The 57,671-nt window shown below is 48.5% G+C and carries 54 protein-coding genes (1 of these 54 cut by a window edge); 13 read left to right on the top strand and 41 right to left on the bottom strand.

All coding sequences use genetic code 11. The features are described from left to right. From GJR95_RS38215 to GJR95_RS38200, 4 genes are all read left to right on the top strand, one after another. Positions 1-313 carry the final stretch of a DUF5050 domain-containing protein gene (locus GJR95_RS38215; RefSeq protein ID WP_174260251.1) on the top strand. The gene continues 641 nt to the left of window position 1, outside the view, so only the last 313 of its 954 coding nucleotides appear in the window; its start codon lies off the left edge, out of view; the stop codon is at positions 311-313. 35 nt (positions 314-348) lie between these two features. Further along, a complete protein-coding gene (locus GJR95_RS38210; RefSeq protein ID WP_162390869.1) occupies positions 349-939 on the top strand; it encodes a porin family protein in 591 nt (196 codons plus the stop codon). 98 nt (positions 940-1,037) lie between these two features. After that, positions 1,038-3,251 (top strand): T9SS type A sorting domain-containing protein, encoded by a 2,214-nt coding sequence (locus GJR95_RS38205; protein WP_162390868.1) that lies wholly within the window; start codon positions 1,038-1,040, stop codon positions 3,249-3,251. Between the two features lie 20 nt (positions 3,252-3,271). Further along, a complete protein-coding gene (locus GJR95_RS38200; protein ID WP_232540999.1) occupies positions 3,272-3,715 on the top strand; it encodes a hypothetical protein in 444 nt (147 codons plus the stop codon). Between the two features lie 72 nt (positions 3,716-3,787). On the opposite strand, the gene GJR95_RS38195 is transcribed toward GJR95_RS38200, so the two are convergent. Continuing rightward, a complete protein-coding gene (locus tag GJR95_RS38195; protein WP_162390867.1) occupies positions 3,788-4,693 on the bottom strand; it encodes a prohibitin family protein in 906 nt (301 codons plus the stop codon). A 346-nt stretch (positions 4,694-5,039) separates the two neighbouring features. Further along, positions 5,040-5,480, bottom strand: coding sequence for a DUF1573 domain-containing protein (locus tag GJR95_RS38190; RefSeq protein ID WP_162390866.1), 441 nt, complete (start codon positions 5,478-5,480; stop codon positions 5,040-5,042). Between the two features lie 242 nt (positions 5,481-5,722). On the opposite strand from GJR95_RS38190, the gene GJR95_RS38185 reads away from it, so the two are divergent. The 3 genes from GJR95_RS38185 to GJR95_RS38175 are packed head-to-tail and all read left to right on the top strand — an operon-like array spanning position 5,723 to position 10,199. Then, positions 5,723-8,131, top strand: a complete 2,409-nt coding sequence (locus GJR95_RS38185) for an alpha-ketoacid dehydrogenase subunit alpha/beta (protein ID WP_162390865.1) — start codon at positions 5,723-5,725, stop codon at positions 8,129-8,131. A 39-nt stretch (positions 8,132-8,170) separates the two neighbouring features. Beyond that, positions 8,171-9,634 (top strand): 4Fe-4S dicluster domain-containing protein, encoded by a 1,464-nt coding sequence (locus GJR95_RS38180; RefSeq protein ID WP_162390864.1) that lies wholly within the window; start codon positions 8,171-8,173, stop codon positions 9,632-9,634. 22 nt (positions 9,635-9,656) lie between these two features. After that, positions 9,657-10,199, top strand: coding sequence for an NADH-quinone oxidoreductase subunit J family protein (locus GJR95_RS38175; protein WP_162392015.1), 543 nt, complete (start codon positions 9,657-9,659; stop codon positions 10,197-10,199). A gap of 64 nt (positions 10,200-10,263) precedes the next feature. Here GJR95_RS38175 and GJR95_RS38170 read toward each other — a convergent pair whose 3' ends face one another. The 5 genes from GJR95_RS38170 to GJR95_RS38150 form a co-directional block, all read right to left on the bottom strand. Continuing rightward, positions 10,264-10,998, bottom strand: a complete 735-nt coding sequence (locus GJR95_RS38170; protein WP_174260289.1) for a TPM domain-containing protein — start codon at positions 10,996-10,998, stop codon at positions 10,264-10,266. 94 nt (positions 10,999-11,092) lie between these two features. After that, the gene (locus tag GJR95_RS38165) at positions 11,093-11,530 is read right to left on the bottom strand and encodes a TPM domain-containing protein (RefSeq protein ID WP_162390862.1); all 438 of its coding nucleotides are present in this window, start codon (positions 11,528-11,530) and stop codon (positions 11,093-11,095) included. A gap of 78 nt (positions 11,531-11,608) precedes the next feature. Next, positions 11,609-12,190, bottom strand: coding sequence for a LemA family protein (locus GJR95_RS38160; protein WP_162390861.1), 582 nt, complete (start codon positions 12,188-12,190; stop codon positions 11,609-11,611). A gap of 76 nt (positions 12,191-12,266) precedes the next feature. Next, positions 12,267-13,730, bottom strand: coding sequence for a DASH family cryptochrome (locus GJR95_RS38155; RefSeq protein ID WP_162390860.1), 1,464 nt, complete (start codon positions 13,728-13,730; stop codon positions 12,267-12,269). A 111-nt stretch (positions 13,731-13,841) separates the two neighbouring features. Further along, complete coding sequence (locus GJR95_RS38150; protein ID WP_162390859.1) at positions 13,842-14,639, bottom strand: DUF547 domain-containing protein; 798 nt, start codon at positions 14,637-14,639, stop codon at positions 13,842-13,844. A gap of 90 nt (positions 14,640-14,729) precedes the next feature. Here GJR95_RS38150 and GJR95_RS38145 point away from each other — a divergent pair, with 90 nt between their 5' ends. Then, positions 14,730-15,518, top strand: coding sequence for an SDR family oxidoreductase (locus GJR95_RS38145; protein WP_162390858.1), 789 nt, complete (start codon positions 14,730-14,732; stop codon positions 15,516-15,518). Between the two features lie 71 nt (positions 15,519-15,589). On the opposite strand, the gene GJR95_RS38140 is transcribed toward GJR95_RS38145, so the two are convergent. The 3 genes from GJR95_RS38140 to GJR95_RS38130 form a co-directional block, all read right to left on the bottom strand. Continuing rightward, a complete protein-coding gene (locus GJR95_RS38140) occupies positions 15,590-16,249 on the bottom strand; it encodes a response regulator transcription factor (protein ID WP_162390857.1) in 660 nt (219 codons plus the stop codon). A gap of 126 nt (positions 16,250-16,375) precedes the next feature. Beyond that, positions 16,376-17,185, bottom strand: a complete 810-nt coding sequence (locus GJR95_RS38135; protein ID WP_162390856.1) for a sensor histidine kinase — start codon at positions 17,183-17,185, stop codon at positions 16,376-16,378. Between the two features lie 837 nt (positions 17,186-18,022). Continuing rightward, positions 18,023-18,427 (bottom strand): hypothetical protein, encoded by a 405-nt coding sequence (locus tag GJR95_RS38130; RefSeq protein WP_162390855.1) that lies wholly within the window; start codon positions 18,425-18,427, stop codon positions 18,023-18,025. Positions 18,428-19,081: 654 nt separating this feature from the next. Here GJR95_RS38130 and GJR95_RS38125 point away from each other — a divergent pair. Beyond that, positions 19,082-19,285: a transposase gene (locus GJR95_RS38125; protein WP_162390854.1), complete on the top strand. Its 204-nt coding sequence runs from the start codon at positions 19,082-19,084 to the stop codon at positions 19,283-19,285. 218 nt (positions 19,286-19,503) lie between these two features. On the opposite strand, the gene GJR95_RS38120 is transcribed toward GJR95_RS38125, so the two are convergent. From GJR95_RS38120 to pcaH, 15 genes are all read right to left on the bottom strand, one after another. Then, positions 19,504-20,400 carry an amidohydrolase family protein gene (locus tag GJR95_RS38120; RefSeq protein ID WP_162390853.1) on the bottom strand — a complete coding sequence of 299 codons (897 nt, stop codon included), beginning with the start codon at positions 20,398-20,400 and terminating at the stop codon, positions 19,504-19,506. Between the two features lie 21 nt (positions 20,401-20,421). Continuing rightward, complete coding sequence (locus GJR95_RS38115) at positions 20,422-21,570, bottom strand: alpha/beta hydrolase (protein WP_162390852.1); 1,149 nt, start codon at positions 21,568-21,570, stop codon at positions 20,422-20,424. Beyond that, a complete protein-coding gene (locus GJR95_RS38110) occupies positions 21,563-23,404 on the bottom strand; it encodes a feruloyl-CoA synthase (protein WP_162390851.1) in 1,842 nt (613 codons plus the stop codon). Before GJR95_RS38110 ends, GJR95_RS38115 begins: the two co-directional genes overlap by 8 nt. Then, entirely contained in the window at positions 23,401-24,171 is a 771-nt protein-coding gene (locus GJR95_RS38105; RefSeq protein WP_162390850.1) for a crotonase/enoyl-CoA hydratase family protein, read from the bottom strand. Before GJR95_RS38105 ends, GJR95_RS38110 begins: the two co-directional genes overlap by 4 nt. Beyond that, a complete protein-coding gene (locus tag GJR95_RS38100; protein WP_162390849.1) occupies positions 24,149-25,480 on the bottom strand; it encodes a spinster family MFS transporter in 1,332 nt (443 codons plus the stop codon). Before GJR95_RS38100 ends, GJR95_RS38105 begins: the two co-directional genes overlap by 23 nt. 15 nt (positions 25,481-25,495) lie before the next feature. Further along, on the bottom strand, positions 25,496-26,056 hold the full coding sequence (locus tag GJR95_RS38095) for a DUF3237 domain-containing protein (protein ID WP_162390848.1): 561 nt from the start codon (positions 26,054-26,056) through the stop codon (positions 25,496-25,498). Positions 26,057-26,140: 84 nt separating this feature from the next. Next, a complete protein-coding gene (locus GJR95_RS38090) occupies positions 26,141-27,439 on the bottom strand; it encodes an MFS transporter (protein ID WP_162390847.1) in 1,299 nt (432 codons plus the stop codon). A gap of 110 nt (positions 27,440-27,549) precedes the next feature. Next, positions 27,550-28,659, bottom strand: a complete 1,110-nt coding sequence (locus GJR95_RS38085) for a 5-methyltetrahydropteroyltriglutamate--homocysteine S-methyltransferase (RefSeq protein WP_162390846.1) — start codon at positions 28,657-28,659, stop codon at positions 27,550-27,552. 186 nt (positions 28,660-28,845) lie between these two features. Beyond that, a complete protein-coding gene (gene pcaF / locus GJR95_RS38080; RefSeq protein WP_162390845.1) occupies positions 28,846-30,054 on the bottom strand; it encodes a 3-oxoadipyl-CoA thiolase in 1,209 nt (402 codons plus the stop codon). Between the two features lie 96 nt (positions 30,055-30,150). After that, a complete protein-coding gene (locus GJR95_RS38075) occupies positions 30,151-31,506 on the bottom strand; it encodes a 3-oxoacid CoA-transferase (RefSeq protein ID WP_162390844.1) in 1,356 nt (451 codons plus the stop codon). Positions 31,507-31,562: 56 nt separating this feature from the next. Then, positions 31,563-32,795 carry a 4-hydroxybenzoate 3-monooxygenase gene (locus GJR95_RS38070; protein WP_162390843.1) on the bottom strand — a complete coding sequence of 411 codons (1,233 nt, stop codon included), beginning with the start codon at positions 32,793-32,795 and terminating at the stop codon, positions 31,563-31,565. Continuing rightward, complete coding sequence (pcaDC, locus tag GJR95_RS43000; RefSeq protein WP_162390842.1) at positions 32,792-33,982, bottom strand: bifunctional 3-oxoadipate enol-lactonase/4-carboxymuconolactone decarboxylase PcaDC; 1,191 nt, start codon at positions 33,980-33,982, stop codon at positions 32,792-32,794. Before pcaDC ends, GJR95_RS38070 begins: the two co-directional genes overlap by 4 nt. 2 nt (positions 33,983-33,984) lie before the next feature. Further along, positions 33,985-35,067 carry a 3-carboxy-cis,cis-muconate cycloisomerase gene (gene pcaB, locus GJR95_RS38060; protein ID WP_162390841.1) on the bottom strand — a complete coding sequence of 361 codons (1,083 nt, stop codon included), beginning with the start codon at positions 35,065-35,067 and terminating at the stop codon, positions 33,985-33,987. A 12-nt stretch (positions 35,068-35,079) separates the two neighbouring features. Then, complete coding sequence (pcaG, locus tag GJR95_RS38055; protein WP_162390840.1) at positions 35,080-35,670, bottom strand: protocatechuate 3,4-dioxygenase subunit alpha; 591 nt, start codon at positions 35,668-35,670, stop codon at positions 35,080-35,082. Further along, positions 35,667-36,371: a protocatechuate 3,4-dioxygenase subunit beta gene (pcaH, locus tag GJR95_RS38050; RefSeq protein ID WP_162392014.1), complete on the bottom strand. Its 705-nt coding sequence runs from the start codon at positions 36,369-36,371 to the stop codon at positions 35,667-35,669. Before pcaH ends, pcaG begins: the two co-directional genes overlap by 4 nt. 184 nt (positions 36,372-36,555) lie before the next feature. Here pcaH and GJR95_RS38045 point away from each other — a divergent pair, with 184 nt between their 5' ends. Continuing rightward, positions 36,556-37,446 carry a helix-turn-helix domain-containing protein gene (locus GJR95_RS38045; RefSeq protein ID WP_162390839.1) on the top strand — a complete coding sequence of 297 codons (891 nt, stop codon included), beginning with the start codon at positions 36,556-36,558 and terminating at the stop codon, positions 37,444-37,446. Between the two features lie 52 nt (positions 37,447-37,498). Here the strand turns inward: GJR95_RS38045 and GJR95_RS38040 are convergent, their stop codons facing one another. The 9 genes from GJR95_RS38040 to GJR95_RS38000 all read right to left on the bottom strand — a co-directional run bounded on the left by GJR95_RS38040 (position 37,499) and on the right by GJR95_RS38000 (position 46,776). Beyond that, a complete protein-coding gene (locus tag GJR95_RS38040) occupies positions 37,499-39,583 on the bottom strand; it encodes a glycoside hydrolase family 3 protein (RefSeq protein WP_162390838.1) in 2,085 nt (694 codons plus the stop codon). A gap of 49 nt (positions 39,584-39,632) precedes the next feature. Then, entirely contained in the window at positions 39,633-40,091 is a 459-nt protein-coding gene (locus GJR95_RS38035) for a hypothetical protein (RefSeq protein WP_162390837.1), read from the bottom strand. Between the two features lie 86 nt (positions 40,092-40,177). Beyond that, positions 40,178-41,311 (bottom strand): FAD-dependent monooxygenase, encoded by a 1,134-nt coding sequence (locus tag GJR95_RS38030; protein ID WP_162390836.1) that lies wholly within the window; start codon positions 41,309-41,311, stop codon positions 40,178-40,180. Between the two features lie 109 nt (positions 41,312-41,420). Further along, positions 41,421-42,182 (bottom strand): cyclase family protein, encoded by a 762-nt coding sequence (locus GJR95_RS38025; protein WP_162390835.1) that lies wholly within the window; start codon positions 42,180-42,182, stop codon positions 41,421-41,423. Positions 42,183-42,194: 12 nt separating this feature from the next. Beyond that, positions 42,195-42,482, bottom strand: coding sequence for an antibiotic biosynthesis monooxygenase family protein (locus tag GJR95_RS38020; protein WP_162390834.1), 288 nt, complete (start codon positions 42,480-42,482; stop codon positions 42,195-42,197). Continuing rightward, a complete protein-coding gene (locus GJR95_RS38015) occupies positions 42,479-43,393 on the bottom strand; it encodes a fumarylacetoacetate hydrolase family protein (RefSeq protein WP_162390833.1) in 915 nt (304 codons plus the stop codon). The genes GJR95_RS38020 and GJR95_RS38015 overlap by 4 nt, the downstream gene beginning before the upstream one ends. Positions 43,394-43,476: 83 nt before the next feature. Next, positions 43,477-44,241, bottom strand: a complete 765-nt coding sequence (locus GJR95_RS38010; protein ID WP_232540997.1) for an SDR family NAD(P)-dependent oxidoreductase — start codon at positions 44,239-44,241, stop codon at positions 43,477-43,479. After that, on the bottom strand, positions 44,219-45,517 hold the full coding sequence (hisD, locus tag GJR95_RS38005) for a histidinol dehydrogenase (RefSeq protein WP_162390832.1): 1,299 nt from the start codon (positions 45,515-45,517) through the stop codon (positions 44,219-44,221). The genes GJR95_RS38010 and hisD overlap by 23 nt, the downstream gene beginning before the upstream one ends. Before the next feature lie 146 nt (positions 45,518-45,663). Then, complete coding sequence (locus GJR95_RS38000) at positions 45,664-46,776, bottom strand: alpha/beta hydrolase family protein (RefSeq protein ID WP_162390831.1); 1,113 nt, start codon at positions 46,774-46,776, stop codon at positions 45,664-45,666. Positions 46,777-46,910: 134 nt separating this feature from the next. Between GJR95_RS38000 and GJR95_RS37995 the strand changes: the two genes are divergently transcribed. Further along, the gene (locus GJR95_RS37995) at positions 46,911-47,300 is read left to right on the top strand and encodes a four helix bundle protein (RefSeq protein WP_162390830.1); all 390 of its coding nucleotides are present in this window, start codon (positions 46,911-46,913) and stop codon (positions 47,298-47,300) included. 95 nt (positions 47,301-47,395) lie between these two features. Here GJR95_RS37995 and GJR95_RS37990 read toward each other — a convergent pair whose 3' ends face one another. The 5 genes from GJR95_RS37990 to GJR95_RS37970 all read right to left on the bottom strand — a co-directional run bounded on the left by GJR95_RS37990 (position 47,396) and on the right by GJR95_RS37970 (position 54,579). Next, positions 47,396-48,388, bottom strand: coding sequence for a VOC family protein (locus tag GJR95_RS37990; RefSeq protein ID WP_162390829.1), 993 nt, complete (start codon positions 48,386-48,388; stop codon positions 47,396-47,398). 101 nt (positions 48,389-48,489) lie between these two features. Further along, a complete protein-coding gene (locus GJR95_RS37985; protein ID WP_162390828.1) occupies positions 48,490-49,386 on the bottom strand; it encodes an alpha/beta hydrolase in 897 nt (298 codons plus the stop codon). A gap of 60 nt (positions 49,387-49,446) precedes the next feature. Next, positions 49,447-51,165, bottom strand: coding sequence for a GH35 family beta-galactosidase (locus GJR95_RS37980; RefSeq protein WP_162390827.1), 1,719 nt, complete (start codon positions 51,163-51,165; stop codon positions 49,447-49,449). Positions 51,166-51,280: 115 nt separating this feature from the next. Beyond that, positions 51,281-53,560, bottom strand: a complete 2,280-nt coding sequence (locus tag GJR95_RS37975; RefSeq protein WP_162390826.1) for a glycoside hydrolase family 3 C-terminal domain-containing protein — start codon at positions 53,558-53,560, stop codon at positions 51,281-51,283. Positions 53,561-53,643: 83 nt separating this feature from the next. After that, positions 53,644-54,579 (bottom strand): helix-turn-helix domain-containing protein, encoded by a 936-nt coding sequence (locus GJR95_RS37970; RefSeq protein WP_162390825.1) that lies wholly within the window; start codon positions 54,577-54,579, stop codon positions 53,644-53,646. A gap of 237 nt (positions 54,580-54,816) precedes the next feature. Between GJR95_RS37970 and GJR95_RS42435 the strand changes: the two genes are divergently transcribed. Both GJR95_RS42435 and GJR95_RS42430 read left to right on the top strand, forming a co-directional pair. After that, entirely contained in the window at positions 54,817-55,026 is a 210-nt protein-coding gene (locus GJR95_RS42435; RefSeq protein WP_232540996.1) for a transposase, read from the top strand. Between the two features lie 31 nt (positions 55,027-55,057). Next, positions 55,058-55,300: a transposase gene (locus tag GJR95_RS42430; RefSeq protein WP_232540995.1), complete on the top strand. Its 243-nt coding sequence runs from the start codon at positions 55,058-55,060 to the stop codon at positions 55,298-55,300. Here the strand turns inward: GJR95_RS42430 and GJR95_RS42425 are convergent, their stop codons facing one another. Further along, entirely contained in the window at positions 55,301-55,546 is a 246-nt protein-coding gene (locus GJR95_RS42425) for a hypothetical protein (protein WP_232540994.1), read from the bottom strand. It lies immediately after the preceding gene. Positions 55,547-55,707: 161 nt separating this feature from the next. Next, positions 55,708-57,534, bottom strand: a complete 1,827-nt coding sequence (locus tag GJR95_RS37960; RefSeq protein WP_162390824.1) for an FtsX-like permease family protein — start codon at positions 57,532-57,534, stop codon at positions 55,708-55,710. Between the last annotated feature and the right edge of the window lie 137 nt (positions 57,535-57,671).

The raw sequence follows: 57,671 nt of genomic DNA, 5'->3' as shown, positions 1-57,671 counted from the left end.
TGTACAGGTATTTACGATGGACCTTAAAACAGGCCAGAAAGCCCAGCTCACCAATGGCGACTACAACAACAAGGATGGCGCCTTCTCGACGGATGGGAAATACATCGCTTTCGTCAGCAACCGCGAAAACCCCAAAAAGAGAAATCATCACCTCTATGTCATGAAAGTGGAAGGTACCGATCTGATTCAGCTTACCCAGGGCGATACGGATGAGGGCGACCCCTGCTTTGGCCCGGATGGTACCGTGTATTTCTATTCCAATGCGGATAAAAATTATAATATCTGGAAAGTGAAACCCCGCTATACGCGTTAATCCACACCGTTTTTACCTTCAAACCAATCAATCAAATGAAAAAAATACTGCTTCTGACCACATCGCTGATTTGCTTTCACCTGTCAACTTATGCTCAACTTCGTTTTGGGCTGACGGGCGGCCTACAAACATCTAAGTTACAGGTAAGTGCATCCGGCCTCAGTGTCAATACCAGTGGTTTATTTGGCGTGCACGTGGGTGGGGTTGCCGAATACACCGTTAACGACAACTTCTTCATTCGGCCAGAGTTACTGCTCAGTTTTAAAGGGGGAACCCTTAGTGATGGTTTTGATAAATACAGAACAAGCCTGACTTATCTCGAAGTACCCATTCAGGCCGTCTATAAATACGAGGTAGGTAATGGCAAACTGGTTGGCGGTATTGGACCTTACTTTGGCTTTTTACTGGGTGGTATGGATGATGATGAACGGATTGAAGTGGGTACGGACGTGAAAGCACTCGATGCCGGACTGCGTTTATTGGGCGGTTATGAACTGACCGAAAAGAATCTGATGCTTAACCTGTTCTATAATGTGGGCTTAGCCAATATCAACCCTAGCGCTAGGGGAAAGCTTAAAAACAGCACGTTTGGCCTGTCGGTCACTTATTTTCTGGGTGAACGATAGCCTGGTTACGTTCTCAGAAACTAACCTCGCCTGATCGGCTTTAGCGATTTGTTTTTGTATGAATGATTACTTACAACTTCTATCCATAGCATTTTTGTATGAATCGACTTTTCACACTGCTCGTTGGGCTAGTAAGCCTTGCCTTCCAGCCGAGCTGGGGCCAAACGACCGAAACGGAGCCTAACAACTCATTTACGCAAGCTAATTCTATAGCGTTAGACAAAGAGATCCAGGCTTCTTTGCCTTCCGGCGATATTGATTATTTTAAAGTAACAATATCGACACCAGGAGTACTGAATGTAGCGGTTGAAAAAGTACCAAAGGATATAAACATTGCTATTGAAATATTCAATGCCAGTACGGTCAGACTAGCAAGTGAAGGGTCCAGAGGTTATGGCTTTAGCTCCTATGCAGATGCTCAGGTATGTGCTCCGGGGACATATTATGTCGTTGTGGTTGGTAATTATAGCTCCAGCAAGGAGACATTTACGTTAAAAGCTACGCTTGATGTCACTGATGTGTATGAGTGTAATAATACGTTTCAGACCGCTACCACGGTCAAAAACGGAGATAAGCTCAGGATTGCTTTAAACGACGCTGAGGATGTCGATTACTTTAAGATTGACATAAAAAAACCTGGTATCCTCTATGCAGCAACCGAAAATATACCCACTGAGTTTGGTACCTATTTGCAGATATACAATAGTGCTACGCAGTCTTTAGAGCAATGGTCTTCGGGTAACGGCGCGAATGGGTATATTGATTATCCTATTTGTGATCCAGGCATATATTATGTTGTAGTTGCCCGAAATAACTACACAACTTATAGCCCAAAACTCTTCGATTTTCGCATTGGTATAGACACTTCAGATGTGTATGAGTGCAACAATGCATTTACGACAGCGAAAGAAATAAAAAGTGGCCAAAAATTGAAAATTCAAATGGCCGACGAAGATGACGCTGATTACTTTAAAATCAATGTAACAAAACCTGGACTCCTATACGTAGCAGCCGAGAATATACCAAAGGAGTTTGGGGTCTATATGCAAATTTTCGACCCTGCCAATCGTGAAATCAGGCGCACATCCGGTAATTCAGGTCAAAATGCTTACATGGACAAAAGCGTTTGTGGTATAGGTACATATTATGTGGTGATAAGTCGAAACAACTACACAAATTATAGTTATGATCTTTTTGATTTAGTTGTGCTGCATGATACTACAGATGCGTATGAATGTAACAATACATTCACGGAAGCTAAGTCAATTTCCATTGCGAAGCCCATTAAGGCAACCTTGGCCGACGCTGATGACGTTGATTTTTTCAAATTCACGGTTGATACGCGTACGACATTAATTGTTAAAATGTTGGATATTCCGGCGCAGGTTAGTTCGACAGTCCGTATTTATAATGCATCCCAAAACCAAATTCTACAGGCATTCAGTAATAATGAAAAAAGCCTGGTAGTCAATCGAAATGCCTACGACCCCGGCGTTTACTATATCCGTGTCGATCGAAACAGTAATGCGTATAGCTACAATCCATATACACTGGAAGTTGCCCGAGATACTGTATTACCGCCCAAATTATCAGCCAATTTGTTAAGTATTTGCCCCGGTGGTGAAGTAAGTCTGACCGCTAGTGAGTGTACCGGTACAGTAAGGTGGTCAACCAGTCAGACCGGACTAACTATTTCGGTAAAACCGACAGCGGCTACGAGTTACACAGCGGTTTGTGAAGATGGAGGCCGAGTTAGCCTGCCATCAACTCCGTTGACAATTTCTATCAAACCAGTGCCGGTCGCAACAGCCTCAGCTAGTAGTAATGGTAATTATTACGAAACCCAGACTATTCAACTGTCGGCTACTGGGGGTGGAACATATCTCTGGCAGGGGCCTAATAACTATTCATCGAGTGCACAGAATCCGTCAATTGCGAATGCCAAAGCCGGTATGTCGGGCGACTATGTAGTTAAAGTGACAAATACCGAGAGTTGTACGGCTAGTGCCAGCGTCAAGGTGACGGTTTCACTCATTACGGGTATCGAACCCAACGCCGACGGCATTGGGCTAACTGTATCGCCCAATCCCATATCGGAAGAATGTACGGTTAAACTAGTGCTCGATAAACCTGCTCCCGCGATGGTGCGATTACTGAGTACGGCAGGAAAAGAAGTACGGCAATGGGAGTCGAATAAGACCACGCGTTTTCATGAAGCCACTTTTAGGCTAGCAGACCTGCCTGCTGGCTTATACATCATACAGGTAAAGGCTAATGACAAAACAGCAAGTGAAAAAGTACTCAAAAACTGACAATCTACCCCATTTTCCTGATGAAAACATACATAATTTTGCTAAGTATACTGGTTGTCAGCCTGTATGGCTGCGGTACGAAAGAACCTGAAAAGTCACTTTCAGAACGTATTCGGCAAGTCTGGACGGTTAATATTGCCAAAGAAAACAGCACAACGGTCTATACAAAAGGAGGGACAGGCAATCCTAAACCGGGTTATAGTCAATTCAAACTCGACCTCACTCAGGAACAGACTGTTCGACTCACAGAAGTCGACAATAACACATTTGTGGGAACATGGGCCCTGTCGGCTGATAATACGAAATTGACGCTTAGCGGTCTGACTCCTCAGCCCTCAGGGAGTAATGGCACTATTGAGTATACCGTCGATAGCGACGCGAGCGAAACCGTGCTTAACTTGAATCGTCTGTCTCAAAACCTTAAAACGGGTAGCGCTACTACTCGCTATGAATTGATTAAGTAGGCCTTTGATTTTGCTATCCAGATAATGCTCAGCTTTTCTGCAGGTTCCAACGGCAGAAAAGCTGAGCATTGATTAGTTATCGTTCAGAATCAGTGGAACATTGCCCCGCCCGCCCATAATCACGATTTTGGCATTAGGCGATGCCGCCAGTTCGCGCTGGGCTCTTATCTGTTCATACTGCAATTGCTTGTCGGACAGCCCCGTCGAAAGAATTTTCTGATAGTCGGCTATACCCTGTGCTTCAACGCGTTTACGTTCGGCTTCCTGCCGTTCTTTCTGAAGTACGAACTGCATTTTCTGGGCATCCTGTTCGGCATTGATTTTCGACTCGATAGTTTTTTTGACAGAGGCAGGCAGATCAATATTACGAATCAGCAACTGTTCCAGCATGAGCCCCCGTTTCCTGAAATCTACCTCGATTGTTTTGTAAATACGGGTTTGAAACTCATCGCGCCGGGTCGAATACAAGGCCACCGCATCATAATAAACGGCGTTGTCACGAATACGGGTACGTGTGATTGGTCGAACAATTTTGTCCATAAAATCGGTACCAATCTCCTGGTAAATCTTTGGTGCATTGGCGGGTACTAACCGATACAGAACGGTCAGATCAATAACTACTTCCAACCCATCAGCCGTTAATACACGAATGGCATCATCACCTTGTTTTTCACCCTCATCGTTTGTTGCCGACATGGTGTAATTCTGTGTTTTAATGTCAAATTCTGTGACAGTAGCAACCGGATTGACAAAACTTAATCCCGAATTCAGGGTACGATCACTTACGTTACCAAACAGCGAGATGACACCTACCTGACCAGCATCAATCTGACGGATGCTGGATGTAAGCAGACCTAGTACAATTAAAATAATACCGGCCACTTTGAGCGGGCGGGCAAAGCGCGAAAATGTTAGCGCAGGTGTATTGATGGCAAATCCGGCAATAAGCGCGAAGATGCCCAGAATGAAAAAGAACATGATTATTGCGTAGATTAAGACAAGTACTGAATGGTGGCAAGCTATCGAAAATAGTGCCAGTTAAGGCTTTCCCGAAAAGAAAAGAGTTGCATGAAATGACTCCTCTAAACAGGGAAGCAATCAGCCAAATTTATTGGCGCTGGGGCGGAGTCATGGGAACGGATCTACTTGAAGAACAGGTCAAAAGTAGGCGACCAGGGCTAGGAAACCAAAGAGTTATACAGGAGTGGAAACAGGGTCTGGCGGTTGGCTGCGGGATAGGATAAACAAAAGAAGAGGACACAAAAAAAGCATCCGGTAAACTACCAGATGCCTTTCTTGACCACACTATTAACCCTTCAGCGTGTTAGCGTGATTTTTTCTTGTCTTTGCCAACTGGAGCGACAGCAGGAGTTGCTACCGTCTGAGCTTCTTTCTGGGCAACGACTTCACCTTTGAGATAAAGAACCGTCTGGCCACCTTCAGCATTGCTGGTTACTGTTACCGATTTGTTGAACGGTCCGGCAGCAGCGGCATTGAACGTAGCCGATACATTACCCGTTTTGCCCGGCATTACTGGTTCGCGGGTCCAGCTTGGCTTGGTGCAGCCACAAGAAGCTGTAGCATCGTTGATAACGACAGGATCAGCACCAGCGTTTTTGAACTCAAAAACATAGGTAACTGGTTTGCCTTGTTCAACTTTACCGAAGTCATGAGTTTCTTTGGCGAATTTCAGGACTCCCTTCTGCGCGTAGCCAACTGCGACGAACACAAATAAAGCTACGAAAAGTGAAAAAAACTTTTTCATTGGACTAAACGGAATTATGGTTTGGTTGTTTAAGTAAGATACTTACGAATCAATTCCAGAGCAAAGAGTCTGCCAAAGGCTAACTGCTTGTTGTTGACTTAACAAAGAAACAGAAAAAATCGTTTTTTTGAAAGCTGGCTTGTTTTGCTTTAAATTTACTTTCGCATGACGCTTGGGCGACCCTGGTAACCCACTTCATCTAAAAAACTAAATGTTGGACGCTTTCAACCCGTAGCTCTGCTGTGATAGCAAACGAACAACTCCGCTCGACTGATATTCTGACTCGCGAAAAAATCCTATCTGATTATCGAATGGCTTGCGAAAGCCGACAGGTAAGCTTACTGGGTCGTCGCGATGTTATGGGCGGCCGGGCGAAATTCGGAATCTTTGGCGATGGCAAGGAATTGGCGCAGCTTGCAGCCGCCAGTGCTTTTCGTCAGGGTGATTTCCGATCGGGTTATTATCGCGACCAAACCTTTGTGGCCGCACTGGGTGAGCTTCGCTGGACGGAGTTTTTCGCCCAGTTATATGCACATACCGATATCGAGGCAGAACCCAGCACGGCGGGACGGTCTATGAATGGCCATTTTGCTACGCGCTGGCTCGACGAAAAGGGGTTGTGGCGTAATCAAACGGAACTGTTTAATTCGGTTTGCGACATCGCCCCAACGGCAGGCCAGATTCCACGGTCGCTTGGTCTGGCTTATGCATCCAAACTCTTCCGCAATAACGATGCCCTGCATAACCTGACAAATTTTTCTCATAACGGCGATGAGGTCGTATTTGCCACGATCGGCGATGCTTCTACGTCGCAGGGAATGTTCTGGGAAACCATGAATGCGGCTGGTGTATTGCAAGTGCCGTTATTGATGTCGGTCTGGGATGATGGCTATGGCATTTCGGTACCAGTCGAATACCAGACAACCAAGGGTAGTATTTCAAAAGCGTTAGCTGGTTTTCAGCGTGAAAGTCAGGATGAAAAAGGCATCGAAATTTTTACCGTAAAAGGCTGGGATTACGTTGCCTTGCTGGAAACCTATCAGCAGGCTGCCCGGATTTGCCGCGAAGAGCATGTTCCGGTACTGGTTCACGTACAGGAACTTACTCAGCCTCAGGGCCATTCGTCATCTGGATCACACGAACGCTATAAATCGAAAGAACGGTTATCGTGGGAAACCGAGCACGACTGTAATCGAACGTTCCGCCAGTGGATTCTTAAAAACGGCTATGCATCTCACGACGAGCTTGAGACTATTGAAGTAGAGGCCCGGCAGACGGCTAAAAAAGCGCGTACCGATTCCTGGCATGCCTTCGAACAGTCGATGAAAGGGGATTTCGATTCGGCCATTGCTTTATTACAGCAAGTGGCGCGTCATAATCCGAAGTCGGCCGAATTGATGGCCATTCGGGAAGAGCTACGCAAAACCGTTAATCCTCTCCGCCGGGATGCTGTTGCCGCCATCCGAAAGGCACAGCGGTTGCTTCGAAACGATACAAGTGCTTCCCGTTCTCATCTGAAAGCCTGGATAGAGCGAACAAATGAGGAGAATGCCGACCGGTACAACTCTTATTTATATAGTCATTCGCCTGAGTCGCCCATGCTGGTAGAACCCATACCCGCTCATTATACCGACGATTCGATAGGGGTGGACGGTTATATTCTGATGCAGCGGTATTTTGAGAGTCTTTTCGATCGGGATGCCCGCGTAGTGGCTCTTGGCGAAGATGTTGGCCTGATCGGCGACGTCAATCAGGGATTCGCCGGTTTACAGGAAAAATTCGGTGAAGCTCGGATTACTGATACGGGCATTCGTGAAACAACCATCATTGGACAGGGTATTGGCCTTGCTATGCGTGGATTACGGCCTATCGTCGAAATTCAGTACTTCGATTATATTTTCTACGCGCTGGCAACGCTCACGGATGATCTGGCAACGTTGCTTTATCGAACGAAGGGCGGCCAAAAGGCACCGCTCATTATCCGGACTCGTGGGCATAGGCTGGAGGGAATCTGGCATTCCGGATCGCCACTGGGTGCCATGCTCGGTAGCCTTCGTGGTATACATGTACTGGTGCCTCGTAATATGACGCAAGCCGCCGGTTTTTACAATACCCTCATCAAAGGCGACGATCCGGCGCTGCTGATCGAATGCCTGAATGGCTATCGGCTCAAAGAAAAAGTCCCCGATAATCTGGCTGAGTTCTGTGTGCCACTGGGTGTACCGGATGTATTACGAAGTGGTACTGATGTTACTGTGGTTACCTACGGTTCAATGTGCCGTATTGTGATGGAGGCCGCCGGGCAGCTAGCCGAAATGGGGGTAAGCATCGAGGTGATCGACGTACAAACATTGTTGCCATTTGATGTTCACCATTCCATTCTCGACTCCATAAAGAAGACCAACCGGGTTATATTTGCCGATGAAGATGTGCCGGGTGGTGCATCGGCCTATTTGATGCAACAGGTCGTGGAAGGGCAAAACGCCTACCGTTACCTGGACTCTGTGCCCAGAACAATTTCGGCAAAAGCACACCGGCCACCGTATGGGTCTGATGGCGATTATTTTTCAAAACCGAACGTTGATGATATCATTGACGTGGCTTATGCAATTATGAGTGAGTGCGAACCAGACCGGTTTCCGCCTATCTAGCGAGTGATCGGCTATGATGCCGACTTTCGCTCATTAAAAATGGCTTATTTCAACGATATAAAATCTGGTATCCGAACAACGCTCAAGGGTTTGAGTCTAACGTTCCGGCACATACGTAATGCAACGCATCGCCGGACGGCCGAGGGTATTGCAGATGCTACTTATTTTGACCAGCAAAATGGTCTTGTTACGCTTCAGTACCCCCACGAGCAGCTTCCAATTCCCGATAATGGCCGCTATAGACTCCGTAATGAGATCGATGATTGTATTGTCTGCGACAAGTGTGCTAAAGTCTGTCCGGTCGATTGCATAACGATCGACGCCATCAAAGCGACGGAAGAAGTTGGCCGGGCATCGGATGGGTCACCGATTCGGCTGTATGCGGCCACATTCGATATTGATATGGCCAAATGCTGCTATTGCGGCCTTTGCACGGTTGTTTGCCCGACCGAGTGCCTGACAATGGACAAAAAGTTTGATTATAGTGAATTCGAGCTTGGGAAGTTAACCTATGAGTTTGCCAATCTGACAACGGAAGAAGCGGACGAGAAGCGGAATTTATACGAACTGTTTCTGAGGGAAAAAGAAGAACAGAAAGCCGCTCAGGCTGCGGCAAAAGCCGCGGCTCAACCATCAACCGCTCAACCAGCCAACAAACCTAAACCAGCATTTCGACCAACTGCCAAACCGGCTGCTACTTCACCATCTCCCGAGCCTGCCAATTCAGCGGGGCCATCTATGGAGCATCCATTAACCGATGCTACACCCGATGAAATGCAGCACATTGCACAGGGAGGGCTTGAGTCAATGAAACATCCTGTATTCCGCCCCGCGAAAAGGCCAACGGGTCCTACAACTGGTGTTCCGGAAGAAACAGGCGATGAACCTGCCAAGGAATCTACAACTGCACAGGAATCGATGGAAACTGCACCGAAGCCAAAGGCGGCTCCCGGTGGATTCCGCCCGACAATGAAACCGGCTAAAGACACCACTACGGATTCGGTTGAAAAATCAGATTTAGTGGAGTCAGGAGAGCCGCCCAAACCTAAACCGGTCTTTCGGCCAACAATGAAACCGCCCAAGCCGGTAACGGACGATCGGGCAACCACTTCTGAGCCTCAACCGACCAGCGAAGAACCAATCGCTGAAGCTAAAGCCCGTCCGGTTTTTCGACCGACGATGAAGCCCAAAACGACTCAGTCTGGAGAGGCTCCAATTGATCCCGAGAATCAACCAGCTATCGATAAGCCGGTTAACGAAACTCCCGCAACGCCAGAGCCAGCCGTTCAAAAGCCGAAACCAGTCTTTCGGCCGACGATGAAGCCGAAACCCAGCCCGCCAGCTACGGAGCCAGAAGAAGGAGAAAAAACGACACCAGCTGCTGATAGTAAGGAGACTCCGGTTGCTGAAATGCCCAGACCCAAACCTGTTTTTCGGCCAACGATGAAGCCCAAAGCGCCACCATCGACCCCACCGTCGGACGACGATGGAAAATCAGCTTAACCAGAAAAATTCCAACAAATCAGTGGTTCAGATAGCTTTTTATGGATTTTCCGCGCTGATATTAGGCGGAGCATTAGCGGTGTTATTAACCCGTAATGTTCTCTATGCCGCCTTTTTTCTATTGCTGACCTTGTTGGGTGTTGCTGGGATCTTCGTGTTAGCGAGTGCTGATTTTCTGGCGGTAGCACAGATCATGATTTATGTTGGAGGGGTATTGGTATTGGTTATTTTTGGCGTAATGCTAACCCATAAAGCAGCCTCACCAACCGAAACAAACAGCCAGTCATCAAACCGCGTTCCAGCCTTGAATCGGGCTGGTGCATACTCCTGGTTAGTAGCACTCATGACGGCCGGATTGCTCTTTGTTGCTCTCTACACTTTATTAGCCCGTGCTAATTTTACCTTACTGGCGCGTCCTGTAGGCTGGCAGACAACAATTGGCACGATCGGCAAACAACTCATGACGGAGTATGTTGTCCCTTTTGAAATCGTTGGAATTTTATTGCTGGCTGCCTTGGTTGGCGCTACTTATCTGGCTGCCCCGATTGGGAAAAAAGGCAATTAAAGCGACTGGATTTGTAAGATCAGTTGGCTATACCTGTTTACCTGACTTTAAGTACCGGGATACGCTAATAGTCTCCTCCGGCACCACCACCGCCAAAACTACCACCACCAAAGCCACCGAAGTCACTACCACCTCCGCTACCACCGCTGCTCCATCCACCACCCGAACTACCCCAGCCTGAAGACGGAAAAAAGACCGGTGGGAAAAAGCCGCCACCGCGATTACGGTTACTGCCTCCGCCACTCCGACGAGAAATAACAAGGATAATCACGAAGATGATAACTCCCCAAATAAGAAATTCCCCCCAGCCATCCCCATCAGACTGCTTCGGTTCGGCGTCATATTCACCGCTCGCCCGCTTGATGATTTCGGTTGTTGCGGCATCTAACCCCTGGTAATACTGTTCCTGTTTAAAGGCTGGGGCAATCGTATTGGTAATGATTCGTTTGGCAATCGCATCGGGAATGGCGCCTTCAAGCCCATATCCGGGCGCAATAAAGACTTTGCGGGTTTGGGTTGCCCAGGCAATCACCAGACCGTTGTTTTTGCCCTGCTGACCAACGCCCCACTTACGGCCTACCTGAAACGCAAAGTCGCCAATTGGATAAGGTTCTGTTGTTTTAACAATGACAATGGTGATCTGAGTCGATGTTGAGTCGTTATAGGTGCGCAGTTTCTGCTCTAACTGAGCCCGCTCGTTACTGCTCAAAATACCAGCAAAGTCATTAACCAGACGTGGCGGATTCGGTTTATTGGGTATGGCCGTGTTAGCCGCATCAGTTGCCGTATCCTGCGCCATCAGATTACCCGATAAGGCAAGGGAAAACAGCAGGATTACCAGGCCAATGAACTGAATCGATCGGTATTGAAGGGTGGGTATGTTCACGGATGTGTCAATCAAACGAAATTTCATCGGCGAGTTCGTTGGTATCGGTTTCGCCGTCATATGGAAAGTACTGCTTTAACTGTTGTCCAGCTTTTTCAATTCCCCGGCTCAATCCTTCAACATAATGCCCGATAGCAAAATGACTGCGAATCAGGTCTTTTGTACTTTCCCAGAAATCGGCAGGGACTTTGTCATTGATTCCTTTATCGCCTACTACCGCAAACTTTCGGTCAGCGTGGGCCAGATAAAATAAGACCCCGTTTTGTTCTTTAGTCTGGTGCATACCCAATTGGGCAAATACGGCAATAGCGCGCTGAACGGGGTCGGCGGTAGCACAGTGCGGCTCAACATGTACCCGGATTTCACCCGATGTTGCCTTTTCAGCTTCCCGGATGGCGTTGACAATACGTTGCTGATCCTCGGGAGTAAATGGATTCGTTTGCATGGGCATGGGGCCTGGAGCATGCTGGCATGAGCACAGAGTAAAGCTTTTCCATGCTCACGCCATCATGCTTCCTGCTCATTAAAACTGCACCGTTGGCGCGCTTTGTGCTGCTTGCGAAGCTTCGAAGAACCCTTTAACGGGGAATCCGAAAATACCGGCGAAGATATTATTCGGGAAGGACCGTACGGACTGATTATAGGTCTTAACGGCTCCGTTGAAATCGTTTCTCGAAACAGCGATACGGTTTTCCGTACCTTCCAGCTGTGCCTGTAGCTCAGAGAAATTCTGGTTGGCTTTCAGATTCGGGTAGCTTTCTGCTACTGCCAGCAGCCGCGATAACGAACCGCTAAGCTGATCCTGCGCGGCCTGGAATTTCTGGATATTTTCTGGCGTCAACTGGCTGGCATCGAGTTTTATACCGGTTGCGTTTGCCCGTGCCTGAATAACTGCCGTTAGTGTACTCTTTTCGAAGTTTGCGGCTCCCTGAACTGTCCGAACAAGGTTTGGTATCAGATCGGCCCGACGCTGGTACTGCGTCTGCACCTGCGACCATTTTTCCTGTACATTGGTGTCATTTTGAACAAGGCCGTTGTAGGAACTACAACCATACATGCCCAAAATCAGGGCAATAACCACCACAATAATTAATGTTCTTGACATGGTCTGTTAAGATGGGAAAAGTTGTTACTGAGTTAAAGTTGAACAAAACTCGTTAAATTGTAACCTTAAAACTACGTCAACGGTTTTTTTCCTCTATTGTCCACTTGTTTGGGTTGATGACTGGTAGGGGGTAAGTACTGCCCAGAACAACGCCATATTGCGCTTGCTCAACTGATGATAAGTTATAAACCGTGTGGATCGTGTCTGCCGGGACTGCCGCTAGTTCGGGTATCCAGTGTTTGACGTAATCGCCCTGTTCATCATAGTGCATGGCTTGACTATAGATGTTGAAATGACGGTTTTCACGAGGATCATTGCCAACGCCAGCAATATAATTCCAATTCCCCCAATTGCTACAGGGGTCGTAATCAATAAGTAAACTTTCGAAATAAGACGCCCCCCACGTCCAAACGACACCCAAGTCATTGGCTAGAAAACTACTGACGTTTTGCCGCCCTCGGTTAGACATGAATCCTGTAGTGTTCAACTCGCGCATGTTGGCATCAATAAACGGAATGCCGGTTTTCCCGTCAACCCAGCGCCTGAACAGATCAGGATCGCGAAGCCATGTTTTGGTTAAATTTTGCTGAATACCGCTTGGCTTAAAGAGCCGGGTTCCGTAGCGGAGCGCAACAAAGCGAAAGTAATCACGCCATATTAGCTCAAAAATGAGCCAGTATGTTGAATCGTTTTTAACCCGTTCGGCTTCATAGCGCTTGATTTCCTGATAGATAAGCCTGGGGGATAGACAGCCGAGCGACAGCCAGGCCGAAAATCTGGATGAATAGGATTCGCCTGATAAACCATTGCGGGTTTCTTTGTAGGTCTTAATAAACTCATCTTCCCAGACGTAGCGTTGGAGTCGTTCCAGCCCCGCTGTTTCACCTCCTTTAAAGAGGGTTCCTTTCGTGTTCGCCGTTTGATTCGACTCATCAATCAGTTTGGCAGAAAAGCCAAATGCGGCTAGTGATGGTAACTCTTCCGAAGGAATATCGGGAACAAAGCGAACGGTTTGCGGAGTAGCTATTGGTTTCCTTACGTCGGAGTGGGCCTCTACTTCGTGGCGAAATTGGGTGAAGGTTGTAGGTAGACGTGAAACCCAGAATGGCAGATCACGAACATGGTAAAGCGTTGATACCCAAAATAAATCAAGGTCTATATTAAGCGGTTTGAGCCGTTTGCTAAGATCCGATTCAGTATCCGTCTCGTCTTCAGTGACCTCCTTGCTGGCGTAAACGGCTTCGGCCTCGCTGTCTTCGGCCAGTTGTGCCAGAATTTTTGCGGAATGACCGACCCGAATGATCAGGTCAGCGCCTTTGTCCTGTAGCGACCTGCGTAGATCGGCTACGGCTTCAAGCATAAACTGAGCACGAAAGATGCCGGTTTTTCGAAAACCAAGCTCGGGCAATTCCTCAAACCAGCGAGGTTCGAACACAAATACGGGCAGCACTTCGTCGGCCGTTTCGAGAGCACGGGCGAATCCTTCGTTATCGTGCAGGCGGAGATCGTTACGGAACCAGTATAAAATACGTTTGGCCATATCAGTTTACAATAGGCAGGGTTATAGTAAGCAGTAACAATATCGGAAAAATACAGTTCCGCTCCTGCTCCATAAACTAGCCATATTGCCTGCTATAGGCCTATTAAATGACTACTGTTCGTTCAGCGCCCAGTTGTAATCCAGAAATGAAATCGGAGTGTCTTTATTGATTTTCGTTTTTGAATACTGATTTACCCAGTACTCAATTGATTTGTTGTTTTCTTTCCAGTCTCCTTTATACCAATCGAAGTATTTCGACAGGCTGGCCTTTTGGGGAGTAATGGCATTTTTAGCCGGATTATTCAGAAAATCGCTGCCCTGATCATCGAGTTGGGCAATGAGCTTATCGCCCTCATAAGCTTCATTACGCAGACGAGGGCACGACCGGGCCGCACACACCAGCGCGAAATGAATACGTGGTTCGTTGAATTTCTTACGCAGCGTGCCATGTTCGATGTTATCGAGGCTCATCTCCTCGCCACCAATTTTAAAAAATTTACTGGCCCAGGGTGTCGTTACGAAGGGGATCTTGATCCTGGAACCGATATCTTTAATACTTGAGACCGGGTAGTGGTTCAGGATCAGCTGAATCGTATACGCATTGTAGGCGTTTATCCAGTAAGCCATTTGGTCATTTTTACTCCACTTGTCGGTCGGAGGGTTGTTACTGATTACATCAAGGTACTTTTTCAGCTCTTTCTCATCCGCCTTAAAGCCTTTATAATTGACAAGCCCTTTTTCGTTGACGTATTTTTTTAAAAGCCGGTCATAACTACCATGATCAACTGGGGCGCTCGTTAGCAGCACAGAACCAGTGGCTATATTGATAGGAGGAGTAAACGCTGCCAACCCAGCCAGGGTAAGACCGAGTAGGCCAATAGTCATTCCTTTTAAGGTGCAACGTGTCATGAATTTTTAGTTTGTTTACGGATACATACGCAAGTAAGTCGTAAAAGGTTTAACCTCATACTGGCAGGCAGACTTAACTAATCAAACGCAATGAACCTTGATTTAACTGGAAAAACTGCCCTCGTAGGCGGTAGCACACAGGGCATTGGCCGCGCTTCGGCCATAGAATTGGCCTTACTGGGAGCAAACATTGTTCTTATGGCCCGAAACGAAGATGCGCTCAAAGCCACGTTGGCCGATTTAGACACGGCTAAAGGGCAAGTCCATCGTTACCTGGTTGCCGATTTCAGCTTGCCAGGGGTTGTAACAACAGCTATTACGCAGCACCTGGCCCAGTTTCCGGATCTTCATATTCTCATTAATAATACAGGTGGTCCGGCGGGTGGTCCGCTGATTGATGCCAAACCTGAAGAGTTTGTACAGACGTTTCATAACCACCTGCTCAATAATCAGGCTCTGGTTCAGGCTATCGTACCGGCCATGAAACGAGCCGGTTATGGACGAATTGTGAATATTATTTCTACCTCCGTTAAACAACCCATTGTGGGCCTCGGGGTATCGAATACCATTCGGGGAGCGGTTGCGCAATGGGCTAAAACGCTGTCGCTGGAAATCGCTCGCTTTGGCATTACGGTTAATAATGTACTGCCTGGTTATACGCGTACAGCTCGTCTGGATGCTGTGTTATCGATGCGCTCAGGGGCATCCGGGAAAACAGAAGAGGAGGTATCCGCTCAAATGGAAAGCGAAATTCCGACGGGACGTTTTGCTACGGCCGAAGAGGTTGCGGCTGCAGTGGCATTTCTTTGTACACCAGCAGCGGCATCGATTAACGGGATCAATGTTCCGGTAGATGGTGGCAAGACGGGAAGCTTATGAGTAAATTATAACGTCGTAAAATTGAATTGTAGTCGTGACTATTATGATTGCCAACTTTACGACGCTACAACTTAAACCAGACTATTCTTAAATGCATAGGCGACCATTCCAGCGGTATTTTTAGTGCCGGTTTTTTCGAGAATGCGTAAACGGTGTCCTTCAACAGTACGTGGGCTGAGAAATATTTTTTCGCTTATCTCATTGGTCGAAAGCCCTTCGCAAATCAGCATCAAGACTTCCTTCTCCCGTTCAGAAAGCAGGATTTTGCTGTTGTAAAACGAATTCGCTGGCTTTGTGACCGTCGTTTTGTTGGTCATCTTGCGAAGCATTGCTTTGGAGACGAACTCGTTCAGGTAAACACCTTCATCCATTACCTTCCGAATGGCTTTTTCAACCTCGCCCGCTTCGGCATCTTTGAGCAAATAACCACTAACGCCTTTTTCTAGCAAATGAAGTACCATTCGGTCTTCGTCATGCATGGTCAATACAACGATTTTGATCAGTGGATAATTCTCACGCAGATAGTCGGCCGTGGCGGTTCCGTCCATGACTGGCATTTGCAGATCGAGCAGTACAACATCCGGCGTTTTGCGGGGAATTCGTTCGATAAGCTCCTGTCCGTTGCTTGCTTCAAGCAGCAACTCAAAATCATGAATCTGCCCCAGAATGGTGGCCATACCGACTCTAAATAGGGTGTGGTCGTCGCAGAGTGCCAGTTTGATTTTTCGCATGAGAGTGGGAGGTAAGGTTCTGTTCAGTACTTTGTTGATCTGTTGGTCGTGTTATTCGGGTGCAAGGCAAACAACCGAATAGTAAAAAATTAAGCAAACAAACGAACAACTGAACAGACAAGCAAATTAACCTAACAAAGCCACTGGCTGAGGGGTTTGTAAATGGATTTGTACATGAATATGAGAGCCTCGTCCAGGGGCTACATCGAAGGTTACGTGACCATCTACTACGCTCAACCGACTTTCAATATTACGTAATCCAAGTCCTCCCTGTTTACTTTCTGTAACGGCGTCAAAGTCAAATCCTACACCATCATCCATGACCGATAACCGGACTGCATCGGTAATGCACTGTAACTGAATGGTTATATGGCGGGCTCGGGCGTGACGTATTGCATTGTTAACCAGTTCCTGGGCAATTCGGTACAGCATTAAATCAATGGATGGCGAAAGCTGACCCATATTTTCGGGGCAATCCAACTGCACTTGTAATTCACTATCATTGGCGCGGTCGGCTAATTCTTCGAGTGCTGGTAACAAGCCGAAGCGTTCGAGCGTTGTTGGCACCAGATCGCGGCTGATCCGACGGACATTCGTCATTGTTTCGTCGATCATCGAGCGGGTTTTCTGGACATGAAGATTAATTCGAATATTATCTTCATCTAACTGTCGCTCTAACTGATTCAGGCTCATTTTCGTTACGGAAAGCATGGTGCCAATGCCATCGTGCAGGTCTTCGGCAAGTCGCCTGCGTTCTTCCTCCTGCCCCCGAAAGGTTGCGGTCATTAGTTCTCGCCGGTGCTGCTCCTGCAATTCTTTAAGGGCCAGTTGCTGCTTTGCCTGTTTTTGCTGGTAATAGGCCACGAAGATGATGATGAACACTGCCATCATCAACAGCACGGCTGTACCAACGGCAATAACAAAACCAGAGTTCATCGATGTTGTGTCTAATTATGGCCGTAGCCAAATAAAGTAAAGTTGTCTAATTTGCGAAAGATTTCAAAAAATTATGGTTAACATTGAGCGAATGGTAAAAAAAAGGAGGATTTATTTATAATGAATATAATTACCTGTCGGACGTTTATTTATAATAAGTTTTCACGTTCATATTTACTGAACCAGATACCGATCGATGAAAGAGCGACGAGCAAAATAAATAATACATTGTTAAGGTTCCAATATGTATCAAATGTTCGATCATCAATTAGAGTAGGATTAAAAATAATTTCGCTAAAAATGGAGATGAAAAAAGTGCCTGTAGCGTAAATAATTATACCAGAACTCACCCAGAATAAGCTGTGAATCAGTATGTTCTTTATTCGCATATCGGCTAAAGTTTTGTTAAAATACATTAATATCAGGATGATTATATAAGCCCTGTACGCGAATAGTTCAACTGCTGATATTTCCAGTAATTTAAAGTAAGCTAAACAAATAATAGAAAAAAGTATAGATAGTCCAATAATTAATCGCTTGGCTGATGGCGTTTTAAAGGTAGAAATATAGGCATTTGTTAAAAGTAATATTCCTCCAATAGGATAGATATTCAAGATAAAAAGATTATTTTTCTTAACCAGGCCGAGCCATATCATATACGTATCTCCAATAAGATACATACCGAAAAATAATAGGATAATTCTTAAAGTATTACTTAAAAATTTATAGTTAATTATACCTATAATGATGGGTAGAATACTGCTAAGATCTGAGATAAAATCCAAAGGATATTTCCCAAATAGTAGCAGTAGCCTTTCCAGCATCATTTTGACTAATTTAATTAGTATCAGCGCAGTGTCTCGGGCAGGGCAGGCCGTCTCCTAAGGTATCGCCATCTTCTGGGCCGTCTTTCAAACCAATAGTACTGTTTTGAATGGTAATGTCCTTTCCTCTGGCATCAACGGCAGTTAATAATACACGAGGTTTAAGCTGACCAACTCCTTCCTCAGTTGGTTTTCCATCGATATCTTCCCAACGTTTGGCATGATGAACACGAATTCCAACGCAATCGGGGTGGTTTAAGAGTTGTTTTATCTGATTGATACCGAAATATTCTGAGCGAACATAATCGTCTGTAGTTAAACCGACAGCCAGTTTACGATCACGGTAAGCCGTTGTCATCGATTTAGTTTCGTAGGGAGTGAGAAAACGGCCGGCGTTTTCAGTAAAAATAGCAGCCATACTAATATCAAATAAAGAAGAAAATAATTGCCGAAAACTATCACTAAACGCCGGGCTTATCAATCAAACGCTGGCGGTTTGTGTATTATACGGCCCTATACGAGCTTAATCAGGTATTTCTACGTAGTAAATTACGGGCTTCTGCCTATTTACATTACTCTATGCAAAAACAGGGTTTTTGCTCTCAAATACATTCTGGTGCATACGTTATCTTTGTATCGTAGCTGATGGCTAGCCACAGCAACGTTATTTTCTCATCTCATAGGTTAGGTTAGGAAAACCCTGTCAACAGATTGATTGACAGGGATTTTTGTTTTTCGTTATAAAACAATTATAAAACATTTTTCAATTTGCTCCCCAAAATGGCCCTAAACCAGCCTCCAGGGCGAGTTGTTGTATGTGGAAGCGGTTGGTGACCTGGATAGCCGAGGGAAACATTTTTTATCGATCAGACCCATGTTGGAGATTTCGCTGCCACAGACCATCCGATTCCGTTGCCAATTGACCGCGCCACGGTGGTCACCTCTTTATCATAGAGGAAATGAAGGTAACTGGCTGATAAAAAGAAAAATAAAGTGGTCAGTCTATGCCGAAATCACCTGATCTACCGCTAGCGGAATCAGGTGGTCAATTAGTCCCAAATAACCACCCAGCATGAGCCGCGCCGACGATCCCTACGACAATGCCTTTTCCGAATCGTTGTGGATCGGACTGCCGAAGCAGTCGCCTGAAGGCGGAGTATTTCTGAATGTGGAAGATGCAAAAACCAAACTCTTCGACAACATTGAGGTCTATTATAACCGGGTGAGAAAGCACTGTGCCGGCAGCCCGGTCGTCGCTGGGCTACCAGAGCCCTGAACAATTTGAAATCGAGTATTATACAAATCTGACAGATTCAGTGTGCCGCTAAACCGGACCACCTCAGATCACTATGATTCATACAGCGGGGAAGGATAACTATCTTCATATTTCTGCCCTCGTCAAACACATTACAGGTGATGAGAAGCCAATATCCGTAAGAATTTTACTCTTTTTACCCTCAGTCGAATTTTATCGCTAAGGTGTTTCAGTTGTTTTTAAACGGTCAAACCCAGCATCTTAATCGCATTCTCCTTCAGAATTAGCGGCTTCACTTCGTCTTTGAATCCGGCTACCTCAAAATCTTTTAACCACCTCTCAGGTGTAATTAACGGAAAATCTGTCCCGAACAACATCTTGTGTTTGAGTTGCGTGTTGGCATACTGTACCAGTTGGGGTGGAAAATACTTCGGCGACCAGCCCGACAGGTCAATGTACACATTGGGCTTATGCATACACACCGACAGAGCTTCGTCCTGCCAGGGCCAGGACGGATGCGCAATGATGATCGGTGAATCAGGGAAGTCAATCGCTACGTCGTCCAGGTGGATGGGGTTTGAATACTCTAAGCGCAAACCACCACCGCCACGCACACCCGAACCGAAACCAGAATGGCCCGAATGGAATAACATGGGCAATCCAGCGGCCGCAATCACTTCATAGAGGTGGTAGGCCATCCGATCATTGGGGTAAAAACCCTGTACCGTAGGGTGAAACTTAAATCCTTTCACGCCAAATTCCTCAATCAGCCGTTTGGCTTCGCGAGCGCCCATCCGACCTTTATGAGGATCGATGCTGGCGAAGGCAATCATGACATCGGGGTTTTCGAGCGCGGCTTCGGCAACTTCTTCATTCGGAATTCGACGTTTACCCGTTTCATGTTCCGAGTCAATCGTGAACATGATAAACGCCATATTCTGCTCCCGGTAATAGGTGATCGTTTCCTGAATGGTAGGCCGGTGGGTCGACTTAAAATACCTGGCAAAGGCAATATCGAATTCGGGCCGGTAATCGTCGTGAGGTTGTTTGCATGAAACTTCGGCATGTGTATGCACGTCGATAGCGACCAGGGCTTCAAGGTTCAAGCCCGATTTGAGAGGGGTAGTTGCATCCATAGTGTTCGGTATTTTACTAGATTAGTCAATCAAACCCGCCTTCGCTTTCTGGCCGGTTGCTATCCACTGGCGCAGGGCGTCGAAGGCCGTGGCAACTTGTTGGGGTTTGAACTGACAATGCCCCTGCCCATTGGTATACTTCACCACAAACAGCGCATCTTTCCCCTGCTTATGGATCATATTTTCAAAATTCATTACGCCGTATTGCGGAGGAATAAGTTGGTCATAAACTGTGTGTAGCAGAACAACGGGACGATTGATGTTGCCCGTACGGTCATATTTCCCGAAAAGAACATCTGGGCTTACCGTTGCCGCCAGTCGTTCGGCTTTCTGATTCACCACCAGATCATTTGGGAAGCCACTGTATAAGGTGTTGGTGTTATCGAAGGGGTTGCCTTTTGCTTGTTGGGCGATGTCTCGCAGCACATTTTCATTAAAAAACAGGGAGAATGGCAAGTCATCCATTTTCAGATCGAACCGTTTGGCAAAGGCTATGGCCAACAGCGAGTCTTTCGCAAAAATGGCCTTCCTGATCGCCGTTGCTTTGGCCTGCATGGTATTAGCCGACTGGGCCTGATACGGTTTTGAGACATCGAAAATTTCGGCAAGGGACGTAACAACGCCCGGAAACAACCCATTGAACGTAGCGTACATATCAAACTCCTTGCGGCACTGAAGATAGGGACGACTCGATAATGGGCACATTGGCAAACCGCCCTGATAATAGTGTCCGAAATTTTCGAGCGTAGCCAGTGCCACGCCACCGCCCATCGACTGACCAACCACAATCGTTGTGTCGGGCTGACCATATTTTTTGACAAAAAACGCGCGTAAGGCTTCGGTATCATCAACGCCTTCTGGCAGGGCAAACCCCTGTTTTCGATAGTCGGAAGCGGCCACGGCAAAGCCCCGTTCTAAAAAAGGCTGTACAGTATTCAGCCATCGGTTACTACGACTCTGAGCAGGAGCCCCCACAAACTCATAGCCATGCGCGAACATCACCAATCGTTTGACTGGCGCTGTTGTCCAGCCCTTCGGGAAAGCGATTTGGTAGCGTGCGCCATTGATACTCCCCGAATCAATCGAGGGAACCGTTGACTGTGCCAGAGCCGAAACGCTGCTTAGTAGGCTCGCGAAAAGAAGGAAACGTTGAGCGATGCGCTTAGTCATGGGTCTGTCTAGTTTTATATAGCTCGTCAACAATTTCCGGATGATTAGCCAGAAAGGCCCTTTGGTTAATGGAGCCTTTGTCAGTGAGTTCACCCCCGTCTACCGATAACGTAAAATCAGCAAAAACGGCTTTTTTGATCAGAGTCGAGCTACCGCCCTCCTCGTTTTTCAGCCTATTGAGCACCTCTGACAGCGCCCTGGATACGGATTCATGAGCAACCAGTTCCGGTAGCGGAACATTGGCAGGATAGCCACTCAATTGACAGCAATACTCAATATTAGGAATCACGATGGCGCCGACAAAGGCCCGGTCGTGGCCCGTAATGACCACATCCTGAATCAATCCATTGCCAATCGTGATGAGTTTGGTGCGCAGATTTCCTACACTTACCCAAGTGCCGGTGTCGAGTTTAAAGTCTTCAGCAATGCGCCCGTCAAATACCACGCCCTCGTTAGGGTCGTTGGGGTCAACGAATTTGAGGGCGTCCCCAGTGCAATAAAACCCTTCATCGTCAAAAGCACTGGCCGTTACGTCGGGTTGCCGCCAGTAGCCAGGTGTAATGTTGGCTCCGCGGTAGCGGGCTTCTAATTTGCCACCATTCGGCACTAATTTTAGGTCAAGGCCCGGTATAGGTACGCCCAGCATGCCAGCAAAACTACCGGCTTTGGTAGCAAACAAAGCCGACGGACTCGACTCCGTGCAACCCAACCCCGTTGCGATGACAACCCGCTCGCCAGTCGTCTCGTAGGCTAGTTCTTCAAAAGCATCCCAAACGTGCTGGGCCATCCCGGCACCGGCATAAAACAGAAGTTTCAACCGGCTGAAAAAGTGCTCGCATAGCGCTTTATCACGCCGAAAATACGGAATCAGTTCTTCGAACCCTTTGGGTACATTGAAGTATAAGGTTGGGGCAATGTCGCGCAGATTGGCAACGGTGATGGCGATGCCTTTGGGCGTGGGCGTTCCTTCATCAATATAGAGCGAACCGCCATTGAAGAGCATGAGCCCAAAGTTATGATTCCCGCCAAACGTATGATTCCAGGGGAGCCAGTCTATAATCGTCAGATCGTCATCGGTCAAAAATGGAAACGTCTGTGTGATTTGCTGCCAGTTGGTACAAACCATCCCGTGTGTATTGATAACGCCTTTGGGAAAGCCTGATGTGCCGGACGTAAACAGAATTTTGGCTACTGTTTCGGGCTTAATAGCCGCAAAAGCCTCTTCAACCGCATCCGTGGGTAACGTATCCAGCAACGTATCGAAAGCAAGGGCGTTTATGTCATCTGGTGCCTGGAGCACGTATACAACATAGGCTGTTCCGGCGCAGGCTTTTAGCGCTTTTTCGTACTGCTGGCCGTTTGATACGAAAATAAGTTTCGGTGCCAGTAGCTCAAGGGTGTATCTCAATTTAGCAAAATCAGTCGAACGTAGCGAATAGGCCGGACTAATGGCCGAGTACGGAATCCCAACGTGCAGAGCTGCTAAGGCCATTAGACCGTGTTCGATGCTGTTTTCCGAGAGAATCGCAATGGGTGTTTCGCCTGTTAGCCCCAAATCGAGTAATCCCTGGGCCAGTTGCCGGACCAAAGCGAAGGTCTGAGCGAAGCTGATCGTTCGCCAGTTGCCGTCGCTATCCCGCTGACCCAAAAACACCCGATGGGGCGTCGTAGAAGCCCAATGCGGCAGCCGTTCGGTCATACGCATTGGGTGAGGAGCCAGCGTTTCCGTTGAGCGCAGCAGGAGTATTCCATCGGGACGAGTGATTTTTTCAATGCTGACGGGTCCAAACCGAACGGGCCGAAAGGGGGTTTGTTTGAGGTCGAGGGTTGTCATGCTTCTCCGACTTTTTTGGCTTTTCCATCTAGAAATTCCCGCAATCTTGCCTTCGCTTCGGGCGCGTCCTGGGCAATGGCCGCCGTAAGCGATTCCATCATCAGGCCCTGATCCTGACCCGAATCCACTATTCTGGGTAGAATATGCATTAGGGCATAATTAGTCATACCAGCGTTTGAAGCCACCTTCTTCGCTAATTCAATCCCCTTGGCTAATCCGGCCCCTTCCTCAACAACGTACTGCGACAGTCCAATTGCCATGCCTTCATCAGCAGGATAGACACGTCCCGTCAGCATCATGTCCGTCATGCGGGCCAGCCCAATCAGTTTAGGCACACGAACGGAAGCTCCTCCACCGACAAAAATGCCGCGCTGTCCTTCGGGTAAGGCATAAAAGGTTGACGTTTCGGCCACCCGAATGTGGCAGGCACTGGCTAATTCGAGTCCACCCCCTACGCAGGCCCCGTGCAAAACGGCAATTACAGGAACTGTACCAAACTGAACCCGGTCCAGTGCCCGATGCCACATCCGGGAATGATGCAGCCCCTGTACCGCATCGCGTTCGGTCAGTGAAGATAAGTCGAGACCGGCACTGAAATGCTTGCCTTCGCCGTAGATAATGGCACAGCCTATCTCCGCGGGTATGTTCGCAAATACCTCCTCAATGCCCAGAATCAACTCGTCGTTGATCGCATTGCGTTTCTCGGGCCGATTGAGCTTGACAAGAAGGATGTTGTCCTGAATTTCAGTATGTAGGTAATTTTTCATGCGTTCTTTGGGTGGCAACGGCATTCCGGTAAGGTTTCAGGGCCAGATAGGTTAGGACCAGCAAGCATAAGCCTCCGATCAGATAAAGCAGCACCAGGGAGTACCGAATGGCACTCTCGTCTTTGAAAATATAATCGGTGAACAGGGCGACCGACGTTGGACCTAAGCTAATACCAATCAGGTTGAGTATAAACAGGAATATTGACGAGGCTAAGGCCCGCACCTGGTTTGGCATGATTTCCTGAACAGCCGCCGTAATGGCACCAAATGGGGCCGCTAAAGCAAAATTGGGCACAAAAACAGCCAGCAATGCCCATTCGGCTTTGGGTAACAGTGGTAGCCCACACGAAATCAGGCATAACACGCCCGATAATAAACCCACCCGTAACCGGCCATCCGTGATGCCTCGTTTAACGAGTTTATCCGCATACCAACCCCCAAAAAGTGCTCCTGACACCGAAGAGGCAACCAGTACTAATCCATAAAAAGCGCCAGCACGAGACACCTCCCAACCATAGGTACGGGCTACGAACGTCGGTATCCAGGCGTTACAGCCATAATTGATTAAAGCACCAAAGGCCGTTGCAAAACAGATAAGCAGGTATGCTTTGGGGTGCCTGAACACAATGGCTAATGCTTCGCCCAAAGATAACGTAACAATTTCGCCACCTTTCTGAAGCGTGTTAGTACGAACCGGCTCTTTGATCGTAAACAGCAGAATAGCAACCACTAATCCAGGCAAGCCAACGTAGAGAAATATCAACTGCCATGGAAAGATTGTACCAAAAACGGGTATGTTCACCAGGCCCTCGGTGGGAAGTTTCGCCACAATACCTGATCCGATTAGCATGGCGAGACCCGAACCCAGGAAAATGCCCAGCGAGAATACGCTAAGTGCGGTCGCTAACCGGTTTTTGGGAAATAAATCGGCAATCAGCGAGTAAGCCGATGGGGATAATGTGGCCTCACCCACTCCTACACCCATGCGGGCCAGGAAAAATTGGGTGTACGTGCGAACACCTCCGCAAAAAGCCGTCATTAAACTCCAGACGGCAATTCCGCCGATGATAATATTACGGCGACTTTTACGGTCAGCTAACCGGCCAATAATTACCCCAAAAAGTGTGTAAAAAATGGCAAAACTGAGTCCCATTAACAGACTCATTTCGGTATCACTCAGATGCAAATCCCGTTTGATAGGCTTGACTAACAAACTCAGAATCTGTCGATCGATGAACGACGAAATATTAGCGAGTGTCAGGATAAAGATGGCGTACCAGGCGTAGCGGGGAGTAGGTTGCGGAGTCATACACGGAATGACTGGTTAATGTATTTTCCAGACTTGAATAATCACGCCATCCGGGTCACGAATGCCTTTCGAGATAAACAGCGTTTGGGTAAGCCATTCATATTTGCCCGGTGGGGTTTCAAAGGTGGGAGCGGCCCGGAAATAGTAGTCGGAAGGGCTTACTTTTTCGCCGTTGGCAATTCGCTTGGCCACCTCAGGAGTTGCCGTCCGAATGCCTTTATTGTTGACGTAAATCAGGACGCCATCGTCCGTTTGGAGTGTGTACAGTGCGCTGAGTTCCGTCGTTCCATCTTTTCGGAGAATCTGCCAATCAGCCCCGCCATTGACAATGGTTCCCTTCATGTTGGGACCGCTGAAGGTTCCGCCCGTTATAGGGATGATACGTCGTGTACCATGTGGCGTTTCGCCCACCACTAAGGCTGGAGCAATCTTTACATGTAGTTCACAAACAAACTCCAATTGGGGAGCCTGCGGAACGGCAGATGCCGACTCTTGCTGTGCCCAAACCGGAATCGACGGCTGGCAAACAAGTAGGCAGACAACTAGTCCGATACAATACAGGACAGATTTTCTCATTGAATGGCTTCAGCTAAAACATAACAAAAAGACAAAATAATAGGGGTAAAGTCGACTCATTAATACCAGTTAAACGTAGCAGGGTCACCGAATTTTCGGAGACGACACATACAGGGTCATAATACCCGCCAGAATGGTCGGCAGTGCATAGATCAAAAAATTAGTGCCCATCGAAAGCCCCATTCCGATGAGGACTCCGCCCACAGCCGGGCCAATAATACCACCCAATCGCCCCATCCCGATTGCCCAGCCAACGCCCGTTGTTCGAAACTCGGTGGGGTACATTCGGGCGGCAACGGCATATAGGCCGACAAAACCGCCCTGAATACCAAAACCGAGCAGTCCGAACACCAGAAGCAGGACCGATGACCCTTTAAATAGGCTGAAAGTGGCCATGAGCAAACCCGTCATAATCAGGAAGATACCGATTGTTTTTTTGAGACCAATCCGACTGGAAAAATAGCCCTGGGTGACAATACCGAAAAAGGCACCGACATTGAAAACCGTCCCGGCATAAATGGCTAATTCAATCGATAACCCCGCACTGGAAGCCAGCTTAGGAATCCAGCTCGTGAGGAAATACAACGTAGCAAACGATAGAAATAAAGCAACCCATAGCTGAATCGTTGGAATTTTGTATTCATCAGCCAGAATGGATGTTAGGGGAATTCCCTGCCGTCGAACAGGCTTAGTCGGCAATGATGTGATCGTGTTACGTTGCATTCTGGCTAAAATCAGATTCGCTTTCGCCAGCGCATTTGGGGGCTGCGATTTCAGGTAAAACTCCAGCGATTCAGTCAGAAAGAAATAGATAATGGGGAGAGCGACAAGGGTTGCCATACCAGCCAGTTGAAACATAGTTTGCCAGCCCGATACTGGAATGACTCGGGCCGCGACCAGACCCGACAGAACCGCGCCAACCGGATAACCGCCAATAACAACACTCACCCAGAAATCTTTCGTTTTATCGGGCGTATATTCAGCCACCAGAGCCGCCGTACTGGCCAGCATACTGCCAATACCGATCCCACTCAGAAACCGAAACGCGATTAAGAAGCCAATGGAACTTGCCTGAGATGTTAGATAAATGCTGATACCCATGATAGCAGCACTAAGCAGAATCATGGATTTTCGTCCAATCGTATCGGCAAAAGGGGCTAAAAACAAAGCCCCAAAGGTCATACCGAACAGGCCTGAGCTGAATACGATCCCTAAAGCTTCGGGGCTCACCTGCCAGGCTTTGGCAATGGCGGGTGCCGCATAGGAAATCACCATCACATCCATACCATCGAGCATGTTCATCAGCCAGCAGATAAATACGATGGCATATTGAAGTCCCGTTAGCGATTGTTTGTCAAGCAGGGTTCTTGGACTCACTTCCATTGATTCGATACGGTTAGGGAAGATCAGGTACGGATTATTTATCCATTTGTTGATTAGTTAATTGGTTGATTAGTAATCTACTAATCAACCAATTAACTAATCAACAAAAATCAGGGTGTACCCCAGACTTTAATAGCAGTGTTCGTTACCAGTTCCAGTTTCCGCCATTGGTCATCGTGGGTTAAATCATTGCCGTGATGAGTGGACGAAAATCCGCATTGCGGACTGACAGACAGGTTGTCTAATGGCATGTATTGAGCCGCTTCGTCGATACGTTTGGCTAAATCGTCGATGTCTTCCAAGGTCCGAACTTTCGACGAAATGATTCCCAGCACCACCTGCTTATTCTTCGGAACGAAACGTAACGGAGCAAAATCGCCCGAGCGCTCGTCGTCATATTCCAGGAAATAGGCATCGACGTTAATTTCATTGAAAAGTACCTCCGCTACAGGTTCATACCCGCCCTCGGCAAACCAGGTGCTGCGGTAGTTCCCCCGGCATAAGTGAATGCCTACGGTCAAATCATCGGGTCGATCGTCGATGACCGAGTTAATCAGAGCCGCATAGGTTCTGGGCAATTCATTCGGATCTTCGCCCCGCTCGACAGCCGCAGCCCGCATCTTTGGGTCGCACAGGTAAGCCAGGTTGGTATCGTCCAGTTGCAGATAACGCAACCCAGCCTGATATAGGTGAGCAATTTCTTCGCGATAGGCGACCGACAGATCATGAAAAAACTCGTCCATATCGGGGTACGATTCAATGTCGATGGATTTACGTCCACCCCGAAAGTGAATCATTGTGGGCGACGGAATCGATACTTTGGGGGTTTGCGTCACGACGGATTTCAGGTAATTAAAGTCTGTCACCTGTATATCATTGACGTGTTTTAGTTTGCCCGTTACGCTCAACACCGGGGGTTTAAAATTATCCTCGGCAACTTTGGCATTCGGGTTCGCATCAATACCCCCCGTAACGGAAACGCCCGCGAGTTCTTTCAGAAAATCGAGGTGGAAATAATCCCGACGGAATTCTCCATCGGTAATTGATCGCATGCCGGTAGATTCGAGCTTTCGGACAGTTTCCGCAATTGCTTTATCTTCAATGGCCCGTAATTCATCGGCAGTAATCTCACCTTTTTTCCATTTCAGGCGATTTTCTTTCACTTCGGGAGTGCGCAGTAAACTGCCCACATGGTCGGCACGAAACGGAGGAGTTTTCATTTAGGTTTTATGTAAGGTTATAATAGCCCGCTGATTTTTATGATTGTTAAGAACAGGTATGCTTCTACCAGAATGTTGATAGGTCAATTCGGCTTCCCGGTTAAAATCATATCTAAATCATATTCATCATAAAAATCAGCGGGCTATTGTAAGGGTAAAGTGTATATAGTCGATACATTCAATTCATTAATTCGCCCGCTCAAGCACAATCGCGTAGCCCATACCTACGCCCACACACATGGTCGCCAGTGCATAGCGTTTGTTCTGCCGTTGCAATTCGAGCACAGCGGTTTGCACCAGCCGCGTCCCCGACATGCCTAGTGGATGCCCCAGGGCAATGGCTCCCCCATTCGGATTGACGCGCGGGTCGTTGTCGGCCATTCCCAGTTCCCGAATGCAGGCCAGCGACTGGGCCGCAAAGGCTTCGTTCAGTTCAATAACATCGATATCATCCAGCTGTAATCCGGCTTTTTGCAGGACTTTCTTCGTTGCGGGAACTGGACCAATTCCCATAATACGCGGCTCAACGCCAACTACGGCAGAAGCGACAATCCGGGCTTTAGGCGTTAATTGATAGCGATTTACTCCCTCTTGCGAAGCGACGATCATGGCTGCTGCTCCGTCGTTCAAACCAGCAGAGTTACCCGCCGTTACGCCCCCCTCTTTTTTGAAAGCCGGTTTCAGGGTAGCCAGCACCGCTAGTGCCGTGTTGGGCTTAACGAATTCGTCGGTTCTGAAGACAATAGGCTCTCCTTTCTTTACCGGAATTTCGACGGCTACAATCTCCTCGGCAAGTCGGCCCGATTGCTGCGCTTTGGTCGCTTTTTGCTGGGAGTGATAGGCAAACAAGTCCTGATCTTCGCGGCTGATGTGGTAGATTTCGGCCAGATTCTCGGCCGTTATACCCATGGCATCAACCCCGTACATAGCCTGCATTTTAGGATTGATGAAGCGCCAGCCGAAACTGGAATCGAACATCTGGGCATCGTTTCCAAATGGTTTCGATGTTTTAGAGATCACCCACGGCCCCCGTGTCATGTGTTCCATCCCACCAGCAATGAATACATCGCCATCGCCCGCCTTAATGGCTCGATTGGCATGAATCACCGCCGACATTCCCGATGAACACAACCGATTGACCGTTTCGCCTGGCACAGTATAAGGCAACCCGGCCAGCAAAAGCGCCATGCGGGCTACGTTCCGATTATCTTCCCCTGCCTGATTATGACACCCCAGTATAACATCGTCAATAGCATCGGCAGGCAGATTCGGATTTCGTTTCAGCAACTCTTTAATAGGCAGTGCCGCCAAATCATCCGCCCGTACGGTTGAAAGACTACCCCCGAAATTGCCAATCGGGGTGCGGATGGCGTCAATAATATAGGCTTCGTTCATGATTGAAAGAAAGATTTTTAATGAGTGAAAGAATGAAAGTGCGAAAGAGTGGCAGGTGCGAGAGAACTGCTGATGCGTCAGCCGGAATGCCGGACCTCACTCTTTCATTCTTTCACTCATTAAAAATGTCGCGCTTGTTTTAGCTCGTACGTCGTCCAGGGTAGCACCGGGCATCAGTTCCAATAGGGTTAGTTTACCCGCGGGAAAGGCAAAGACGGCCAAATCGGTGATGACCATATCCACCACGCCCATTGCCGTCAGCGGGAGTGTACACTGCTGAACTAGCTTAGGCGAACCATCCGGGTTCACGTGGGTCATGGTGATAATCAACCGTTTCGCACCCTTCGCCAAATCCATCGCTCCACCAACACCCAATAACGGTTTTCCCGGAACAGCCCAATTGGCTAAGTTGGCGGTTTCGTCCACTTCCAGACCACCCATAATCGCTACGTCGATATGCCCACCCCGAATCATCGCAAATGAATCGGCGCTGTCGAAATAACTGCTTCCTTTCAGAGCAGTAACCGGAATTTTTCCCGCGTTGACGGGGTAATCCATGGCTCCGCCCCCATCGGCCGGACCTGGCCCGACGCCCAGCATGCCGTTTTCAGTATGCAGAATGATGCCATGCTCGTCAGTAATCAGGTCAGCAATCAGCGTCGGGATGCCAATGCCCAGGTTGACCACATCGCCTTTTTTTAATTCGACCAATGCCCGTCGGGCCATATTCATCCGAACCTCATCGACTTTTTTGGAGGTCGAAACCGAAGCTGAACTACCTAAATCCTCCAGTGTCAGAGTCGCCTGCACCAGATAATCGACGAAACAACCGGGCGTATGCACCTCTTCTGGTGCAATCTGGCCCACTGGTACGATTTCTTCTACCTCAGCAATGACTAAATCGGCAGCCGTCGCCATAGCCTTATTGAAATTATTTTCGGTCATGCGGTATTGTAGATTCCCTGCCGTATCGGCCCGCCAGGCCCGCACAAAAGCGACATTGCCCCGGATACTTTTGATGAATACGTGCTCAATGCCATCGATGAGTTTGGTTTCACGACCCTGGGCCAATGGGGTTCCTGCCGATGTAGGTGTATAAAACCCCCCGATACCAGCTCCACCAGCCCGAATGGCTTCAGCCAGCGTTCCCTGTGGTAATAGTTCATAGTCCACCTGGCCACTTTGAGCCGCTTTCACAGCATCTGGATTCGAGGTAAAAAACGAGCCGATCATCTTTTTGATTTGACCATTTCGGAGCAAGCGCCCCCCACCAATACCTGTTTCGCCGACGTTATTGCCGATAAAGGTGAGGTCTTTGATTCCGGTTTCTGCAAGCGCGTGCATCAAATGAACAGGGTTACCTGTCATCCCAAATCCGCCCTGCAGCAGGGTATCTCCTTCGTTCACCAAAGCCGCAGCGTCAGCTACGGTAAGTTGTGGTACTGTTTTCATAGCGTACTCATTCCGTTAGAACTACCCGACCGTTTTAGTCTTTCGGGTAGGTTGATTTACGTCGTAGCTTCGGCGGATTGTTTGGCCGCGAGGCCCACGTAGTTTTCAGCAACCAACGCCGAAGCAGCTTGGCTCGTGATTAATTGATTAAATCGGGATGCCTGTAAGTGAGCATCGAAAGGCGTTCTTTCAGGATTATGATGCAGTAACTCGGTCATGAAGTTAGAAAACTCCTGCACCCGCCACACCCGGCGCATACAGCCTTCGGTGTAGGTGTCTAAATCAGCACGACTACCCTCGCGATACCAGGTCATTAGCGCATCGAAAAGATGACCGGTATCGGCCACGGCCATATTAAGCCCTTTGGCACCCGTTGGGGGAACGATATGCGCCGAATCACCTGCCAGAAAAAGCCGCCCGTGCTGCATGGGCTCACTCACGAAGCTCCGCATAGGAGTAATGGTTTTTTCCAGAATCGGCCCTTCAGCCAACACCCATCCCGTAGACCCCAGTCGAATCTGGAGTTCGGACCAAATGCGCTCGTCGGGCCAGTCTTCCAATCTATCCGCTACGTTGCACTGCACATACAATCGGGAAATTTCCGATGAACGCATGCTATGCAGAGCAAATCCCCGCTCGTGGTAGGCGTAGATTAACTCATGAGTCGAAGGGGGCACCTTCGCCAGAATGCCCAACCAGCAGTATGGATAAACTTTGTCGTAAACTTTAGTCAGTTCGCTGGGGATCGACGCACGGCTAATACCATGAAAACCGTCGCAACCCGCCACAAAATCGCAGGTGAGCGTATGCTTTTCGCCGTTTTGAGTATAATGAATTGTCGGCGCAGGAGTCTCCAATCCGTCGATGCGTTTCGCTTCAGCTTCAAACAAAATAGATTGGGCGGTACTCCGTTGGGTGGAATTTTGCTGGCTATCTGCGTCCAATCGCAGTCGTATCAGGTCTTTCACCACTTCGGTTTGGGCGTAGATGGTCACCCGAGAGCCATCGGTCAGTTGAGCTAGATCAATTCGGTGACGCTGCCCATTGTAACTAAGGATAACTCCATCATGAACAAGTCCTTCCCGGTCAAGTCGGTCGCTGGCACCGGCCTGTTGAAGCCGGTCAACGGTATTCTGTTCAAGTAACCCTGCCCGTTGCCGACTCTCAACACGCTCCCTTGTTCTGTTTTCCAGTACAACCGAACGAATGCCCTCCTGATGCAACAGTTGCGACAACAACAGGCCTGCTGGTCCAGCCCCAATGATCCCTACCTGCGTGTGGTGGTTCATAGTCGTTGTTCATTTAGAATTTCGCTCGCAGCATGAAAAGCAGCATTGGCGGCTGGCAGGCCACAATACAGCGCTGAATGCATGATCACTTCCTTGATTTCATCCACAGTTACGCCGTTGTTGAAGGCTGCCCGCACGTGCATTTTGAATTCCGCTTCGCGGTTTAGCGCAATCAGCATCCCTAACGTAATGAGGCTTCTGGAATGGCGTGACAAACCAGGTCGGGTCCAGATTTCGCCCCAGGCATAGCGAGTAATGAAATCCTGAAAATCAGCATTAAAATCCGTAATACCCGCGTTAGCCCGGTCGACGTGGGCACTGCCCAACACGTCCCGACGGACAGCCATACCGGCATCATACGTAGCGCGATCTGAAAGCATCCATTCCAGACACTTTTGTTCCGCAATAGGTTTAGGTAAAAACTCTTGAAGTGCCTGAGCAAATGCATCAGCCACTTCAACAGCCGATAGGTGCGCGGCTGCCAGTTCAACTAACTGAGCATCAGTAATTTTTTTCTGTATAAGCTGGCCATCTGCAACGGTCGTCACCGGGTCATGAGTACCCGCAATGATAAGCGTTGGCGCAGTGATGCGATGAATGTCATCCCGTAAATCAGTATCCCGAATGGCCGCGCAACAGGCGAGGTAGCCCGCGTCTGTATTTGCCCGAAACGTAGCTAATAACCGAGTTAGTGTATCTGGATTTGCATGCCGAAATTCCGGTGTCAGCCAACGGCTTAATACGGCATCAACAATGGACGAAAGACCTTGCTGGCTAACTGTTTCTATGCGTTCATTCCACGTAGTAGACGTGCCGATTTTAGCGGCTGTATTACTGAGAACCAGTTTGCTAATACGTTCTGGATGATGGATCGCCAGCCATTGCCCAATCAAACCACCCATCGACAATCCACAGAAATAAATGGTTTGAATCTTCAGCGCATCGAGCAATCCAATCACATCCTGACCCAAATCAGCCATACTAATGGGGCTTGCCAAAGCGGGCGTCTGCCCATGTCCGCGTGTGTCATAGCGCAGCATTCGGAAATGGGCACGCAGTTTATCCGCTACGCCATCCCACATTGTCAGATCAGCGCCTAATGAATTGGAAAACAGCACAACCGGCCCTTGCTCAAGGCCGTCGAACTGGTAATGCATCGGGGTTCCGTTTATAACGAGTTCGGCCATTGTCAATTTGTCGACTTGAGATTCTGTTGCATCCGTTCTGTATCGACCTCCAGGCTACCGATCAGGTCATTGGCGTAGTGCAGGTTGGCTGCGGTGAGTTTCACTACGTCACGAATAACGGGCCATTCGCTATGCCAGGCTCCGGCAGCTCGTTCGTGGGGCTGCATCATCGAACCCAGCAGACTGGCCACTAGGGCGGGCGTGCGGTGAGCGATGGCTACCATAAACGTAGACGTGACCGGATTGCGCTTATGAGGCATGGACGAGGATCCACCTTTACCCTCAGCGGCCCCTTCCCGAACTTCGCCAACCTCAGTCTGCATCAGCAGAATGACATCGTTGGCCAGTTTACCCAACGATCCGTTCAGAATACCAAGCATGGCTGCTATGTCGGCTAGCTGATCTCGCTGGGTGTGCCAGGTGAGTTTAGTTGTTCCGAGTCCCAGCGTAGTGGCTACCTTCTCCCGAATTGCCAGACTGTGTACGCCCAGCGTTACGGCATTGCCGACCGGCCCGCCCAATTGCAGGACGATGCACTCCTTCATTATTCGGTCCAGTCGGTCCACTGAACGTAGTAACCCGTCGAGCCAACCCATAACTTTGTCGGCAAACGTAATCGGCAGCGCCTGCTGCAATAAAGTTCTTCCCATCATCGGTGTATGCTGATGGGTGTGAGCCAGGGTTGTCAGCTGTCTGTTCAGCAGGTCCAAATCAGCGCGGAGTTGCTCCAATGCCTGTTTCAATTGGCACATCAACGCCGTATCGATAACATCCTGGCTAGTTGCTCCCCAATGAACGTACCGAACTGATTCGGGGCTTTTCCAACCAATCCGCTCTTTCAGCAAGTTGACAAACGGAATGGCTGGATTGCCAGCCAGCAGTGTTTGTTGCCGTATCTGTTCCGTATCCCAATCTGTTTGCTGGCAAACGTCCGCTATAGTCGTTGCTGCCAGGGTCGGAATTACACCCACGTCAGCCTGGGCCGCGGCTAATGCAGACTCGAAAGCCAGCATAAACCGCAGTTCGGTAACATCTGAAAAAAGAGCCTCCATCAGCGGAGTGGTGAAAATCGATTCAGCTAGCACGATAAGGGGCTCCTATAAATCAAAAAAGACTGTTTCACTGGGACCTTGTAATCGGATATCGAACTGGTAATGGCCATCCGTACGCTTTATTGCCAGGAGCGTACTCCGCCGGTCGGGGTCAATCGAGTTCAGGAACGTATCCCGACTGTTCGCTTCCGGTTCGTCCGAAAAATAGAGCCGGGTGTATAGTGTTCGGAGAGACCCGCGCATAAACAGAATGACATTGATGTGCGGAGCCGAATCTTCAGCTGTGAAACCCGGTTTAAGCGTCGTAAAGAGAAATTCGTGGTTAGCTGTTGTACCGGTGCCAAAGCGACCAAAGCCCGTAAACGTGGCATGGTTGGGCGGATAGGCAATTGGTTCAGTAGCATATTGGCCCTGGGCATCAGCCTGCCATAGTTCGACTATCGCATCGGAAACGGAAGTTCCATTTCCATCAATAATACACCCAGTGATATAAATGATCTTCCCCCGATTTTCGCGCGGCTCAATCAGCATCCCATCCATCAGGCTTGTATAATCGTAACCATACTGGCGGGCAGTGAGGCCGTAGGCAAAAAAAGGACCCACTGTCTGGGAGGGCGTAATTGGTAAGGTATTCATGACTCAAACGGGGTTTGATTCCGACCATTCAGCACAATATTGAACTCATACGCCAGGGCAAACTCAGGCTCTGTCCAATCCATACTGAATCGGGCAATGAGCAACTCTCTGGCATGCCTGGGAACCGACTGAAAAATGGGGTCATAGGCAAATAGCGGATCGCCCGGAAAATACATCTGGGTCACTAATCGCTGGTCGAGATGATGGCCGATCACCGAAAAATGAATATGGTTGGGACGCCACGCATTGTAATGATTACCCCAGGGATATGCACCTGGTTTAATGGTGTAAAATGAATACCGGCCTTCTGCATCAGTCAGCAGACGTCCGGCCCCTAAAAAATTAGGATCAAGGGGTGCATCGTGAATTTCCGCTTTGTGGATATACCGACCAGCAGCATTAGCCTGCCAGATTTCAACCAGCACATTAGGGAGCGGACGACCCGACGCGTCCAGAACCTGACCCGCTATTTTGATTCGCTCGCCAATGGGCTCCCCATTTCGGCGGGCGTTTTTAGTCAGGTCATTATCGAAAGGACCAAGACAAGATTCACCAAAAACAGGCATCCGAAGGTTTTTCATCTGCTCCGGCACCAGTAGTAATGGACGGGTTGGGCTGCGTAAAATCGTGGATTTATATCCGGGAGAGAGGTGTGCGGGATGCGTACTCAATGCGTCGGATTGAGGGCTACTGAGTTCCATTGCCTGCTCGTTTCCATTGGATTGATGATAAGCTTTTTCTTCCATAACCAGTACGTGTCAATCACCAAATTATCTTTTACAAAGCTATGAGGATGATCCTATCTTTTCTTGGATGATTCTAAAACAAACTTGTGTATATAGAACATAAGCTTGATATTTGGCCCAATAGTTAGCTTTTTAGAACATGAATGGGAAAGGATTGAAAAACTATGAAGGGTTATATGGCGATAACCAGTTACCCTTTCCGAAGAACTTCATTCACCATGAATTACTGGCTGTCCGCAGTGAACTTTACGACTGGGAAATTGATCAGCATCTGCACACCGACTTATATCAGTTGTTCATTTTCACGAAAGGTAGCGGTACTGTGCTGGCTGAACAGCGACGTATACCACTCCGGCCACCTTGTGTGCTGATGATCCCGACCAATACGCTGCATGGTTTCGCGTTTCAGGCGGGTATGGAAGGCGACGTATTTACCTTTTCTGAATCGTCGCTGGAGCATCTGTTTAGTGACGCTAAGCATGTTTTGCTGGAGATTAATCAGCTCAGGCAGTTAACCTTTGAGGACTCGAAAGTTTCCTTTGGTGAAGTGCTGTGGCTGAAAGAAAAAACCATTCGGGAACTGGATGAAGTCCAGCCCGAGAAACAACGTATTTTACAACATCTGACCCAACTTTTGTTTCTCAGTTTATACCGGATCAGTTTGGAATCCGTAATGACCGTGCCAAAGTCTGATAACCGCACACTGGCATATTTCCTTTCGTTCCAGAAATTAATTCGTCATTCGGTTCACGAGTCGAAAACTATTCAACAGTACGCTCGCGAACTAAATATTACGTCGGTTCACCTTAATCGGATTTGTCAGGCGCTGGTCAAAAAGTCAGCCCTGCAATTGGTACATGATTTTCTGACGGCGGAGGCTAAAAAATATCTACTGAATACTACGTTCTCCTTATCAGAAGTTTCTTACCGGCTTGGGTTCAAAGATCCTGCCTACTTCTCCAGGCTATTTAAAAAACAAACTGAGTTATCACCAAGGGCATTTAGGCAGCAAAATGGGAGGAGTTTATAACCAGGTTTTTAATGGAGTTGGCGAATCTAATCTTGAGTCAGGGCTAATTTTCCTACTTATTAGATATACGCTTATTCCCTCCTTTATACATTAACCCTTCATTGTATTTGAAAAGGGAATAACCTGTTCCTTCTTCATAACCGGGCACATCTTCTTTCTGCTGCTGAACAGCCGCTTCTGAAATGGGGGTCGTAAAGGGCATTTTACCTGTAGGGCTAAACTTGCCCGTCACAATATCCAGCAGCGCGTCGGGTGTCGTGCCAAACGTAGCCAGAACGCCTTTGATACGAGTACTGCCATCTTTCGGGTAAATTTCATCGATGACCCAGGGATTGCTGTAGTTGATTGCCACAATGGTTGTTTTTTTTGCCGTCAGCGAATTGATATAGGCTACGTCTACTGAATTCTTCGATAAGGCTAGATAAATCGGCGAACCATCCGATGCGAATAGTGGCTTGGCCGAAGGCTTCAGCCAGAGCACAATCACATCCGCTTCATCAGGTGTAGCGACAAACGTAACAGGGTATTTTCCATCGTTGATCGTGTAGCTAGTAGCTGGCGTAGCCGTGCCAACCGGCTTGTTCCCTAAGGCTTCGAAGTAAACTTTCGTTTTGGGCTTAAGCGGCAATATTTCGGCCTCATTGCGAAGCAGAACAATGGACTTCCGATGAGCCAAATCCGCTCTTGCCTGAAACTGAGCATTCCCGACAAGACGCTCGGCCGCAGCCTCATCCACGTAGGGATTTTCGAAAAGCCCCAGGTTGAATTTTTCCATCAGCAACCGAAGCACCGAATCGTCAATCAGTTTGGGGTCTACCATACCGCTTTTTACCGTGGCCAGCAAGTTGGCCGGGTCGGCCGTACCTGAGTAAAGATTAACACCCGCTTCCAGGGTTCGTTTATAGCGTTCCTGAATCGAGAGGTTTTCGGCTCCCCAGGGCATCATTTCAATCGGCCCTGTGTCGGAGTTAATAATGCCGGTAAACCCTAATTCGGTACGTAGCAGGTCGTGAATGATGGCCCGATTATAGGCGTAGGCGATGGGCTCATACTTGGTATCAGCCGGAAACGAATAATAGGGCATAATGGCCGAGGTTCCGGCTTTGATGGCTGCTTTGAAGGGAATCAGGTTGTTGGCAAACTTGCCGCCTGGAAACACCTCTTTCTTACCCCATTCGAAATGGGGATCCTGTCCCCCCTGCCCGGAGCCTCCACCCGGAAAGTGCTTGGTGGTCACCGCCACCGAGCCAGAGCCGAGTGTTTTGCCTTGAAAGCCATATACGATTTCGGTCATCATCTGGCCTGCCCACTGGGCATCTTCCCCAAATGTGCCTTCAATTCGTTGCCATCGTGGTTCGGTGGCTAAATCGGCCATATACATATACCCTTTTCGCAGGCCCACTGCCGACCACTCCTGGCGGGCAACGTCGGCAAACTCCCGAACTAGTTTCAGGTCACGCATAGCCGACAGGCCTAATTCGCCGGGCCAGGCCGAGAAAACCGTTTTGCCAACACTGGTGCCAATCGCTGCGGCACCAGTGATGTGGTTACGTGGATTGGATGCAATAATAGCCGGAATTCCTAAGCCGTCGCTTTCACACAGCGCCTGTAATTTATTGGCCCATTCGGCTGTTAGGCGGGCACTCACGTTGGCCCGCAAAATGAAGTGACGAAGGTGATATTGGGTAACGGCTTTGGTCGTGCCCGCTGCATTCATAATGGGCGTAGGCAGTGGTTTGCGGGTGAACATATTCTGGCTGGCCACCAAATCCTCCTCATTGAAATCGCTGGTAATGGGCTCTTTAGCTTGTCCGGCTTGAAATGACTGATCGTTTTTCATCCGAGTCGTGCTGATGAGCATGAAGCCGACCTTTTGTTCCAACGACATTTTTGCCAACAAGTCGCGGCTCCGTTCTGCAGACGATAATCGCCAGTCTTCGTACTTGTCTAAGGTGCCGTTTTTGTTTAAATCCTTGAATTTTAATTTATTAACAGTCAATACCTGTACAGATCGAACCCCCAACACTGGCTGCGGCTTGGGTTGCGGTCGTAGCTTGGCCATAGCAGCCGGATGAGGTAGGGCGAGAACCGTCAAAGCTACAGTTAGAATGCGTGTTTTTAGTAATAGCTGAGGCATAGTTTTTGTCAAGAAAATAGGATTAGCGTTTTAATAGAATAAAAATACCCTACCCAATCCGCCTGGCTCGATTCACCGCAATAAACGATGAGATAAAAGCTACAAACGCACCCACTACGCCCGATATAAGCAGAGCGGGTAGTTTGGGTAGCTGAACATTAGCCATTGAAGATTGAAGCAGCCATAGCAGTCCGAAACATAAACCGGTGAAGGCCAGGCCCAAGCCAATTGACGTGAGTAACGCCGTTGAAAACCAGCTTATATGAGTATCAAGCGTCGGTTCCAGTTTATGGGCCATGCGTTGTTTGGTCATCGTTACGAACGTAGCCAGGGTTGTGGCAAAAACCGAAATCAGTACGGTTGGCATCAATATACTGACTAGTGTCGGGGTCTCGCCCTTAAGGTTGATAAACTCGTACTTGTAGAAAATAATGAACGGAGCTACTATATTGATAATCAGATTGAATAGGGTAGCTGTGATGGCGTTACGCTGCGTAAATTCTTTCATGGTTTTACAGGGGCGAACAGGCTTGAGAAGGCAACGCGTTAGGCATCGGCTCCGCCTTACCGTTTATGGCGGAGCCGATGCCCTACTTAAATCGGAGCACCCATAGCACCCAGCGTCTTACCCATCAATGCACCCATATTAGCGCCTTCGGGTAGTTGACCTTTCCACTCTAACTGCTCCCACTCGCCGAGGGTATTCGACGCATCGACTACCATTTTGCAGCGTTCATACCGCCGGTTCATAAAATTGTTTAGTACAGACGGCAGTGGATCGCCGGTTTGCACTAACTCACTCAGCACTACGGCATCTTCAATAGCAAGCCCTGCACCCTGCCCCAACTGTGGAATGGTCGCATGAACGGCGTCGCCGATGAGCAACACCCGATTGATATACCAGGGAGCAGGCAACAAAAGCGTTTCGAGTGGGCGATAAATCACACCAGCCGGGTCGGTAATCTGGTCAATAACGGTTCGTACCGTCGGCGCGTCGTACTCTGCCAGCAGGGCTTTCATACGGGGAACCAGTTCCGATTCTGGAATCTTTGGATCTTCCCCCTCTGCCGATACCACAAACATATACATCTTGTCAGCCGTCATTGGAATCAGACCTACTTTGGTTTTCTTGCCAAAAAAGATGTAGCCTGTATCCAGTTCGGCTGGCCGTGGAAAGGCGTATCGCCAGACTGACTGCCCGGTATAGCGCGGTTTGAAATCGCCCAGCACCAACCGCCGAACTTTGGAATAAACCCCATCCGAACCGACTACCAGATCGTAGCGGCCCGTGCTGCCATCGGTAAATGTAACCGTTACGTAGTCGGGTCCATTGTCGAGCGTATCTACCGTAACGCCCATCCGAATAGTTACCTGATTATCAGCAGCTCCATCGAGCAATACCTCGTGCAGAATCCGACGCGAGATGCCATTATGAACGGGCAATCGACCCATAGGGGGTGTACCAACCTGTGCAATCTGGAAGCCGTTGCTGGTGCACATTTTTACGGGTCCGTAGGGCGAACCGCGTTCCATACAGCGGTCGGCAAGCCCCAATACGTCCAGTGCCCGCAGAGCATTAGATGGCTGAATAATACCTACGCCATAGACGTTGAACTCGGGCTGAAGTTCGACAAGTTCGGTTTCAATGCCCGCTTTTCGAAGCGCAATCCCCGCTGATAAGCCGCCAATGCCGCCCCCCACGACAAGGACTTTTTTTATTTGTGACATGATTTGATTGGTTGTTGGATGACTGGTTGATTGGTTATTAGATGACTGGTGGGTGAGTAAACTTTTTGACATACATTACTGTCTAACCAATCAACCAGTCATCCAATAACTATTCTCCAAAGATGGCTACTGCCCGGCACCAGCCTGCGCTACCGCCTTTAATTTTGGCTGGGAAACAACTTACCTTGAAGCCGTAAGGGGGCAACTGGTCCAGATTGGCCAGTTTCTCGATCTGGCAGTACTCTTTCTCGCGACCTACGTAGTGCGCGGCCCAAATCACACCTGGGCGCGGATTCTTGAAATAATCTTCAGCCTGAATATGCAAAGGAATATCCCATCCCCAACCGTCGGTTCCCATCACTTTAATGCCCTGATCGATCAGCCAGTGAGTCGCTTCGGCGGAAGCACCGACGTGTATTTTTACAAAATCATTGTCGTACAGGCGTTTATCGGCATCGCAGCGAATCAGCACAATATCGAATGGCTTTAGGGTATAGTTGATAGCCGCCAGCTTCACTTTCAGGTCGTCGGATGAGAAGCAATAGCCATCGGGTTTATCGGTAAAATCCAGCACCACACCATCGTGAAAGAACCAGTCTAGCGGCATCTGCTCGATAGTACGCGATGGTTTACCCTCGCTCGTTGGGAAGTAGTGCCAGGGAGCGTCGATGTGCGTACCGGCATGACCCGTAAGATAAAGAAACTCACCGGCGGGCCCGTTGCCTTCAAGAAAAACGTCCTCAGATGCGCCACCAAAGAGTTTGGACCCCATCTTACGCGCTCCTTCTTTATGATCTTCGTAATCAATTTTGGTCGGTAACGGCTCTTTAATATCAGCCGAAATCGTTACCGATAAGTCAATGATTTTCATGTTTGTAAGGGTTTATAGTTGGGTAAAATGGTCAACAACGGGTGGGCTGGCAAAAAACGGCCCGATAATGGCCCTCCATTCCGTAAAGAGGTCCGACTGCCGGAATCCGATGGTATGATCTTCCAGAGTCTGCCATCGGATCAACAACAGGTAACGGTTTTCGGCTTCGATGTCTCGCTGTATGTGAAGATCTACAAAGCCCTTAGCCTGGCTGATAACGGCTTTGGCGTTGGGGAACTCCATTTCAAACTCGGCCTCCCGACCGGATTGAATCGTGATGAGAGCGTGTTCAGTAATCATACAATCTGGTTTTTCAGGATGCCAAGTCCATCGATTTCCAACTCGATCACGTCGCCGGGTTCGAAGGGACGATGAGCCTCAAAATTGGTTTCGATCAGACTTCCCCAACCTACGGTTCCTGAGCCAAGGATATCGCCAGGATACAACGAAACGTGGTTTTCGGAAGCTCGTTCGATCATCTGCCCAAATGTGTAATGGACAGTGTTATAGTTTCCGTCACAGATCGTTTTCCCGTTAATCCGTGAGGTCATGCGGAGCGTAAAGCGTCCTGTTTCGTCCCGATATGACTCCAGTTCGTCTTTCGTGACGATATACGGCCCGATAGCATTGGCGAAATCTTTTCCTTTTGCCGGGCCGAGGTTGCACTTCATCTCGCGAGCCTGAATAGCCCGTGCCGTGAAATCGTTGAAAATCGTATAGCCAAAAATGTAGTCGTCGGCCTGATCAGCTCCAATGTTCTTCCCGGCCTTGCCTATAACGCAACCCATTTCCAATTCGTAATCGAGCCGGGTTTCGCCCGTCGGGCGTGGAATATCCTGGCCGGGTCCGTAAATAGCCTGGTGATTTGTGAAGTAGAAAATAGGCATCTCGTACCATTCCGGGGCAATCTGATGGCCGAACTTCGATGACGCATTTTTGAGGTGTTGCTCAAACCCGATGTAATCCCGAAAACTACGCGGATTGGGCAAAGGAGCCAGCAGCGTTACGTCATCCAGCGCATAGGTCGGAGCCGCATTCTGCCAGCTATTGGCCTGAATCAGGTTAAAATATCGTTCGTGGTCATCAATGAAACTGAGCATATCGGCGGGTAAAATCCCGTTACTCAGCGCGTGCATATCCACTACGCCGTTTTGATTTAGCCAGCCAGCACGAGTTTGATTATCAGATGTTTGAAAGGTTACGAGTTTCATTTTTAAAGAGCGAAAGAATGTGTGCATTTTCTCGTAGCTGTGGGGGGCACAGCTACAGAAATTAACTTCCTAATAACCAGCAACTACGCTACCCCCCTGCCACCATCAACTGGAATGACGCTTCCTGTAGTGAAAGTGAGCGTTGTGGCCAAGGCCAGAACTGTTTTTGCTACGTCGTCGGGGACACCCAATCGGCCCATTGGCGTTGCATTCGTTTGACCCTGTATAAAAGCTGGGTCAAATCGGCTGGCGTAGTCGCCCAAAACCAGTCCCGGTGCCACTGAAACGACCCTGACTTTCGGAGCCAATGCGCGCGCCAGTGAGCGGGTCAGGCTGTCAATGGCAGCTTTAGAAGCACAATAAGCCACATTGCTCCCAATTCCCGTTTGGGCCGCAAACGACGAAATATTGATTATCAATCCGCCTTTATCAGCCATCAAAAGCGTTTTGCAGGCTCGAATCATGGCAAAAGGGCCTCGCCAGTTCGTTTGAAAAATCCGGTCGATCCACTCGTCTGTCAGCGCGTCGAGATCGTCGTGCGGAACAGGGGTCGTAATGCCTGCGTTATTCACCAGAATGTCAAGTCGCCCGTATCGTTCGACTATAAAATCGGCCAGTCGCCCCAGCGATACACTATCCGTTACCGAAGCCTGAACAACTGCATGGTCTTCGCCGGGAAGCGTTTCCAGCAACGTATTGGCTTTAACAACATCGTTGTTATACGTAATGACAACGATTGCCCCAGCCTGAGCCAACGTCTGGCTGATAGCTGATCCAATGCCGCCTGCTCCACCTGTGATTAAGGCTACATGGCCGGTCAGGGCGTTAGGAAACGGGTTCAGGCTCATGCTGTCCATATCGTTCTACCCGTAAATCGGCCTGTGCTTTATGGCCCCAGAAATTCTCGATTGCGCAAAGCCTTGAGCAGTAGTCACCGATGAGCGCACTGGCTTCGGGCGTTCTGATTTCCTGATAGGTACAGGTTTTCAGGAACTTACCGACCCACAGCCCACCCGTGTAACGGGCGGCTTCTTTGGTAGGTAGTGTATGGTTGGTGCCAATCACTTTATCGCCAAACGCTACGTTGGTTTTCTCGCCGAGAAAAAGACCGCCATAGTTCGTCATTCGGTCTAAAAACAGGCGGGGATTTTCGGTCATTACCTGTACGTGTTCACTGGCAATCCGGTCGGCTTCCAAAATCAGTTCGTCAACCGTATCGACCAGAATCACCTGACCATAATCGCGCCAGGCCACACTCGCTACGTCGGCAGTGGGCAGGGTTTGAAGCTGGCGGTCAATCTCGGCCTCAATACCGTGGGCAATGGTCGGGCTACTGGTCAGCAAAATAGCGGGTGACGTAGGGCCGTGCTCAGCCTGTCCTAATAAATCAGTCGCGCACGTTCTGACATCGCAGGTATCGTCGGCGATCACTAAGGTTTCGGTTGGACCGGCAAACAGGTCGATACCTACTTTGCCATAAAGCTGTCGTTTGGCTTCGGCTACGTAGGCATTACCCGGTCCCACCAGCATATCGACAGAATCGACGGTTTCGGTACCGAGAGCCATCATCGCTACTGCCTGAACACCGCCCAGCAAATAAATCTCGTCGGCACCCGCCATCGACATAGCTGCTACCGTTGCCGCCGGAATTTCACCTTTTATCGGAGGAGTGCAGGCAATTACGCGCTTAACCCCAGCCACTTTAGCCGTCAGCACGCTCATATGGGCGGAAGCCACCATCGGGTAACGGCCACCTGGCACGTAACAGCCCACGCTGTTGACCGGAATATTTTTATGACCCAGAAATACACCCGGCAACGTCTCTACTTCTACATCCTGAATCGAAGCCCGCTGAATTTGAGCGAAGTTTCGGATTTGGGTTTGAGCAAAGGTGATGTCGTCAATGACCTGCTGCGGCAGGGTAGCGATGATGCTTTCAATCTGTTCTGGCGATAACCTGAAACTTTCCGGCGACCAGTGATCGAGCCGGGCTGAAAGCTCACGCACGGTGGCATCCCCCCGTTTGGCTACGTCGGCCAGCATCTGCTCAACCGTTGCCCGCACCTTTGCGTCGGCCTCGGTGGATTCGGCATACGTAATGCCTTTTTTTATCTGTTGTATCATTGATTGATTAGTTGAGTGGGTGATTGGTTAATTGGGTGATTAGTTAATTGGGTGATTAGTTAATTGGGTGATTAGTTAATTGGGTGATTAGTGAGTGGTTGACTGTCCTAAATCGCGCTTAATCAACCACTCAACCACTCACCTAATCAACTAATCAACTTACCAGCTACCCAGTCGTACATATTGAACGTCTTCGTGAAGTCGTCAATCTGGCAGTGGGCTGAGCCGCTTTCCTCTTTAGGGACAACTTCCAGTACATGTTCGCATGTCAGGGCCGCATCCAGCTTGTACGCGTTTTCGACGAAGTTCTGGCGGTCGTCTTCGCCATGTAGGATGTAGGTGGGCATCGAAATCTTATCCGCTACGTCATCCAGTGCGAATTTTTTCAGTCGTTCACGTGCGTCGGCCATGTTATCGGCTCCTACGATGTGCTGCACAATCTCAGCCAGTGGGTGATTGTCGGGCCGGTTTTTCCAGATGTCGTAGTAACTCCACACAGCTCCGAACACCATACACACCTTGAACCGAGGCTCAAAGGCGGCACAACGAGCTGCCATATAGCCTCCCATCGATACGGCGCCAATACCGATTCGGGTGGTATCTACGTGGTCTTTTAGAGTCTCAATGGCCCAATCCAGCACGGCCGTACCGGCTACATTGAAATCGTAACGGGTTAAGATAGTATTGACCCGTAGCGAATAGCCCTGTCCAGGGCCATCCATTGCCAGCAGCGCAATGCCCCGTTCGTTGAGGTGTTGCGAAATACCGAAGTAAAGTTCTTCAGCCAGGCTGTCTAATCCACCGAACATAATCATCAGCGGAGGATTTTGAACGCCCGTTGGAGCAAACAGGTAACCCGGTAGAAATGACCCTTCGAACGGCACTTCAACCTGTAAGGGTTTATTCTCGAAATGCTCAATAGCTTTCAGAAATGCCTCTCGTGACTTCAGGTAAGTCGGTATTTTGCGAGGATCATGGGGTTTCAAAAAGAACTCAGCCGTGCGGAGGTAATTGAATGCCCGCAACATCGACCGCCGGGCCGTGACGAAATTGCCGTTTTGCAGGGCCGTTTCGCCAATACCGAAAACTTTGTTGCCCATGTTAACCCAGGCATGGTGAAAACTCTCGTTATCGCCGGGCGTAATTTGACTGGCTACTTCCAGACATTCGGCGAATTCGCCCCCGCCGTAATGAGCTTGCGTCAGTGCGCGGTTAACCTGATATGAGGGCATATACTGCCCCGGAAAATAATGCCACATAGGAGTGGGTGATTAGTTAATTGGGTGATTGGTTAATTGGGTGATTGGTTATTGGGAATGAGTTTACCATCCTGATACCTTCAGGTATTACTCCGTCTAATTAACCAGTCAACCAATTAACCAATCTCCCACTGATGGCTTATCAAAATTTTACTGACCTTGACGTTTATAAAGAATGTCGCCAATTTCGAATGGCTATATCTTTATTAGTTAAGGCACGTTTTCCACCTGACGAAAAGTTTAGATTAGCTGATCAAATCTTAAGAAGTTCAAGAAGTATAACCGCCAATATTGCAGAGGGACATGGCCGCTACTACTACAAAGAGAATATTCGATTTTGTAGAATTTCCCGTGCCTCTCTTTTCGAAACGCTTGAACACCTTATTACCGCCTTTGATGAAAAATACATTTCCGATGAACAACTCGTTGACTACAAAGCTAAAGTTGACCTCTGCGGCCGCTTGTTAAATGGCTATATCAACTTTCTAAAAAAACAACAAAAACCTCGAGAGGAGGATGGTTGATTGATTGGTTGGTTGATTAGTTAATTGGTTGACTAGTTGATTAGGGGAGGTTCAGAACAGTCAACCAATCACCCAATTAACCAATCACCAATCAACTAAATATCAACAGGTTTCACTACACCATCGGTGAGACCGAGCTTTTTGCCTTTGCCCATTTCGGCAAATGGATTGGCTGTTCCCCAGGCGTCGTTCGGGTTGTCTTTCAGGTAATGAATATCCGGACCGTGGTCAGGAGCGAAAATCAGACGGGCGCAGGCGTAAAACTCGAATAAGATGCCGCTGCCGGGGTCAATGATGTAAATAAAGAAACCCTCGTCGGCTTTGTGGCGCGTGGGCGCACCCATCACACTCTTAAATCCTTTTTCGGTGAAGTAGTCAAGAGCCAGCAGCACTTCCTCCCGGCTATCGAAGTTAAAGGCGATGTGGTTGAACACGCCCTCGCCCGGCCCAATGTTTGGGTCCGTGAAAACCGCTACATCATGCGATAGGTTACCGATGGTCCATAGGCCACCGATAGGCGGAATTTCGTCGCTCATGCGCACCTCATCGGGATTTTTCAAGCCCATTCCCTGCCAGAATTCTTTTTCTTTCTGGTACTGAAATTTGGCCACCATATATGTAACATGATCAAATCGACGTGGATTGACCCCGATGCGCCGGTTGCTGGCATAGCGGTCGGCGTAGATACTACCGCGCTCACCCGTTTCGTGCAGCCAAACTACGTCCCAAAACACTTCGTGCGTGTGTCCATCGGGCGATTGAAAGCGATACGCCTTTCCATGTCCTAAATCCCCATCGACCCAGCCTAGTCCCGCACCCGTTTTTTCCAGATAGGCCACGCATTCCTCCAGCGCTTCGGGGCTGTCGGCTCGCCAGCCTAGATGGCCCAGGCCGGATGTTTCACGAGAGCTGATTTTGAGTGTATGATGGAAATAATCTCCCCAGGCTCTGAAATACACAGAATTGTCATCGCGCCCGGTTTCATCCAGTCCAACAATCTCCCGGAGAAAGTGAACCGTTTTTTCCACATCGGGCGAATAGATCTCGATGTGAGCAAGTTGCGAGAGGTAATGCGGGTTCTTTGCCATTGATTTATTATATTTTATTATTTTCTAGTGGTTGAATTGTTCCTTCGCAGCGGTCTGTTACCCTAAAAGCGACCGCCAGAAGTCATCGTTTTTCGAGTATATCAAGGTTTAACTTTGGTTAGATACCCGTTTAGTTTTAGCCAATCGCCGAAGCGGTCGATCCACGTATCGGTAGGTATATTCTGCTTACGCATACCGAACCCATGCCCGCCTTTCAGATACATATGCAGCTCAGCCGATTTACCGGCCGCAATCCAGTCATTATAGAGCTTCGTGCTGTGGGGAGCCAGGCCCAACTGGTCGTCGGTGGCGGCACAAACAAACAGCGGTGGTGCGTCGGTCGGGACTACCTGTTTAGCAATCGCTCCTGCGCCGAGGTACGGATAAATCGGGGCCAGAAAATCAGGCCGGTTAGCGGGCGAATACGCAAAACCCACACCCATCGTCACCGTTCCGCCCGCCGAGAAACCAATCAGCCCAATCCGGTCGGATTGGACGCCGAACTCCTTCGCATGTTGCCGCACGTATTCAATAGCCCGTTTGCCATCGGCAATGGCTAAGGGAACAACGGGTGCGTTCTCTGCATCCAATTTTTTAAAATCAGCCATTTTAGCCGTCAACTCGGCAACAGGATCGTTGGTCATACTACGTACTACCCGGTATTTGAGCACGAAAGCTGCTACGCCTTTGGCGGCCAGCCACTTCGCTACGTCGATGCCTTCGGAATCAATCGAAAGCGTATGAAATGCACCACCTGGTGCAATGACTACCGCCGTACCGGTAGCCAGGTCAGCGCTGGGCAGATAGGCCGTGAGCGTGGGGGTTGATACGTTATAAACAACGCGCGTTTTGAACATGTTGGTGCTATTCTCGGCCTCCTCCCATGTCCAGCTCTCGGAGCCGGGGGCTTTGCCATCATACAGGCGAAGGACCTGCTGGGCCTGGGCAAGCGGGCCGATGAGCACACTCAGTATGACTAAAAAACAACGTAACGGCATAGTTTTGACTGATTAGCACTATTTGGACATAGTTTTCATGGGGTAATCAAGCGGTTGAGGTCAATACCGATAGAACTTGATTTTGACGATGCTATAGCCATCCCTGGCATTTTTGGGGAAACGCAGGCTTCCAACCTTCGTGTTCTTTAACCCAAAGCTGCCAATACTCCCTCCACCGGTGCCTTCATCCCCATTCAATCGCCTGGAAACGATCCATTTATCGTTAACAAATGATCCTTCTTCCAAATAATCAACATCGACTTGTGATTTTTTCGGGTCCGCCTTTTCGGGTGTAAACGTTAGTTCATAATCCTTCCCAACGGCCATGAACTCGTCCGGTCCAAGGGCAATAACAAGCCCCCCGGCCATAGTTGGTTTTTTTTCGGCGGGAGCAGCACCCGCAAATCCTCGGGGTATCACCAGATCAGCTTTTACGGTATAGCCCGGTAAAGCAAACGTTTGTGAACTAGCCGTTGAGTCAACAAACAGACCGGCCATGGTTCCTTTGCCCTGGTGTTGTAAAATCAACGCTTGCACTTGTTCTAAAACGGCGAAGGTTTTAGTGAAGGGGTCTTGATCGGCCGGGATGGCGTCTATGCCGAAGGGAGCCACACAAATCGCATCATGTTGACCATAGATCCAGAAAGTCAGGTTGGCTGCTTCCAGGCCTTGTTTCAGTTCCGGGATAAATACCGGATTGCCAGAACGATGATATTGGTTGACTAACGAATAAATGCCTTGTTTGGGCGCATACACATTCGGCGTAATGAAATCAATTCCTGGGGCATTGGCTCGCCAGATATCGAGTGTGTGCGGCACGGGGCCCCCACTTGGATATTTGCCAGGCACCCCCGTAAACCCAGGTGCTTTGGGCCAGGCATTTACAAACATGGGTATCGGGTAGGCTTCTTTCCCCGCAGCAGCCAGTTGTCCCACAAATTTGGTATAGTGGTAGGTGGAGAACAATTCTTCCGGCAAGTAAGACAGTACGTTCGGGTTCTTCTCATCCAACACGCTTTTGCCAAATACGTCCTCCCAACTTCCCGAGGCCTTGTATCCATTTGTCCTCCAGATACTATCGATTTCGGGCTGTAGTTTACCTTTATTGGCCTCCAAATAGCGCATCAAATCAGCCGGAACACCTTCGTTATAGGCCTTGGTTGCTTCCTCACGGTAATCACGGGGGCTGTTAAATAGGCCAACCTCGTTTTCCACCTGGACTATTATGACAGTCTGGGCTTTCTCATCCACCTGGCGGATATGCTTCATCAACTTATTAAACGCATTTGCATTCGCTTGCAGAGAAGCGGCTGAGAAAGTAGATAGTAAAGGGAGGATTTCACCTTGTTTATTGGTTGCCCTTGGGTATTTCTGCGTATTGTTCTTAACCCAAGTGGGTACGTAGGTAGAATAGGTGGTTTTAAAGGCGCCAAACCAAAGAATACCCAAATGCAGATTTTGTTTCCTGGCACCAGCGATCATACTATCCACCAGAGCGAAATCAAATGTTCCTTCGCGGGGCTCAATCAGTTCCCAATAGACCGGTGCCAAAACTGTGTTGACATGTTTTTGCTTGAGCTGGGCCCACACAGGACGCATGTAAGCTGCCCCGGAAGCCGTGGAGTTGTGAAGTTCACCACCCAGGGCTAAAAAGGGCTGGTCTTTCACCACCAGTTGTAGCGTATTTCCCCTTTTCTCCAGATGAGGGAGTTTATAGGATTGGGAAAAGAGCGAAAAGCCGCTCATCAGAAAAAAGACTAGAAAAGTTAAAAACCTCATATTTATCAGGGCTTTACAACCAGTGGCACATAGGAAACAGACAAAGATCTTAGCAGGATTAGGAGTGTGTTGTTCATTATAATAATTACAACTGACTGACTTAAAGTAATTTACCCTACTTTATCTGCATTGTTTTTTGTAGTCGTATATCCATTGACGACCCACCTATTAGTAGGTTGACTGGGCCATCTTCTATTTCCCAGCGGTTTGTTTTTTCATTCCACCAAGCCAGAGAATCAGCTTTTAGCGGCACCGAAACGATTTTTGTTTCGCCCGGTTTTAGGGAAATTCGACTAAAGCCTTTCAATTCTTTGATCGGGCGTACAACTTTGGATTGGGGATGTTGAACGTAGAGTTGAACCACTTCATCGCCCTCGCGGCTACCCGTGTTTTTTACGGAAACCTGAATGGTTGACGTACCGTTTTTGGAAAGGGTCTCTCCACTCAGTTTAAGATCCGAATAATCAAATTTGGTATAGCTGAGGCCGTAGCCAAATGGATAAAGGGGCGCTTCTTTGCTATATAGATACGTCCGACCCTTCCGAATATCATACTCCGACAGGGGTGGAAGTTGATCCAATGATGTAGGCCAGGTTTGAGTTAGGCGTCCACCCGGATTATAGTCTCCAAAAATGACATCGGCAATAGCAGTTCCCTGGTCCTGAGCCGTATGGGTAGTGTGTAGGATAGCGGGGATATGCGCCTGTGTCCAGTTAATCGAGTAAGGAAAGCTGGAGACCAGTACGACAATCGTATTGGGATTAGCCGCAAACACTTCCTTGACCAGATCTTCAGTAGGAATATCCAGCGATTGGCGATCACGACCTTCCCGGCCATCCCCGTTTTCGGGGCAGGGTTTGGTACTGCCATCCCGATTAAAAGCCTCACCAATGTTTGTGATGCCACACATAGGGTCGTTGCCGATGACAACCACAGCCATATCCGATGTCCGGGCCGCGTTTACGGCTGCCTGAGCCTCATTATCAGCCGCATAGTTTACCGTTACCGAAGGGCCAAGCTTGTCTTTAATACCCTGTAGTACACCAATCGCATATGGCGTGGGGCCACCATAGAAATCCGTTGACACCTGCGCTGCCCGTGGCCCAATGACCGCTATCGACTTAACTGCCGTTTTTGTACGTGGTAAAAAATCGCGCTCATTTTTCAGTAACACAACAGACTCGCGGGCAATCTGGCGGGCCACCGCTTTATGTTTTTCTGACTGCCAGGGTTCAGGCTCGCCGGATTGTCCGATTTTGGCGTAAGGCACTTGCCCCGGCGGATCTAATACACCCAGTTTGATAAGGGTAGTAATTTTTCCACGGATGGCGGTATTGAGGTCATTCTCCGTCAGTTTATTCTCGGCAATGGCCCCTTTAATGATACTGGGAATAGAATCGCCAAACGTCAGGAACTGGTTCATGCCCAATTTAATGGCAGCCGCATAGGCTTCCCGGTTCGTCCTGACGTACTTATGCTGCGTAATCAGATGACTCATGGCACCAGCATCCGAAGAGACAATTCCGTTTGCGCCCCATTCGGTAGCCATCACCTCTTTAAGGACTGGATGGATCGTCATGGGAATGCCATTCCATGCATTATAGGCAGCCATGTAGGATACTGCTCCCCCTTCAGTAAAGGCCATTCGAAATGGCACAGAATAATACTCCCGCATCAAGCGGATGTCGAAATTGGAGGATGACCGGGCACGGGTGGTTTCGTTACTGTTGGCGAAGACGTGTTTAAGCAGGGCAGCAGCCTGCCAGTATCTTGGGTCGTCGCCCTGAATTCCTTTGGTGAGTGCCACCGCCATTGTTCCAGTTAAAAAGGGATCTTCGCCAAAACTCTCGTCATTACGTCCCCAGCGTGGGTCACGAGCCAGATCGGAGGCTGGCCCCCACAATACCAGTGTATTTCGTTTATAGTTTTCGTTCTGGCTCAGGTAGCGGGCTTCATAACCCATTACGGCTCCGGCTCGTTTAATTAGGTCCGGATTCCAGGTTTCTCCCATGCCATATACCTGCGCGAAGGAAGTAGTCTGGATCGGCTTTTTCGTTTGACTCGGTCGGTCGTAGAGCTTCACCTGATGGATGCTTTCGGCATTACCTGGAGAGCTGATACCCATTCGGGGAACGGCAAAGTCAGTAATCAGCCCAATTTTCTCATCCAGGGTAAGAAGTGATACCAGATTGTCGATCCGCTTGTCCTGAGCCAGATTTGGGTTCTGGAATGGATAAGCGGTTTGGGCTTTAAGGGGTAGAATACCAACCAATCCCAGCAGGAAACCAGCAATCAGTGTTCGATTTAGTCTGCACAAAAGACACGTAACACTGATTGCTAATGGCTGGCCAAGTTCCTGAAAATAGGCCAGTCGAACGGGGAGACGAAGTTGCATTCGGTTATGGGTTTAATATGATACAAAAGTATCCCCACAATGAGTGCAATTTTTTATCAGAATCAGGCAATGGATAGTCATAATCAATCCACTTCCCGATATTCTTTTGGTGTTATACCCATTTTGGCCCTAAAAAAGCGGCCAAAATTACTGGGATCCTGTTTTCCAATTTGATAGGCAATTTCGCTTACGCTTAAATCAGTCTGAGCCAGTAGCACTTTAGCCTCCAATAGAATCATCTCATCCAATAAATCACGCGCCGACTGTCCGGTAACTGCTTTCACGCATTTATTCAAATGATTCGGCGAGATATTGAGCAAATCGGCATATTCCGCCACCTGCTGTTTCTTGTAAATAAACTGACTAAGCGCATTCTTGTAGAGTTGCGTAAAGCGTAAGGCAGCATTATGATTATGGTCTGGGGGTGTATTTTCGCCAAATTGAGTGGCTCGTTTTAACTCGGTAAATAGTGTGAGCAGATAAATTCTGAATATATCGATGGAATCGAATCGTTTTTTTTTGTATTCGGTGTATAGCCTGTTAACCAAAGGCATCACCTGAGTAAGCAGTTCATTATCAATGGTAACCAAAGGATGCCCCAGGAACTGGAGAAAGGGAAATTCATTTTCGAGGTCCTGTTTCTGCCAGCGTTTGGTGAGCAAATTGGTATCGAAGTGGCAGTAGAAGCCCCGGATGTCATCGCTCATCCAATCGTCGAAGCTAATCTGGTGAGCAGGCAGGAAAAAGAAGGTGTTTGCCGGGACCTCATAGCGCGTCAATCCCTTCTGACGAACCATGCTGCCGTGGGTAATGAAAATAAAATCAATGACGGTTTTGCGGTGCGGAGGCATGGGGAATTTCATAACCTGGCGCACCTCTTCGAGCCGATTTATATGAAACGTATTATAAATAGGGCCCTGCATTGACTGCCAGCCTGCGATCTTAAATACCAGCCCACCCAGGGTATCTGGCGTTAACGTAGGCACCTGATCTGATTTAGCTTTTGTCCTATTATTCATTCGTCATATACTTTTTCTTGGGCAGGCTGTTCTAAAAGCATAACCGATCAAAAGTAAATAGTTAATAGTCAAAATCAATCTTTGGCAATAGTTGCATAACGAAGGCAATGGCTTTATTGTAAGATCTACTTTATCTAAACAGGCTTATTTATTGGCTTATTCTAAACTAAGCGCGTGTTTAGGAATTGAGAAGAACTGAACGTCGTGTCATCTTTGTGTCGACCAAGACTTACAACGATGACCAAACAGTGGAAGCCACTGGCCGACGCGCAGTGGGCCGCAATTTCGCCTTTTTTAAGGCTCCAACGCAAGCGAAAGCACGACTTAAGGCGCATTGTCAATATCATTTTATGGCTGTTGCGCACGGGTGGGCAGTGGCGCAATCTACCTTTTGAAGATTTGCCCTGGCAGGCTGTTTACCGCACAGGCGGCCCTGTATTATTTTGACCAGTGGAAACGGAATGGAACCTTTGAGCGAATGAATGTGGCACTCAATCAGATGGATCGCCAACGCGTTGGTAAAGAAGCATCCCCCTCAGTAGTGTGTATTGATTCACAGTCTGTTAAATTGTCTCCGATGATTTGGGAAGAACGGGGACTGGATGCCAATAAGCGGGTCAATGGTCGCAAACGCCAACTTATCGTCGATACCCAGGGCCGGTTGTGGGTGGCTGGTGTTCACGTTGCCCACAGGCCGATGGTGCCGGAGCTGTGGGGCTAATTAGTGACCTCCTTTGGCGTGTGGGCGAGCGACTCGAAAAGGTTTACGGCGATCAGGCAGCATCGGCTGTCCGACTACAATGGCGTTTTTGCTCGAGCCCTGAACCAATGGAGCCTTGAGTTTGAAAAAGCGTCCCGTCCTGAATCGGCCCAGGGCTTTGTGCCGATTGCCAAACGTTGGTTTGTGGAACGGAGCATTGCGTGGACCAATCGCTCGGGCGACCCCGTTCTTCCGTCGAATCGTCAAAGATTACGAATATACCACGGTCCGCCAGCGGTATCTACTTCGGTGAGCTGGCTATATCTGGCTACTATTCAAATCATGCTACAGAGAATGGAGCTTATTCACCCAATATAATTTCCCAACACACTCTTAGCTTGGCGATGTTCCAGCGATCGATTTGGAGTTTAGTCCATTCTCAACGATTTTAGTGGGTTCATAAAAGCCGCTTTAATGGCCTGTGATCCGATGGTGAACAGACCAAGTGTTGACAAGATTATTGTACTGACCACGATGGTTTCCCATCCAAACGCCACTCTGTTTGGTAGCTTCTCTAGCCACAGTTGGTTTAAAAAGTAGCTCAGTGGTGCGCCCACAAAAACGGAGATAAGTATCACTTTCAAAAACCCTTTTGACAGCAATAGCAAAATCGTCAGATTTCCCGCTCCAAAGATTTTTCGTACCCCTACCTCTTTTGCTTTCCGTTCCACCGAATAAACCACCATACCTAATAAACCCAAGCAGGCAATGACGATGGCTAAAAGGGTCATAAATGCCAGGATCGAAACCATATCCAATATCGCCGAGTGCGTTGACCTCAGTTGATCACTATAGAATTCATACCTGAATGAATGAACGGGATCGATTTGCTTCCACTTTCTGGCTAGTCCGGCCAGTGTCTGTGTCTGATCCCGAGAGGAAACTTTCACATTGGCATACATAAATTCTTCCTTGTTCTGGAGCACCATCGGGCCTATATGATCCTGTTCAACTAGCAACTTGTACCTGAAATCACGAACTACCCCAACAACTTCTGCCTTCTGCTTACCATTGTCTGTCTCAAATACCTTCCCGATAACTTCGGCAGGATAGTAGTAACCCAACTCATGCATCGCGGCCTCGTTCAGCAAAATGCCGTTCGTTTCCACATGATGGGAGACGGGCAGGTTTTTACCTTCAATCAGCTTGATAGTCAAATTATTAATAAAATTTGTATCCGCCTGTATCATCCCGAAAGGCCGGTAATCTTCCTGGGTACCGATCGCTCGGAGTCCGATTCCATTCCCCTCACCGGTCGACGGCAGAATGTCGCAGGCCGATAGGTCAGCTACGCCTGGGACGGTAGAAAACGCCTGCCGAACTTTTTGGTAATCGTTGCCCTGTAGCTTGCAGTTGATAATGTTTTCTGATTGGAACCCATAGTCAAAATCAAGGAAATGGCGGAATTGATTAAATAGCAACAGGGCGGTTGTGATAAAGAAGAAAGATACGGTAAATTGTGAAACGCTGAGGGCCTGTTTCAGCCAAGAATGACCTGCCCCACCTGGCTTGTTTTTAATCGCACCAACCGGGTTAAGCTTTGATAAATAAAAGGCCGGATATAAGCCTGCGGCTAGACCGATAAGCAGGACCAGGCCAATGATGATCGCGACAACCTTGACATTAACGGTTAAATTAAAATTAAGATAGGTGTTGATCCACAAGCCTTTGAATGCTGAGGTTATAAAAAACAGAAGCAAGACGGCCACCGCTAATGAAAACATGACCGTGATGATTGACTCACTTAGGAACTGAAAAATCAAACTCTTCCGGCTGGCCCCCGTTGTCTTGCGGACACCGATTTCCTTCGAGCGGGTCAGGGCTCTGGAAACCGATAAAGAGCTATAATTGAAGCAGGCCAGGATGAGTATGATCAACGACAGAAACTCAAGGACAGAATAGCCTGCAGCTGGCAGGCAATAGCTATTGGGATTGCCCGTAATTCTTCCCGGGGTAACGTCCGTAAGTTTTTGACCAATAAACCTAAAGGTCTTAAAATCGGCCAGTCCTGCATAGTTTGATTTAACCAGGCCGGTCAACATCGTTTGCACCTGATCTTGGTTTACTTTCTCTTTCACCAAAACATAGGTAAAACATTCATTCGTGTTCTTCCAGTCTTGGGAACGATCATTGATCCTGTTTTCTGCATATAGACCTTTCAATGATGATGAAGAAACCAGAACATCAAACTTCATATGAGATTTATAACTGATGTTACGCCACCTTTTGGATGGCTGGTTTAATTTTGAGTATGCAGACAACCCTCGACCTCTATACTGACTACTTACTTAGTAGTTTTGGCCAGACTACCGCGACTGGCTTGTCACGGCTG

The organism is Spirosoma endbachense (assembly GCF_010233585.1).
Lineage (GTDB): Bacteria > Bacteroidota > Bacteroidia > Cytophagales > Spirosomataceae > Spirosoma > Spirosoma endbachense.
The sequence above is the reverse complement of the archived record's forward strand: the minus strand, read 5'-3'. Positions and strand labels throughout refer to the sequence as shown.

What these genes read in the sequence shown, in the direction of transcription:
- GJR95_RS37975 (WP_162390826.1), bottom strand. Translation starts at nt 53,560, where the DNA reads ATGCAACTTCGTCTCCCCGTTCGACTGGCCTATTTTCAGGAACTTGGC.
- GJR95_RS38075 (WP_162390844.1), bottom strand. Translation starts at nt 31,506, where the DNA reads ATGAAAACAGTACCACAACTTACCGTAGCTGACGCTGCGGCTTTGGTG.
- GJR95_RS38170 (WP_174260289.1), bottom strand. Translation starts at nt 10,998, where the DNA reads ATGGCGCAGGATACGGCAACTGATGCGGCTAACACGGCCATACCCAAT.
- GJR95_RS38115 (WP_162390852.1), bottom strand. Translation starts at nt 21,570, where the DNA reads ATGACTAAGCGCATCGCTCAACGTTTCCTTCTTTTCGCGAGCCTACTA.
- GJR95_RS38165 (WP_162390862.1), bottom strand. Translation starts at nt 11,530, where the DNA reads ATGCAAACGAATCCATTTACTCCCGAGGATCAGCAACGTATTGTCAAC.
- GJR95_RS38125 (WP_162390854.1), top strand. Translation starts at nt 19,082, where the DNA reads ATGAGCCGCGCCGACGATCCCTACGACAATGCCTTTTCCGAATCGTTG.
- GJR95_RS38145 (WP_162390858.1), top strand. Translation starts at nt 14,730, where the DNA reads ATGAACCTTGATTTAACTGGAAAAACTGCCCTCGTAGGCGGTAGCACA.
- GJR95_RS38140 (WP_162390857.1), bottom strand. Translation starts at nt 16,249, where the DNA reads ATGCGAAAAATCAAACTGGCACTCTGCGACGACCACACCCTATTTAGA.
- GJR95_RS37960 (WP_162390824.1), bottom strand. Translation starts at nt 57,534, where the DNA reads ATGAAGTTTGATGTTCTGGTTTCTTCATCATCATTGAAAGGTCTATAT.
- GJR95_RS38190 (WP_162390866.1), bottom strand. Translation starts at nt 5,480, where the DNA reads ATGAAAAAGTTTTTTTCACTTTTCGTAGCTTTATTTGTGTTCGTCGCA.
- GJR95_RS38090 (WP_162390847.1), bottom strand. Translation starts at nt 27,439, where the DNA reads ATGGAAGTGAGTCCAAGAACCCTGCTTGACAAACAATCGCTAACGGGA.
- GJR95_RS38130 (WP_162390855.1), bottom strand. Translation starts at nt 18,427, where the DNA reads ATGGCTGCTATTTTTACTGAAAACGCCGGCCGTTTTCTCACTCCCTAC.
- pcaF (WP_162390845.1), bottom strand. Translation starts at nt 30,054, where the DNA reads ATGAACGAAGCCTATATTATTGACGCCATCCGCACCCCGATTGGCAAT.
- GJR95_RS38150 (WP_162390859.1), bottom strand. Translation starts at nt 14,639, where the DNA reads ATGACACGTTGCACCTTAAAAGGAATGACTATTGGCCTACTCGGTCTT.
- GJR95_RS38015 (WP_162390833.1), bottom strand. Translation starts at nt 43,393, where the DNA reads ATGAAACTCGTAACCTTTCAAACATCTGATAATCAAACTCGTGCTGGC.
- pcaG (WP_162390840.1), bottom strand. Translation starts at nt 35,670, where the DNA reads ATGAATACCTTACCAATTACGCCCTCCCAGACAGTGGGTCCTTTTTTT.
- GJR95_RS38135 (WP_162390856.1), bottom strand. Translation starts at nt 17,185, where the DNA reads ATGAACTCTGGTTTTGTTATTGCCGTTGGTACAGCCGTGCTGTTGATG.
- GJR95_RS38200 (WP_232540999.1), top strand. Translation starts at nt 3,272, where the DNA reads ATGAAAACATACATAATTTTGCTAAGTATACTGGTTGTCAGCCTGTAT.
- GJR95_RS38110 (WP_162390851.1), bottom strand. Translation starts at nt 23,404, where the DNA reads ATGACAACCCTCGACCTCAAACAAACCCCCTTTCGGCCCGTTCGGTTT.
- GJR95_RS38105 (WP_162390850.1), bottom strand. Translation starts at nt 24,171, where the DNA reads ATGAAAAATTACCTACATACTGAAATTCAGGACAACATCCTTCTTGTC.
- GJR95_RS37970 (WP_162390825.1), bottom strand. Translation starts at nt 54,579, where the DNA reads ATGAATAATAGGACAAAAGCTAAATCAGATCAGGTGCCTACGTTAACG.
- GJR95_RS38120 (WP_162390853.1), bottom strand. Translation starts at nt 20,400, where the DNA reads ATGGATGCAACTACCCCTCTCAAATCGGGCTTGAACCTTGAAGCCCTG.
- GJR95_RS38210 (WP_162390869.1), top strand. Translation starts at nt 349, where the DNA reads ATGAAAAAAATACTGCTTCTGACCACATCGCTGATTTGCTTTCACCTG.
- GJR95_RS38000 (WP_162390831.1), bottom strand. Translation starts at nt 46,776, where the DNA reads ATGTGGCATTATTTTCCGGGGCAGTATATGCCCTCATATCAGGTTAAC.
- GJR95_RS38040 (WP_162390838.1), bottom strand. Translation starts at nt 39,583, where the DNA reads ATGCCTCAGCTATTACTAAAAACACGCATTCTAACTGTAGCTTTGACG.
- GJR95_RS38025 (WP_162390835.1), bottom strand. Translation starts at nt 42,182, where the DNA reads ATGAAAATCATTGACTTATCGGTAACGATTTCGGCTGATATTAAAGAG.
- GJR95_RS38070 (WP_162390843.1), bottom strand. Translation starts at nt 32,795, where the DNA reads ATGAACCACCACACGCAGGTAGGGATCATTGGGGCTGGACCAGCAGGC.
- GJR95_RS38010 (WP_232540997.1), bottom strand. Translation starts at nt 44,241, where the DNA reads ATGAGCCTGAACCCGTTTCCTAACGCCCTGACCGGCCATGTAGCCTTA.
- GJR95_RS38020 (WP_162390834.1), bottom strand. Translation starts at nt 42,482, where the DNA reads ATGATTACTGAACACGCTCTCATCACGATTCAATCCGGTCGGGAGGCC.
- GJR95_RS38045 (WP_162390839.1), top strand. Translation starts at nt 36,556, where the DNA reads ATGAATGGGAAAGGATTGAAAAACTATGAAGGGTTATATGGCGATAAC.
- GJR95_RS38030 (WP_162390836.1), bottom strand. Translation starts at nt 41,311, where the DNA reads ATGTCACAAATAAAAAAAGTCCTTGTCGTGGGGGGCGGCATTGGCGGC.
- GJR95_RS37995 (WP_162390830.1), top strand. Translation starts at nt 46,911, where the DNA reads ATGGCTTATCAAAATTTTACTGACCTTGACGTTTATAAAGAATGTCGC.
- pcaH (WP_162392014.1), bottom strand. Translation starts at nt 36,371, where the DNA reads ATGGAACTCAGTAGCCCTCAATCCGACGCATTGAGTACGCATCCCGCA.
- hisD (WP_162390832.1), bottom strand. Translation starts at nt 45,517, where the DNA reads ATGATACAACAGATAAAAAAAGGCATTACGTATGCCGAATCCACCGAG.
- GJR95_RS38160 (WP_162390861.1), bottom strand. Translation starts at nt 12,190, where the DNA reads ATGTCAAGAACATTAATTATTGTGGTGGTTATTGCCCTGATTTTGGGC.
- GJR95_RS38100 (WP_162390849.1), bottom strand. Translation starts at nt 25,480, where the DNA reads ATGACTCCGCAACCTACTCCCCGCTACGCCTGGTACGCCATCTTTATC.
- GJR95_RS38180 (WP_162390864.1), top strand. Translation starts at nt 8,171, where the DNA reads ATGGCTTATTTCAACGATATAAAATCTGGTATCCGAACAACGCTCAAG.
- GJR95_RS38095 (WP_162390848.1), bottom strand. Translation starts at nt 26,056, where the DNA reads ATGAGAAAATCTGTCCTGTATTGTATCGGACTAGTTGTCTGCCTACTT.
- GJR95_RS37990 (WP_162390829.1), bottom strand. Translation starts at nt 48,388, where the DNA reads ATGGCAAAGAACCCGCATTACCTCTCGCAACTTGCTCACATCGAGATC.
- GJR95_RS38085 (WP_162390846.1), bottom strand. Translation starts at nt 28,659, where the DNA reads ATGAAAACTCCTCCGTTTCGTGCCGACCATGTGGGCAGTTTACTGCGC.
- GJR95_RS37980 (WP_162390827.1), bottom strand. Translation starts at nt 51,165, where the DNA reads ATGAGGTTTTTAACTTTTCTAGTCTTTTTTCTGATGAGCGGCTTTTCG.
- GJR95_RS42430 (WP_232540995.1), top strand. Translation starts at nt 55,058, where the DNA reads ATGAATGTGGCACTCAATCAGATGGATCGCCAACGCGTTGGTAAAGAA.
- pcaDC (WP_162390842.1), bottom strand. Translation starts at nt 33,982, where the DNA reads ATGGCCGAACTCGTTATAAACGGAACCCCGATGCATTACCAGTTCGAC.
- GJR95_RS38035 (WP_162390837.1), bottom strand. Translation starts at nt 40,091, where the DNA reads ATGAAAGAATTTACGCAGCGTAACGCCATCACAGCTACCCTATTCAAT.
- GJR95_RS38155 (WP_162390860.1), bottom strand. Translation starts at nt 13,730, where the DNA reads ATGGCCAAACGTATTTTATACTGGTTCCGTAACGATCTCCGCCTGCAC.
- GJR95_RS38205 (WP_162390868.1), top strand. Translation starts at nt 1,038, where the DNA reads ATGAATCGACTTTTCACACTGCTCGTTGGGCTAGTAAGCCTTGCCTTC.
- GJR95_RS37985 (WP_162390828.1), bottom strand. Translation starts at nt 49,386, where the DNA reads ATGCCGTTACGTTGTTTTTTAGTCATACTGAGTGTGCTCATCGGCCCG.
- GJR95_RS38195 (WP_162390867.1), bottom strand. Translation starts at nt 4,693, where the DNA reads ATGTTCTTTTTCATTCTGGGCATCTTCGCGCTTATTGCCGGATTTGCC.
- GJR95_RS42435 (WP_232540996.1), top strand. Translation starts at nt 54,817, where the DNA reads ATGACCAAACAGTGGAAGCCACTGGCCGACGCGCAGTGGGCCGCAATT.